Raw genomic sequence first — 56,850 nt, 5'->3', positions numbered from 1 at the left:
CCCGATCGAGCCCGCCCGGCGAGCGTCGTTGAGCGGATTGCAGGCGACGAGCGGGGAGCACTCGGTGAGGCCGTAGCCCTCGATCAGGATGCCCCCGGTGGACCGTTCCCACCGCTCCACGAGCGGGACCGGCAGGCTCATCGCCCCCGAGACGGCCACCGGGATCCCGTGCAGGTCGGCGCCCCGCTCCTGCGCGGCGTCGAGGATCTTCTCGTACACCGGCGGCACGGCGGGCAGCACCGTGGGCCGCGAGCGCTTCATCGCGCCGAGGACCAGGTCCGCGCGCACGGTCGGGAAGAGCACGAGCCTCGCCCCGAGGGACATCGCGAACGTCACCCCGAGGGTCAGGCCGAAGGCGTGGAAGAGGGGCAGCACGCCGTGCACCACCTCGTGCTCGCCGGAACCGAGCCAGTGCCGGCCCATGAGGGCGTTGGACTCGAGGTTGCGGTGCGTGAGCATCGCCCCCTTGGGCAGCCCGGTGGTGCCGGAGGTGTACTGCAGCAGCGCGAGGTCGTGGGCCGTGGGCCGCGGGTGCTCCGCGGCGATCGGGTCCGCGGCGAGCAGCTGCTGCCAGGGGATCGTGCCCGGGGCGGGGCCGGTGAGCTGGGCCCGGGCGGCCCGGGCGCCCGGCAGCGGCAGGCGCAGGGCCAGCCGCTTCGCGCGCGGCATCGCGGCGGTGACGTCCACGGACACGACCGCCTCGACCCGCAGGTCCGCGGGCAGGGAGCGCACCCGCTCGGCCGCCCGGTCCCAGACCACCGCCACGCGCGCGCCGTGGTCCTCGAACTGGTGGCGCAGCTCCGGGGCGGTGTAGAGCGGGTTGTGCTCGACGACCACGGCCCCCAGGCGCAGCACCGCGTAGAACGCCACGACGTGCTGCGGGCAGTTCGGCAGGACGAGCGCGACCCGGTCGCCGCGGCGCACGCCCAGCCGGCGCAGGCCCTCGGCCGCGCGGTCCACCTGCCGACCCAGGGCGGCGTAGGAGGTCGTGGCCCCGAAGAACTCGAGCGCGGTGCCCGCCCCGTGCCGGGCGACGGACCGCTCGAGCATGTGCACGAGGGAGGTCTCCGGCAGGTCGAGGTCCGCGGGGACGCCCGGGTCGTAGCTGGCGGTCCAGGGACGGGCGCGCAGGAACTCGCGCACGGTTTCGGCAGGCATGTCCCCGACACTACTCGGCGACACCGCCCGCGGGCCGGGACCGCCCACCGGGCCCGGCCCGGGGACCGGCCGTAGACTCCGATGCCATGACCCCCTCTTCGACACCCGGCTCGCCCTCGCCCGACGACCCGATGCCCTGGTCGGACACCGGTCCGCACGACTCCTCCGACGCCACGCGGCCGCTGCCCCCCGTCAGCCGGTTCGCCGCCACCGCCGGCGGCGCACCGGCTGACGCGGCCGGCGGGGACCGGGACCCCGGGAGCGGCGGGGACGAGGACTGGTCCTGGTACGACGAGGACGACCAGCACACCCGGCCGCTGCCGGCGGTGACCGCCCAGCGCCCGGTGCAGGAGGACCCGGGCCCGCGCACGGACCCGGCGCCCGTGCTCGGGGCCCGCGGCTCCGCACCGGGAGGCGGGCACGGCTCCGGGACGCTCGCCGGCGGAGCGCACGACCCCGGGGCCGGCGTCCCGTCCGGCGTCCCCGCCGGGGTGCCGGTCGACGCCGCGACCCGGCACGCCCGGCAGCGGGAGGAGTTCGGGGGCCTTCAGCTGGTCCCCGGCTTCTTCGGCTGGCTCAGCGCGATGGCCCTGACCTGGCTGCTGCTGGCGCTGGCGGGCCTCGCCGCCGCGGCGCTCGGGCTGCGGCTCGTGGACGGCGCCGGGGGCGTGGTGGACGACCTCGCCGCCGGCTCCGCGACGGCCTGGACGGGCGCGGCCGCCCTCGGCCTGGTCGAGTTCCTCGCCTTCCTGGGCGGCGGATACGCCGCGGGCCGGATGGCGCGCTTCTCGGGCGCCCGGCAGGGCGTGTCCGTGTGGCTGTGGTCCCTGTTCGGCCGCTCCGTGGCCACCGTCGCGGGACTGGTGTGGGCCGACACCGTCGGCCTGGCACCCGTCGGCGTCTCGGCCCAGGCGCTGATCGGCGACCTGCTGCTGCCCGGCCTGCTCGCGGTCGTGGCCGTGCTCGTCCTCGACCTGCTCGCGGCGGTGCTCGGCGGGCTGTGGGGCGTGCGCTACCACCGCCGGGTGGACCGCTGGGGAGAGGGCTGGGGGGATCCGGGCCGGTAACTTTGCGTCCCCGCACCGTGTCGAGTTCGCATCCCACCACAAGAAGGGGGACAATCGGAGCACCTCGGTGAGATCCGTCACCCCCACGCGGAAATCTGCGGACCGGCCCACCGAGCAGCACCCGGAGGAATCGCCCATGCCGTCCACCCTTGTCGCCGTCGTCGATGACCACGAGGTCGTCCGGGAGGGCGTCCGCCTCGTCTCCATGACCTCGCAGGCGGACGTGAAGCTCGTCGGATCGGCCTCCAGCGTCCCCGCCCTCCTCGACCAGCTGGGCCGGGACCCCGAGAACCCCGCGCTCACCGCCCAGGGCGCCAAGCGGATCGAGTGCGAGGTCGTGCTCCTGGACCTGTCCCTCGACGACATGTCCCGTCCCGCCACCAACGTGGAGCTGCTGCGCGCCGCCGGCATGAAGGTGCTGATCTTCAGCATCGGCGAGAACGCCGCGCTGATCCGCGAGGCCCTGCGGGCCGGGGCGCTGGGCCTGGTGCGCAAGTCGGACCCGCTCGAGCACGCCATCGAGGAGGCCCGCAACATCGCCGAGGGCAAGCCCGTGATCACCAAGGAGCTCGCCGCCGCGATCGACGGGGACGTGGAGTTCTCCCGCGCCAGCCTCTCCCCTCGGGAGCAGGAGACCCTGCGGCTCTACGCCTCGGGCTTCGCCCAGGTCCAGGTCGCGCGCCGGATGGGGATCAAGCAGAGCGCGGTCAAGACGAACATCGACCGCATCCGCGAGAAGTACGCGCGCGTCGGGCGCCCGGCGCCCACCAAGATCGACCTGCGCATCCGGGCCATCGAGGACGGGCTCGTGGAGCCCACCGCGGACATCACCACGGCGGAGAAGCATCTGTGAGCCGCCCCTCGCCGCGGTGAGGACCACCGCTCCGTGAGCCACCTCGCGTCCCGGCCCCCGCTCGCCTACCGGAAGGTCCCGGCCCGGCGGCGCCGCAGCAGCCTCCTGGTGCCGACCTCGCCGCAGGAGCTGGGGATGAACTCCTACCGCATCCACCTGCTCGCGAACATCTGCCACGGGCTGGTCGTCGTCGCGCTCTTCCTGGAGGCCCTCACCATCGTCGGGGACCAGCTGCCCGCCTTCGATCGGTGGCACCTGGTGTTCCTGGTGGCGCTCATGCTCAACGGCTGCGCGATGCTCCTCCAGGGCGCCCGGCGGCAGGTGCGGATGTGGCCGGTGCTCGCGGCGCCGGTGCTCGTGGCGCTCGCCGTCCTGACCCTCCCGCTCGCCTGGACCGGCACCGCCCCGCCGCAGGACCCATGGGTGGAGCCCTTCATCCTGCTCGCGGCCGCCGCCACCGTGGTCGCGTGGAGCATCGAGCTGGCGGTCGCCTACCTGGTGTCCGTCACGGTGTTCTACGTCCTGGTCATGGTGCGCATCACGGAGGCCGCGGACGTGATGGGCGTGCTGTTCGACGCCACGAGCCGGATCGCGTTCGGCGTGGTCCTCGTGGTGCTGATCAGCCTGGTCTACCGGGGTGGGCAGAACGCGGACCAGGTCTACGCGGCCGCGATCGCGCAGGAGCTGCAGCTGAACCGCTCGCGCTCCCAGGCCGAGGAGCAGGAGCGGCTGGACCGGCTGATCCACGACAACGTCATGGCCGCCCTGCTCGACGCCGGGCGGGCCCCGGGGCCCGTCCAGCGGCGCACCCGGGAACTGGCGCAGCGGGCCCTCGAGGTCCTCGCCATCGAGGAGCGCCGCGCCGAGGGCAAGGGCACCACCATGGTGCACACCCTGCTGGACGACCTGCTCGAGGCCCTGTCCCCGTGGCGCAGCCGGGTGCGCTTCAACAGCATCACCCCCTACATCAGGCCACCGGGCGAGCCGCGGCCCCTCATCCCCGTGGAGACGGCGCAGGCGCTCGTGCAGGCGGTCACCGAGGCGGTCTCCAACAGCGCCCGGCACGCCGGCACCGCGGTCACCTACGTGACCATGGACGGCGACGTGTGCCCGCCCACCCCCATCAATCCCGAGGGCTTCTTCCTGCGCTTCCAGGTGCTCGACCGCGGCCGCGGGTTCCAGGTCCGCAGCATCGACTCCCGCCGGCTCGGGGTACGCGTGTCCATCCTGGGCAACGTGCGCCACGTGGGCGGGGCGGTGGACGTCGACAGCGCACCGGGGCGCGGCACCCGCGTGACGATCCTCTGGCCCCGGGACGCCCAGCCGTGATCTCCCGCGCCCTCTTCCACCCCCTGAGCCTGGTGGCCGCCGCGGTGTTCTTCCTGATCCCCGTGGTGCTCGGGGTGCTGCAGACGCCCAGCATGGTGAAGCCGGACCTCATGCAGGCCGCGCTCGTGACCTACGTGGTCGCCGTGGCCCTGGTCGTGTACCCCTACGGGCAGCGCCGGCTGCCCGACCTGCCCGCGGCCCTGGGCGTGCTCCTCATGCTGGTCTCGATCCAGCGCTCCTACGACGCGCTGAACCCCCAGGCGGAGCTCTTCGGGGGCCAGTGGTTCACCCTGGGCTTCGATGGCTTCCTCGTGGCCCTGGGCATCCGGCGCCGCGCCGGGTGGGGCTGGGCCACGCTCGTCATCGCGGTGGCCGTGTCCATGACGTGGGGCGCCCGCTCCGCGCTCGGCCTCTGGGACGCCGCGCTGACGAACGCGGCGGCGGCGGCCCTGCTGCTCGCGAGCCAGCTCATCGCCCACGAGTACGACCGCGCCTCCGCGGCGTTCGCCGAGGCCCGGGACATGGTGATCTCCGCGCGCTCCCACGACGAGGCCGAGAAGGACACGGTCAACGCCTCCGTGCAGCGCGTGCACGAGGTGCGCCGCCTCGCGGGCGGGCTGCTCGAGCGGATCGCGCACGACCCCTCCCCGGTCTCCGAGTACGAGATCGAGCAGTTCCGGCTCACCGAGGCGCAGCTGCGGGACTCGATCCGGGGCCGCTCGATCGCCACCCCCTACCTGCTCGAGGTCACGCGGGCGGCGCGGGCCCGGGGCGTGCAGGTGGACATCCTGGACGAGCGCGGCAAGCCCCTGCCCACGGCGGTGCTGCGCGCGGCCACCCGTCAGGCCATGGAGGTGCTCAACGCCGCGACCTCCGGGTCGGTCACGATCCGCGCCTTCCCGGAGGGAGAGCCGGCCGCGGTGTTCATCGTCCACGACGGCAACGCCGGGGACGAGGAGCCCGTGGCCATCGAGATCGCCGACGGCACCGGCGAGGTCTCCCGGTTCTGACCGGCTCCACCGTCCGCGGTGCGGGCGCCCGCACTGCACGCGGGAGCGGAGTCCCGTCCCCGGGCGGCACCGTCCACAGGGGGCCGCGCCCGCCCCGGCCCGCCGTCCGGGCTCCCTACCGTGGCCCCATGGACACCGACTCCGCCGGGCACGGCCCGCACCCCGCCGACGACCGCACGGCTCCCCACGGCCTTCCCGGCGCTGAGGACCACCGGTCCCCGGGCCGCGCCCTCCGCGCCGACGGGACCCGCTGCCCCGACGACGCCGGCCGCACCGACGACCACCGGTCCCCTCACCGAGCCCTCCGCGCCGACGGGACCCGCTCCCCCGACGACGCCTTCCGAGCGGTGCTCTGCGGGGACGGCCTGCGCCGCTGCCCGTGGGCGCCCACCGGCCCGGCCGCCCTCGAGGAGCACGACCGGCGCTGGGGCGCACCGCCCACGGACGCCGCCGGCTGGTTCGAGGCCCTCAGCCTGGAGATCTTCCAGGCGGGGCTGGCCCGGTGGAGCATCGCCCAGCGCTGGGAGGGCCTGCGCCGGGCGCTGCGGGACTTCGACCCCGCGGAGATCGCCCGGATGACGGAGGACGACGTCGACGAGCTGCTCCTGGATCCCGGTGTCATCCGCAACCGGGTCAAGATCGAGGCCGTGGTGCACAACGCCCGCGCCTGCCGCGGGCTCGGGCCCGAGGACTGGGCGGCGCACGTCGCGGACCTGCGGCCGGCCGCCGCCGAGCCGCCCCCGACCGTGCTGGCGGAGGCCAGCCGCTCCCCCGAGGGGGACCGGCTGGCCGCCCGGCTCAAGGAGCAGGGCCTCGTGTTCGTGGGGCGCACCACCGCGCACCGGTTCCTGCTCCGCACCGGGGTGCTCCCCGGGCACCTCGAGGGGTGCTTCAGGTCCGGGACTGGAAGCGGAGGATGCGGGTGACGGCCTCCGCCACCCGGTCGGGCCCCGCGGCGAAGGACAGCCGGACCGTGCGGTGGCCGCGCGCGGCGTCGAAGTCCAGTCCCGGCACGACCGCGACCGCCTCCTCCTCGAGCAGCCGGCGGCACCACTGCAGGGAGCTCCCGTGCCGCTCGAGCTGCTCGCCGAGGTCGGCGTAGAGGTAGAACGCCCCGTCCGCCGGGGCGACCTCCCCCCACCGGAGCGCGGGCAGCGCCTCCAGGAGCAGGCTCCGGGAGCGCGCGAACTGCTCGACCGCCCGGTCCGCCTCGGCGTAGGCGTCCGGCGTGAAGGCCTCCACGGCGGCGAGCTGCGCCGCGGCGGGCGGGCAGAGGCTGAGGTTGCCGGCCAGCGCGTCGACCGCGGCCGCGAGGTCCCGGGGCAGCAGGGCCCAGCCCAGCCGCCACCCGGTCATCCCCCAGTACTTGGAGAACGAGGAGATCACCACCGCCTCGCGGTCGTGCTCCCACGCGCTGGTGCCCCGGTACGTCCCGCCGCCGCGCGGGCCGCCGCTTTCCGGGGCGGTGTGCACGATCCCGTGGTAGATCTCGTCGCTGATCAGGCGGGTCCCGTGCTCGGCGCACCACCGGGCCAGCGCCGCCAGCTCCGCGGGCTCGAGCACGGTGCCGGTCGGGTTCGCGGGGCCGGCCACCACCAGGCCCTGCAGCGGCCCGTGCGCGGCGACCGCGGCGTCGAGCATCCCGGGCGTGGGCTGGAAGCGGGTCGCCGCGCCGCAGTCGAGCTCCACCACGTCGGCGCCCAGCGCGGCCAGGGTGTTGCGGTAGGCCGGGTAGCCCGGCCGGCAGACCGCCACCCGGTCCCCCGCGTCGAAGGCCGCCAGGAAGGAGAGCACGAGCGCCCCGGAGGCCCCCGTAGTGATCGCGACCTCCTCGGGCCGGACGTCGAGCCCGTACCACCGGGCGTAGTGGCCGGCCACCGCCCGGCGCAGCGGCTCGATGCCGAGGGCGGGGGTGTAGCCCAGCCCCTCGTTGCGGGCGTGCACCCGGGCGGCCGCCCGGGCCACGGCGCCCGGGGCGCCGCCGGAGGGCTCTCCGGCGCAGAGGGAGACCACGTCCCGGCCGGCGGCCCGCAGGCGCTCGACGTCGGCGAGGATCTCCATCACCCGGAACGGCGGCACCGCCGAGCGGGCGGAGGGGCGGGGCGGCGGGTGCGGAGGCATGCGCCCAGCCTACGACCGCCGTCGCCCGCCGTCGCCCGCCGAAGCGCGGTCACGCCTCGCCGTCGTCGTCATGGGCACATCGGGGGACAGACTTTTGTCCAGGCCTCCGCAATACTGGTCCCAGTCCTGGACGTCAGGAGGTCGCGCTGAGGCGGTCCTCCGGGCGTGGGGGGACAGGTCTCCGGCAGCAGTGCCGGAGGCCGACGGGCAGGTTGCCACCGCGGCCGGCGTCGCACGAGTGATCCATCGTGAATGAGATGTGTGATTGTGTCTGGGGGGATTTCAATCACGGGTCCACCGGAGATGGGACGCCGGGCGCGGGAAGCCACCGCCCTGTTCCACGTCGGTGCGGCGCCGGGCCTCGGCCCGGCGGGGAGAGCCGCGGGACGTGGCGGCACGCGCGTCGACGACGCAGCACACGGCCCCGCACCGATCGGTGCGGGGCCGTTGCCGTGCCGCCGGGGCCCCGTTCCGCCGGGGCCGGGGCTCAGTCCAGCAGCAGCGCCGGTTCCTCGAGGATCCGGGCGACGTCCGCGGTGAAGCGGGCCGCGAGGTCCCCGTCGACCACGCGGTGGTCGAAGGACCCGCCCAGCGTGGTCACCCAGCGGGGCACCACGGCGCCGTCCACGACCCACGGCTTCTGCTTGATGCTCCCGAACGCGATGATCGCCACCTCTCCGGGATTGATGATCGGCGTGCCGGTGTCGAGGCCGAGGGCCCCGATGTTGGTCACGGTCAGGGTGCCGCCCTGCATGTCCGCCGGCTGGGTCCGTCCCGCCCGGGCGGTCCGCGAGAGCTCGTCGAGGGCCACGGCCAGCTCCCGCAGCGAGAGGTCCTGGGCGTCCTTGACGTTCGGGACCATGAGCCCGCGCGGTGTGGCCGCCGCGATGCCGAGGTTGACGAAGTGCTTGACGAGGATCTCCTCGTCCGTCCACGTCGCGTTGACCATGGGGTTGCGGGCCGCGGCCCACAGCACGGCCTTCGCGAGCACCAGCAGGGGCGTGACCTTGACGCCCTCGTAGTCCGGGGCGGCCTTGAGCCGCCGGACGAACTCCATGGTGCGCGTGGCGTCGACCTCCACGAAGACCGAGGCGTGCGGGGCGCTGAACGCGCTGCGCACCATGTTCTGCGCCGTGGCCTTCCGCACGCCCTTGACGGGGATCCGCTCGATCCGCTCCTCCGGGGCCGCGGGGCGGCGCCGGTCCCCGGCCTGGCCCAGCCGCGCCACGTGGGCCAGCAGGTCCTGCTTGGTGATCTGCCCGGCCGCGCCCGTCGCGGGGACGTCGGCGAGGTCGACGCCCAGGTCCTGCGCGGCCTTCCGGACGGGGGGCTTCGCGAGCGCCGGGCGGCGCGGGACGCCCTCCCCGGGCGCGGGCCCGTCCGCGCGGCCGGGCCGGCGCCATACGCCGCTGTCCCCGGCCAGGCGGGCGGCGCGCCCGGCGATGCCCTGGGCGGCCGTGCCGATCCCCCCGCCGAGCCCGGCCCCCAGCGGGCCCCGGGACAGCTTCTCCGACCACCCCGCGGGACGGGACGGCTCGGGCTCGGGAGCCGGCGGCTGGGCCGCCCGGCGGCGCCGGCGCACGGGATCGGCCTTGGGCCCGGAGCCGACGAGGGGGCGGTCCGCGCCGGGCTCCCCGCCCTCCCCCGGCACTCCGGGGACACCGGCGGCCGGGGCGGGGTCCGCCGCCTCACCCGGTGAGCCCACGGCGATGATGGGGCTGCCGACCTCGACGGTGCTGCCCTCGGGGACCAGCAGGTCCAGGACGGTCCCCGCGTACGGGGACGGCAGCTCGACCACCGACTTCGCGGTCTCGATCTCGACGAGGACCTGGTTGACCGTCACGGTCTCCCCCGGCGCGACCTTCCACGCGAGGATCTCCGCCTCGGTCAGGCCCTCGCCGACGTCGGGCAGGTTGAAGATCTGGGGCATGTCGGTACTTCCTCTCTCGCGCGGCACCCGGGCCGGCTGCGGTGCCGCCGGCCCGGGCTCCGGCGGGCGGGTCGGCGGGGTCAGTAGGCGAAGGACCGGTCCAGGGCCTCGAGGACGCGGTCGAGGTCCGGCACGTAGCGGTCCTCGACGGCGGCCACCGGGTACGGCAGGTGGAAGGCGCCGACCCGCAGCACCGGTGCCTCGAGGGAGTAGAACGCCCGCTCGGTGATGCGGGCGGCGATCTCCCCGCCGAGGCCGCCGAACGTCGGGGCCTCGTGCGCGACGACGAGGCGGCCGGTCCGGCGCACGGAGTCCTCGAGGGTGTCGAAGTCGATCGGCGACAGCGAGCGCAGGTCGATGACCTCGACGCTGCGCCCGTCCTCCTCCGCGGCCTGCGCCGCGGCGAGCGCGACGGGCACGAGGGGCCCCCAGGCGACCACGGTGGCGTCCTCGCCGGGCCGGACGACCTGCGCGGAGAACGGGTCGGCGGTCGGGCGCTCGGCGTCGACCGCGCCCTTGAGCCAGTACCGCCGCTTCGGCTCGAAGACGATGACGGGGTCCTCGCACGAGATGGCCTGCTGGGTCATCCAGTAGGCGTCCTGGGCGTTGGACGGCGTGAGGATGCGCAGCCCCGCGGTGTGCGCGAACAGGGCCTCCGGGGACTCGGAGTGGTGCTCCACCGAGCCGATGACCCCGCCGTACGGGATGCGGATCGTCACGGGGACGGTGACGTCCCCGTTGGTGCGGTTGCGCATCTTGGCCAGCTGCGTGGTGATCTGGTTGAAGGCCGGGAAGGAGAAGCCGTCGAACTGGATCTCGCACACGGGCCGGTAGCCGCGCAGCGCGAGGCCGATGGCGGTCCCCACGATCCCGGCCTCCCCCAGCGGGGTGTCCATCACGCGGTGCGCGCCGAAGTCCGCTTTGAGCCCCTCGGTGACGCGGTAGACGCCGCCCAGGGAGCCGATGTCCTCGCCCATGAGCAGCACCCGGGGGTTCTCCTCCATGGCCCGGCGCAGGCCCGCGTTGACCGCCTTCGCGATCGTCAGGTCGGGGGCGGTGCTCATGCGAGGTCCTCCTCGGTGCCGGCGGTCCGTGCGTCGGGCACCCCGGCCACGGGGTCGGCGGCCACGGTCAGCCCCGAGGCCTGCGTGCCCCGGTCCGGTCCGGTGCCGGCGTCGTCGTCGGTGTCGTCCGTGTCGTCGTCCGTGTCGTCGGCGAAGCCGGCCTGGTAGGCCGCGTACCAGGCGCGCTCCTCCTCCACGAGGGAGTGGCGCTCGGCGTAGGGCCGGTCGAAGAAGTCCTCGAACTCGGGCGGGTCCATGGCCAGCACGAGCGCGCGGGCCTGGTCGGCGAACACCTGGGCGTCGGCCGCGACCTCGGCGAAGAAGTCGTCGCCGGTCCCGTGCGCCTCGCGCAGGTGCGCCTCGAGCCGGAGCAGCGGATCGAGTGCGCTCCAGCGGCTCTCGTCCTCCCGCTGCCGGTACTTGGTGGGGTCGTCCGCGGTGGTGTGGGCCCCGAGCCGGTAGGTCTCGGCCTCCACGAGCACGGGGCCCTGCCCGGCGCGGGCCTTCTCGAGCGCGTACCGCGAGGCCGCCAGGACCGCGAGGACGTCGTTGCCGTCCACGCGGAGGCCCTCGAAGCCGTACCCGGCGGCGCGCTCGGCCAGGGGCACGCGGGACTGGGTGCTGAACGGCACCGAGATGGCCCACTGGTTGTTCTGCACGAAGAAGACCACCGGGGCGTCGTAGGACGCGGCGAAGACCATGCCCTCGTGGACCTCGCCCTGGGTGGAGGTGCCGTCCCCGAAGTAGACGACCGCGGCGGCCGGCTCGGCCTCCCGGCCCTCCGCCTCGGCGGCCCGCCGGTCCAGGTCGATGCCCATGGCGTAGCCCACGGCGTGCGGGACCTGGCAGCCGAGCACGATGGAGTAGACGTTCATGTGGTGCTCGCTCGGCTTCCAGCCCCCGGCGCTGTGCCCGCGGAACACGGTGAGCAGCTCGGCGGGCTCGACGCCCCGCTCGATGGCCACGGCGTGCTCGCGGTACGTCGGGAAGACGTGGTCGGCCGGGCGCAGCGCGCGGGCGGAGCCCACCTGGGCGGCCTCCTGCCCGCGCATCGGCGCCCAGAGCACCAGCTGACCCTGCCGCTGGAGGTTGGTCGCCTCCTCGTCGAAGCGGCGGGCCAGCGCCATCGAGCGGTACAGCTCGCGCAGCTGGTCGGCGCCGACGTCCTGCACGTACGGGGACAGGACCGGGTCCTCGCTCCGGCGGCCGTCCCGGTCGAGGAGCCGGACCAGGCGCGTGCGCACCTCCGGGGTCGGCACGGTGCGGCCCGGCGCCTGGGCGGCCGGGGACGATGGAGCGGCATCCATGGGCGGGACGTCCTTTCGGGTTGCTCGGGAGGGAGCCGGGCCGGCGGGGCCGCGGCTCAGAGCACGGGCGGGTGGGGGAACTGCGCGCACAGCTCCAGGAACCGGGTGTTGGCCTCCGGCTCCCCGATCGTCACGCGCACGCCCTCGGCGCCGAAGCGGCGCACGGACAGCGCGTGGGCGTCGCACAGCTCGGCGAAGCCGCCGCTGTGCTCCCCCAGGTTCAGCCACACGAAGTTGGCCTGCGTCTCGGGGTACGGCCAGCCGAGCTCGTCGAGCCCGGCGAGGACCCGCTCCCGCTCGTCGACGACCCGCTGGACGCGCTCGGCCACCTGGTCGTAGTGGCGCACGGAGGCGATCGCCGCGCGCTGGGCGAGGTCGGTCACGGAGAACGCGGGGGACGCCTGGCGCAGGTACTGGGTGATGCCCTGGCCCGCCACGGAGTAGCCGATCCGGAGGCCGGCGAGACCGTGGGCCTTGGAGAACGTCCGCAGCACGACGACGTTGGGGTGCTGCCGGTAGAGGTCGATGCCGTTCACCAGGTCGTCGCGGCGCTGGAACTCCTGGTACGCCTCGTCGATCACCACCACCACGTCGCGCGGCACGGCGGCGAGGAACTCCTCGACCTGCGCGGTGGTGAGGCTGGGACCCGTCGGGTTGTTCGGCGTGCACAGCAGCACGACCTTCGTCCGCTCGGTGACCGCGGCGGCCATGGCCTCGAGGTCGTGGGAGCCGTCCCGGCGGTTCGGGACCGGCACGCCCAGCCCCCCGGAGAGCCCGATGCTGATGGGGTAGGCCTCGAAGGAGCGCCACGCGTGCACCACCTCGTCCGGGGTGCCGTCCTCGCCGGTGCCCACGAAGGCGCCCAGCAGCTGGTTGAGCGCGCCGAGGCTCCCGGCGCCGGTGACGATGTCCTCGGCGGGCACGCCCAGGAACTCGCCGAGGACCTCCCGCAGCTCCGCGGAGGTCGTCTCGGGATAGCGGTGCACCGCGTCCCAGTCGGCCAGGACCTCCTTGACGGCGGGCACGGGCCCGAACGGGTTCTCGTTGGAGGACAGCTTGTAGGAGACGAGTCCGTCCACCACGACCGGGGGCTTGCCGGCGGCGTAGCGGGGAAGCCGGGACAGAGCGGGGCGCGGCCGGACCGCCGAGGTGGTGGCGGTGGTCGGGCCCGAGGCCGGGGCGGAGCCGGCCAGGGTGCGGGTAGCGTCGCTGGTACTCATGGAGGTCATGCTATCCCCCGCTCCCCGGGGGTCCCGGACGGATGACGCCCCTCCGGACGACCCGGTGGTTTTCGGCGCGAAAGCTACAACCGGGTCCCGGGAAAGTTGGCGGCGGACGACAAATCGTCCGCCGGGGCGGGGCCGCGGGCCGTGGGAGAATGTGCCCATGCCCAACACCGATCGCATCCTGTCCTCAGGGCGCGCGGCGCTCGCCGCCGCCGTCCCGCCCGTCGCGCTGGGACCGCTCGACGGCCGCTACCAGCCGGTGGCCGCCCCGCTGGTCGACCACCTCTCCGAGGCCGCCCTCAACCGCAACCGCGTGCACGTGGAGGTGGAGTGGTTCGTCCACCTCGCCGAGCGTTCAGTACTGCCGGGCCTGGCGCCCCTGACCGCGGAGCAGACCGCCGGGCTGCGCCGGATCGTCACGGACTTCGACACCGCCTCGATCGCGGAGCTCGCGGAGATCGAGGCCGTGACGGTCCACGACGTCAAGGCCGTGGAGTACTACATCGGCCGCCGGCTGCCCGCCCTGGGGCTGGAGCACCTCGTCCCCCTCGTGCACTTCGGCTGCACCTCCGAGGACATCAACAACCTGGCCTGGGCCCTCGGGATCAAGGACGCCACGACCGACGTGTGGCTGCCCGCCGCCCGGGCGCTCGTGGCCGACGTCGCGGCGCTGGCCGAGTCCGCGGCGGAGACGCCCATGCTCTCCCGGACCCACGGCCAGCCCGCCACGCCCACCACCCTGGGCAAGGAGATGGCGGTGGTCGCCCACCGCCTGGGCCGCCAGCTGACCCGGATCGAGCGCACGGAGTACCTGGGGAAGATCAACGGCGCCACGGGCACCTACGCCGCCCACTACGCGTCCGTCCCGGACGCGGACTGGACGGAGGTCTCGCGCAGCTTCGTGGAGGGCCTGGGACTGTCCTGGAACCCGCTGACCACCCAGATCGAGTCCCACGACTGGCAGGCCGAGCTCTACGCCGACCTCGCCCGGTTCAACCGGATCCTGCACAACTTCTGCACCGACGTGTGGTCCTACATCTCGATCGGCTACTTCCAGCAGATCCCGGTGGAGGGCGCCACGGGCTCCTCCACCATGCCCCACAAGGTCAACCCCATCCGCTTCGAGAACGCCGAGGCGAACCTCGAGCTCTCCAACGCCCTGCTGGACGTCCTCGGCGCCACGCTGGTGACGTCCCGGTGGCAGCGCGACCTCACGGACTCCTCGTCCCAGCGCAACATCGGGGTGGCCTTCGGGCACTCCCTGCTCGCGGTCTCCAACGTGAGCAAGGGACTGGCCCGCCTGGACGTGGCGGAGGAGGCCCTGGCCGCCGATCTCGACGCGAACTGGGAGGTCCTCGCGGAGGCGGTCCAGATGGTCATGCGCGCCGAGGCCATCGCCGGCGTCGAGGGCATGGACAACCCCTACGAGCGGCTCAAGGACCTGACCCGTGGCCGGCGCGTGGACGCCGAGCGGCTCCAGGAGTTCGTGGCGGGCCTGGGCCTGTCCCCGGCCGCGGAGCGGCGGCTGTCCGGGCTGACCCCGGCCACCTACACGGGCGTCGCGGCGGAGCTCGTCCGCTTCCTGTGAGCCGGCGCCGCTCGGGGGCGCCGGGGCGGGCGCGCGCCCCGCGCCCCCGGGGGACGGGCCGTGCGGTCCGTGCCGCACGGCCCAGGCCCTGCCGCGGTTCAGACGGACGGGAGGTCGTGCAGGTTGTTGCAGACGGTGTCCTCCGGGGCGGCCCACAGCCGCTTCTCGCACCCGGCGGAGACCACGCGGACCCGCAGCTGTCCCGAGGACCCCGGGACGTAGTAGAGGTGGACCCCGCTCTCGATGTCCCGGATGATCCGGGTGGTCGACCGCGGGGACCACACCTCGGCGGGATTGCACAGGGCGACGATGTTCCCGAGGGGGTCCGTGCGGACGCCCGTGACGGGTCGCTGGTCGGTCATCGGAAGAACTCCTGAGCTCGTGCCCCCGCCCGGCGCCACCGGCGGCGGGGAACTGCCTTATACCACTGTCCGGGCCTGCGCGCCACCCTCGACGGGGGTCGCGCGGCGGCCGTCGCGAATTCTGTTTGCTTTTGACGCCCTTCCGGCGTTCGCTTTTGACTCACAGCCCGTCGCCCGGGATCATCGGTGCCTGAACCCTCTCTCGCGGCGGACCTGGATCCGGGTCCGCGGGACCGGAGAGGGCGGTGCTCGGACCACGGCCTTCGGGGGAAGGCCGGCCCGGGCGCACCGGGGAACTGTGATCATGACATCGGGGGATCATGACAATGGATGGGGAACACTCGATCAGGCTGCGGCTGCTCGGCAACGTCGAGGTGGAGCTCGACGGGACCGTGCTGGCCCTGGGCCACCGGCAGCAGCGCCTGCTGGCCGCGCTCGCCGTCCTCGGCCCCAAGCCCCGCCGCTTCCTCGGCGAGCTGCTGTGGCCCGACCGGACCGCTGAGCGCGCCATGGGGAGCCTGCGCACCACCGTCTTCAACCTCGCGCGCCAGGTCCCCGGGGCCGTCGGGACCCGCGGCAACAACATCGCGCTCGCGGAGCCGGTCACCGTGGACCTGCACGAGCTGCGCGAGTCCCTGCACCGGGCGGCCTCCGCCACGGCGCCCGTGGCGGAGGACCCCTGGTTCCTGTCCCCCGACGGCGCCCAGCTGCTGCCCGGCTGGTACGACGCCTGGGTGATGGCCGAGCAGGACCGCCTGCGGACGCTGTACGTCAACGCCGTGGAGCATCTCGCCCGGCTCTCCCTGGAGCACGGCGACTTCTACCGGGCCCACGTGCTCGCCGACAACGTCCGGGCCATGGACCCCCTCCGCGAGAGCGCGGTCCGCGTGTCGATCGAGGCGGACCTGGGCCTGGGCAACAACGCCCCCGCCCTGCAGACCTTCCGCAGCTTCTGCAGCACGATGGCCGACGAGCTCGGAGCGCCGCCCTCCCCCCAGATCACCCAGCTGATGGGCCACATCCGCAGCGCCTGAGGACCCGGCACCCGGAGCGCTCCCGCCCGGAGCGACAGCCGCGCCCGGAGCAGCACCCTCCCGAGCAGCCCCGCCCGGAACCGTCCCGCGCGGAACCGTCCCGCGCGGAGCGGTCCCGCCCGGAGCGCTCCCGACGGCGGAGTTCCGGCCGGCGGAGGGACGGTGTCCCCGCGGCCCGCTGGCGGGACGCGGGGACACCTCCTGGCTGTTCATGACCGGGTCATCGTCCCGAGGTCACCGCGGGCGCCGCCGAGCGCACCGGGATGCCGCGCCAGGTGGTGTGGGGCAGCAGCTGCTCGCCCTTCATCACGAGCGACAGCGCGTCCACCGAGGCGCCTGCGCCCACGGTCGTGTCGTACAGCACGATCGAGCGCGCGCCGACACTGGCCCCGGGCAGGATCTCCACGTGGGACATCTTCATCACGCGGTCCTCGAAGAGGTGCGTCTGCAGCGACACGTCCGTCGAGACGGCGGCGTCGTCGCCGATGTGGACGAGGTCGAACTCGGTCAGGTACGTGGTGCCGATGTAGGTCCGCTTCCCGATCTGCGCGCCGAACAGGCGCAGGACCGGCCCGATGAGGGGCGTGCCCACGAGGCCGCCGATGAGGGCGGGGACCGCCGCGGACTCGTACACGCCGGTGACGAACTCGCTGCGCCGGACGAAGTTGTCCCACAGCGGCTCGACGCGCTGGCGGTACCGGCCCACGATCGCCCACTTCAGGACGACGACGGCGAGGACCACGGTCAGGCCGGTGGCCAGCGCGATGAGCGGCAGCACGGCGACGAAGCCGAGCAGCGTCAGCTCGGGCACCAGGGCCACGGACGCGAGCAGGCCCAGGTAGCCGATCAGGCCGATCAGCGCCGGCGGGACGGTGATGCGCAGCGCCTCGATGACGAGGCGGGCCGCCACCTTGCTGCGCGAGGGCCGGAAGGTGAGGCTCTCGTCGTAGTTGCCGCTGTCCTGCCGCCGCGGCAGGAACATGGCGGGCGAGCCCAGCCAGGACGTGCCGTCCGGCACGTCGGCCGGCGGCACGGAGGCGACGCCCACCAGGGAGCCCTCGCCCATCCGCGTGCCCGAGGGCACGAACGCCGCGTTGCCCACGAACGAGCGGTCGCCCACCACGGTGCGCTCCATGTAGAGGTGGCCGTGGTGGTAGACGGCGCTGCCGACGCTGGCCATGTCCGCGACGAAGCTGCCCTCGCCGAGGGTGAGGAGGTCCGGGTCGATGTGCCCGACCGTGGAGACCTCGGAGCGCGGGCCGACCTTGGCGCCCAGGGCGCGCAGCCAGGGCACGGTGTACATCGTGGCGTACAGGGCGTTCGTGCTCTCCAGGCTGGTGGAGAGCAGCTGGTCGGCCATCCACTTGCGCACGCCCAGCCCGCTGCGCACGGCGTGGATGCCGGTGGGCGTCCGGCGCAGGACGAGCTTGCGGCCGATCGCGACCACGGCGCAGACCGTGAGCACGTAGACGATGCCGACCGCCGGGGTGAGGGCGAGCCCCACCGGCAGACCGAACTCGAGGGCCGCGACCCAGATCATGAGGAAGGACGGGAGCACCAGGACGAAGGGCATGACCTCGAGGACCATCCAGCCCAGGAGCAGCCCCGCCGCGAGCGGGGCGGGCCAGCGGCCGCTGGGCAGCGGGCGCCGCTCCATCCGCTCGAGCAGCTCGTCGTCGCCGTCACCGGGCCGGGCCGGGGAGCCCAGCCAGTGCTCGCCGGCGGGGATCGACTGGTTGCGGGAGGCCAGGGACTGCTCGCCCAGGCGGGCGCCGTCCTCGATCCGGGCGCCCGGCTGCAGCAGGGCGTTGGCCCCCACGAAGGCGTCCTCGCCGATGTGCACCGGCGCGATGGTCACCCACCCCTCCTCGACCTGGGCGGTCTGCACGGAGGAGTTGTAGCCGATGCTGGCCCGGGAGCCGATGGTGACGAGCGAGGGCAGCCCGATGGCGGCGGTGCCCACGTGGGCGTCCGGGCCGATCTTCGCGCCCAGCAGGCGCAGGTACACGGCGGCCAGCGGGGTGCCGGTCAGGAGGCTGAGCGGCGAGAGCCGGGTGAGGCCGTCGATGCACCACAGCAGGAAGTACTGCCGGCCCCAGAGGGCGTGGTGGCCGGGTCTGACGAGGCGGCCCAGCACCCGGGAGCCGAGGAACGGCAGGAAGAAGCGGGCGAGCACCGAGACCAGGACGCCCACCAGGAGCATGTCCCACATCAGGGCGTAGCTGAACTGCCCGCCGTAGGAGTACAGCACCGCGGCGAGCGGGGAGCCGACGAGCATGGCCGCCAGGACCAGCGTGGTCACCTGCGCGATGCCGCACAGCGCCACCCGGCCGCTGGTGTGGTGCAACGGCGCGGGCCGGTCGTCCGGGGCGGCCACGGCCGGCACGGCCGCCGGGGCGGCGTCCAGGTGCCGCGCCAGGTCCCGGACGGTGGGGTAGGTGTAGATGTCCGCGATGGAGATGTCCTGGTCCGGGTGCGCCCGGCGCAGCTCGGACGTGGCGGTCGCGGCGAGCAGGGAGTGCCCGCCGAGCTCCATGAAGAAGTCGGCCTCCACGGAGAGCTGGTCCTCGGGGATCCGGAAGACCTTCGACCACACCTCCGTGATCCCCCACTCGGTCTGCGTCTCCGGCGGGACCAGGCCCATCGTCGTCACGAAGCGGGGCGTGCTGGGGTCCGGCAGGTTCTTCCGGTCCACCTTGCCGCTGACCATCATCGGCATCGCGGGCAGGATCTCGTAGAAGGACGGCACCATGTACGGCGGCAGCGCCGCGACCACGGAGTCGTGCAGCAGCTCGAAGAGGGCGCGCTCGTCGCGCACCGGGGCGCGCAGGGTGAGGAACGCCGCGACGTCGTCGCCGCCGGAGACGAGCTTCACGGCGGCGTCGGCCACCGCGTCCTCCCGGCGCAGCACGTTCTCGATCTCCTGCAGGTCCGCGCGGTGACCGCGGATCTTCACCTCGCTGTCGGCGCGGCCGAGGTACTCGATCTCGCCGTCGGGCATGAACCGGCCCAGGTCGCCGGTGCGGTAGATCCGCCCGGCCCGGGGCCCGTCCGGGTGCGGCCGGAACCGCTCCTCGGTGACGTGCGGCAGGTTCACGTAGCCGCGGGCCACGCCCGGGCCGGCGATGCAGATCTCGCCCGGCTCGCCGTCGGGGACCTCGTTCATCTCCTCGTCGAGGATCCGCACCTCGTAGGTGGGCAGGGGCTTGCCGATGGTCACGGGCCGGCCGGGGGCCAGCTCGCCCCACGTGGCCGTCACGGTGCCCTCGGTCGGGCCGTAGGTGTTGAGCATCCGCCGCTCGGGCGTGGACCACCGCTCCACGAGATCGGCGGGGCAGGCCTCACCGCCGACCAGGATGCTGCGGATGCGGGGCAGGTCGTGCTCCAGGGTGGCCAGCACGGTCGGCACGCAGTAGAGCACGGAGATCTCCATGCGCTGCAGGAACTCGGCGAGCCCCTGTCCCAGGCGGGAGTCGTCGGTGGGGCCGGCCACCAGGGAGGCGCCCACGGCCCAGGTTGGCCAGATCTCCTCGATGGAGAAGTCGAACGCGATGGTCATCCCCTGGTAGACGCGGTCCTCGGACCGGACGTCGTAGACCTCGGGGACGATCTCGATGAAGTTGCAGATGCTCGAGTGCGCGATCTCGACACCCTTGGGGCGGCCGGTCGAGCCCGAGGTGTAGATGATGTAGCACGTGGGGTCGCCCTCGTGGCGGACCGCCGGGCGGTGCGCGGGCGCCTCCTCGAGCCGCTCGCCGATCCGGCCGACGTCGACGACGTCGGCGGGTGCGTCCTCGACCACGGCCACGAACTCGGCGGAGGTCAGCATGAGGGACAGGTCCGAGTCCTCGGCGATGAACTGCACGCGGTCCGCGGGCAGGTTCGGGTCGATCGGGACGAAGGTGGCGCCCGTCTTGAGGATCGCCAGGAGGGACGCGTAGAGCATCGTGGAGCGCTGCAGCAGGATCCCGACGCGGTCCCCCGCGCTCAGGCCGTAGCCGGCGATCAGGTGGGCCAGCCGGTTGGCGAGCTCGTCGAGCTCCGCGTAGGTGTAGGCCCGGCCGTCGGCGTGCAGCGCCTGCGCATCGGGAGTGAGATCGCAGCTGCGCTCGAAGAAGTGGTGCAGCCGGGTGGGCTTCGTCTCCGCGCTCCGGGCGCCTCGGCGGGAGGGCTCGGTCCAGGGGAGCGCGGCGGCGGGACCTCCTGTCGCAGCGGCCTCGTCCCACAGCACTCGCTCTGCCGCCGCGGCCTTGTCGCGGCGGGAAGAGCGATGTGGCACTGAGGTCATGTCCAACTCCTTTCGATGCACGGACACCGGTGTCACCGGCACGTCCGTTCTACGGAAGGGGGTGTTATGACCTCCTCACGGATCCGTCACGCTGCCGTTATTCCGCCGTTATCGATGCGTTTGCCGCCCGAGCCGCCAGGGGCGATGCCGACCACCCGGTCGGTTTCCGGTGGTGAAGGTCACAGGGCCTCGTCTCGCTCAACGAGACGTTTTCGACTGCAATCGCGGGGTTCCTGGATCGGGGCCGGCGGTTGGGCCGGCGGCGGAGCGCCGGAGCCCCCGGCCCGGCCACGGTTCGGGGGACGGAGGAATTCCCCGTGTTACTTTTCGTGAACGCCCGCCGGACGGCCCCCGCACGCACGAGGCCCCCGGGCGGGAGCAGGAACCGTCCGGTCCTGTCCCCGCCGGGGGCCTCGTGCGTCCGGCGCGCGGCGCGGCGCCGCTCAGCCGGCCGGGGAGCCCCGGTCCTCGTCGTCGCCGGACGGGGTCGTCGCGGCACGGTCCGGCCGGGACGCCCAGGTGAGGTAGCCGCCGTCGAGGTTCACGACGTCTCGGCCGTGCTGGGCCAGGACGCGGGCGGCGAGGTAGCCGCGCAGGCCGGCCTGGCAGTGCACCACGATCTCGCCCTCCGGCAGCTCGTCGAGGCGGTCCCGGAGCCGGTCCAGCTCGATGTTGATCCCGCCGGGGATCGGCATCGACGCGTGCTCGCCCGGGGTGCGGACGTCCAGCAGGGTCGCACCGGCGGCGAGGCGGTCGTCCAGCTCGTGCCACTGGACGGTCTCGACGAGCCCGTCCCGGTGGTTGCGGTCGATGTAGCCGAGCATGTTCACGGGGTCCTTCGCGGAGCCGTAGAGCGGGGAGTAGGCGAGCTCGAGCTCGGCGAGTCCGGCCGCCGGGATCCCGCCGGTGATGGCCGTGGCGATGACGTCGATGCGCTTGTCCACACCCGCCCCGCCCACCCCCTGGGCGCCGAGGATCGCGTCGTCCTCCGGGTCCACGAGCAGCTTCAGGGCCATCCCCTCCGCCCCGGGGTAGTAGCCGGCGTGGTTCGCCGGGTGCGTGTGGACGGTCCGGTAGGGTCGGCCCGCGGCGCGCAGCCGCTTCTCGTTCCAGCCCGTGGCCGCGACCGTGAGGCCGAAGACCCCGACCACGGACGTGCCCAGCACCGGCCGGTCGGACACGTCCATGCCGGCGATGACGTCGGCGACGAGCCGGCCCTGGAGGTTGGCCGTGTTGGCCAGGGCGACGAGCGTGGCGGAGCCGTCGAGGGCGTCGCGCTTCTCCACCGCGTCCCCCACGGCGTAGACGTCCGGGTCGGAGGTGCGCATGTGCTCGTCGACGACGATGCCGCCGCGCTCCCCGATCTCCAGGCCCGCCGCCCTGGCGAGCGTGCTGTCCGGGCGGACGCCGACCGCGGCGAGGACCACGTCGGCCGGCAGCTCCGTGCCGTCGTCGAGCGTCAGGGTGCGCTCCCCCACCTCGGTGACCGTGGTCCCCAGCCGCAGGTCCAGCCCGCGCTCGCGCATCAGGGTGTGCACGGGCTCGACCATCTCGGGGTCGAGCGGGGCCATGACCTGCGGCGCGGCCTCGACGAGGGAGACCTGCAGGCCGCGGTGGACGAGGTTCTCCGCGACTTCGAGGCCGACGTAGCCGCCGCCGACGACCACGGCGGAGCGGGCGCCCCCGGCCGCCGCCACGACCGCGTCGGTGTCCTCGATGTCGCGCAGCACGAGGGCGCGCTCCATGCCGGGCACGGGCGGGCGGACGGGGACGGCTCCCGGGGAGAGGACGAGGGCGTCGTAGCCCCGCTCCTCCTCCCGGCCCGAGGCGAGGTCCCGGACCCGCAGCACGTGCCGCTCCCGGTCGACGTCGACGACCTCGTGCCCCACGCGCACGTCGAGGCCGAAGCGGGCGCCGAGGGACTCCGGGGTCTGCAGGAGCAGCGCGGAACGCTCCTCGATCACGCCGCCCACGTGGTAGGGCAGTCCGCAGTTGGCGAAGGACACGTGGCCGCTGCGCTCGTACACCGTGATCTCGGCGTCCTCCAGCAGTCGGCGCAGACGGGTGGCCGCGGACATTCCTCCGGCGACGCCGCCCACGATGACGATTCTCATGGGCTCATGCTACCGGCGCCGCTCAGGCGGCCGCGCGGCCCCGCCCCGGCCAGCCCGGCGTCCTGAGCCGGCGCCGGAGGGTGCTGCCGGGCCGGGTCCCGGTGAACTCGCCGTCGGCGCCGCACGCCGCGACCCAGCCTGGGGCGTCCCGGCCGAGCACGTGCGCGGCGCGGGCGTAGGCCTGGGCCTCCACGGCGCTCGGCGCGGCGACGACGACCCGGTCCCACGGACTCTCCGCGGCGGCTCCGCTCACCGGGTCGACCAGGACGCCCACGGAGCGCTCGACCACGGCGAGGCCCCGCCGGCCGCTCCGGACGAGGGCCGCCCGCACCCCGGGCTCCACCCCGGCGCCGGGACCCGCGGGCCGCGCCGTGCGGGCCGTCGGCGCCGCCGCGACCAGGGCGGCGGCCTCCTCGAGCGGTCCGCCCACGGCGCACGCTCCGCCGGCCTCGGCGACCAGCGCGTGACCAGGGTGCTCTTGCGCGAAGGCCTGGACCGTGCGGTCCGCCGTCCACGCGGCGGCGACCGCCGCGAGGTCCAGGACGGTGCCGCGGCCCATGCGCAGCCGCCGCGTGGGCACGTCCAGCTCGAGGCGCCCGATCCCGGGCGCCGGGCGCGGGGCGAGCCCGTCCAGGGCCCGCCAGGCCGCCGCCCCGGTGGTGGGGTCGACGAGCCCGCTCGTGAGGCGGGCGGTCAGCAGGGCGGCGGCGACGAGCTCGGCCAGGACGGGCCCGACGACCACGTCGACGTCCCCGTGCTCGGCGAACCGGTTGAGCAGGGACAGCTCCGAGTCGATGCGCTCAGGGTCCACGGCCCGGGCGACCTCGCGGCGCACGCGCTCGGCCAGCCGGAGGGCCTCGGCCTGGAGGTCAGGGGCGGGGGCGCGCACGGCCCCGGCACCCGGGGCGCGGGGCGGGATCGGGGTGGGCATGACCGTCTCCTGGCGGTGGGGGGGGAGGGAGAGACGCGCGGTGGTGGGAGGAGCAGCGGGCAGGTGCTGACGAGCATACGCGCGCGGGGTGCCGGCGGGCGGGAACGTGACCGGCCGTGACCCGGCTGTCATCCCGCCGTCATCCGGTCGTCATCCGGCCGTCGCGGCTGCGGACCGCGACCGGCCCGCGGCGGCGACGGGAACGGGCGCACCGGTCTCCGCACCGGTTCCCGCGCCGGTCCTCCCACCGGTCGGGAGGCCGGGCGGGAGGCCGATCGGGAGGACCGGCGGGAGGACCGGCGGTAGGCCGGTCGGGAGGACCGGCGGGATCCCGGCCGGGACCGCGCGGGCAACCCCGGCCGGCGCTGCGGCCCAGCGCAGCACGTCGGCCGGCCGGTTCGTGGTGAGCTGCTGGACGCCGAGCGCGCGGCACAGGTCCACGTCCCGCTCGGTGTCGACCGTCCAGACGCGCAGCACGCGGTCCTCGGCCCGCCACTGCCGCACCAGCTCGGGGCGGTCCCGGACGAGGTCCAGGCCCGGGCCCACCAGGTCCACGAGGCCCGCCGAGATCACGGGCAGCGCCGGCGGCACCACGAGACGCAGGCCGGCGTGCAGGACCGCCGCGGCCGCGCGGGCCACGCGCAGGCTCTCCCGGACCGTGCCGCGGGTGGTCGTCCCCACCAGCTGGCACACGTGCCGGGCGGGCACCGTCTCCAGGAAGTGCCGGACGGCGTCGGGGTGGAAGCTCATGAGCGAGACCGTGACGTTCTCCAGCCGCCCGGTCTCGGGGTCCCAGCCCTCCCGCATCAGCAGGCCCAGGACCTCCTCCTCGAGCCGGTGCCCGTACGGGCTGGGGTGCTTCGTCTCCACCGCCAGGCCCACGGGCCGGCCCGCGCCCCGCAGCAGGTCTAGGAGCTCCGGCAGGGTCAGCAGCTGGCGGTCCGGCGCGCCGTGGCCGGGCGGGATGCGCGTGCCCTTCCACGAGGTCCAGTCGAGCCGCCGCAGCTCGGCCAGCGTGCGGGCGGACACCGGGCCCCGGCCGTCGCTGGTGCGGCCCAGCTGGGCGTCGTGGTGCAGGACGAGATGGCCGTCGCGGCTGAGGTGGACGTCGCACTCCACGCCGTCGGCGCCGTCCAGCAGCGCCTGCACGTAGGCGGCCCGCGTGTGCTCCGGGAAGGCCGCGCTGGCTCCCCGGTGGGCGTAGACGATCGGCCGCACGGCGCTCCCTCGACTGTCGGTCGGGGCGCGGTGGGCCCCGCTTCACGCACCAGGCTAGGGAGACGCGGTGAACGCCGGACCACGCCCCGGCGGAGCTGTCGTGAACGACGACGACGCCCCGCACGGGGCGGGGCGTCGTGGTGCGGCGGGCAGGCGCGGCGCGGGACCTACTGCTCGCCGGTGATCTCGCCGTGGGCCGCGGCCACCGTGTCCGGCTTCCGGTCCCGCTTGCTCCGGCGGCCCTTCCGGTCGTCGAACCGGGGGGCCCGCTCCTCGAGGCCGAGCTCGGCGGGGAACGTCGTGGGCAGCGGCCCGAACGCCTCGTGGGTCGCGGCGATGACCTGCTTGGACATCGCCAGGTTCGCTCCCCCGCCGACGACCGCGCCCACGCCGAACGGCAGGGCACGGCCGAACACGGCCCCCGTCTGCTTGAGCAGGAAGCGCTTGACGAACATGTTGCGGATGATCCGGCTGACGTCGAAGGTCTTGGCGTCGTCCTTGCCCATCATGATGCCCCAGGAGGACATCATGCCCTTGCCCTTGGTGCCGCTGGCCAGGATCTGGTTCATCACCTGGCGCCCGTCCTCGCCGAGCATGAGGGCCATGACCATGGTGCGGGTCTTCTCCGGGTCCTCGGTGTGCACCCCGTGCAGCTCGGCGATCGCCTGGGCGTACAGGGCGGTGGCCTCGAGGTAGCCGACCACCGCGAAGGAGGACAGCCCCAGGGAGGCGACGGTGCCGATGCCGGGGACCACCGCGGTGGCGCCGACGGCCCCGCCGCCCAGCGTCACGGAGCGGACGTAGAACTTCTCGAGCCGCTTGGCGATCTGCTCGGGCGTCTCGTCCGGGTGCTCGGCGCGCTCCTTCTGGACGAAGCTCAGGACCACGGGCCGCTGCACGCGCAGCACGGTGTCGAGGAGCTTGTTCATGGCGGGCTTGGGCTTGCCCTCGTCGTCGAACGCGTTGTTCAGGGGGTTCAGGTCCATGGCGTGCTCTCCTTGTGGGGTGCCGGGACGGCGGGTCTGGAGCCACTATATGCACAGCAGGCTGATGGGGTCCCGGGATTCGCCGACGGCGGAGGGCGGGGCCCGGTCAGCTCCCGGGCAGCCGGGAGACGGAGGGGTCGACCTTCTGGAACGAGTCCGGGAACTCGGCGCGCAGCCGCACCAGCTCGCGGGCGAACGCGTCCAGGTCCCGGTCCTCCTGGCTGACCGGCTCCCACTGCCGGGCCGGCAGGGCGTGCCCCTGCTCGTCGAGGGCGACCATGACCATGAGGCAGTTGGTCGTCAGCACGAGCTCGCCGGTGGCGGGGTCCCCGGACCAGCAGTTGACGGAGATGTGCAGACCGCGGGCCGCGGTGTGGATGAGCCGGGCCCGGACCTCCACGAGGTGGCCGATGTGCATGGGCCGGTAGAACCGGACGCCCCCGGCGTAGACGGCGATGACCGGGCGGCCCGCCCACCGGGCTCCGCACACGTACGCGGCCTCGTCGATCCAGCGCATGGCCGTGCCGCCGTGCACCTTCCCGCCCCAGTTGATGTCCGTGGGCGCGGCGAGGAAGCGCAGCACCGTCTCCTCGGCCGTGCCCTCGTCCGTGTAGCGCTGCTCGGCCATGAGCGCCTCGATGCTGTTGCGCAGCTCGACCCGCCGCTGCGTGATCGCCGACTGCTGCCGTTCGTACTCGGTCTCGGGGGCCCACTGCGGGACGGGGGTGGGCCGGCCGTCCCCGTCCACCGCGACCATGATGATCAAGCACGTGTCCTTGAGCGTCACCCCGTGCTCGCGGGGGTCCGCCGAGGCCACCTCCACCCGGATGTGCATCGAGGACCGGCCGGTGTGCACGATCTTGGCGGAGACCTCCACCATGTCCCCCACGCACACCGGGCGGTCGAAGTGGATGTTGCCCACGTACGCCGTGACGCAGTAGGCCCGGGACCAGCCCACGGCGCACGCGTACGCGGCCTTGTCGATCCACTCGAGGACGCGCCCGCCGTCCACGGTGCCGGTGCGCCCGGCGTCGGTCGGGGCGGCGAGGAAGCGGAGAACAGCGGTGTCGCGTGCGGCCATGCCCCCAGTGTGGCACGGCTCACGGCGGCGCTCACTCCACGAGCGGCGCCCACGCGTTGAGCCGGCGGAGCATGTCCGACTTCTTGCGGGTGTGCCCCTCCATCCGCACCAGGATGTCGTCGAGGGCCTCGATGGCGTCCACCACGAACGGGCCCTTGTTGAGCATGACGCACTCCGCGCGCTGGCCCATCGCCGCGTCCGTGACCTCGGCCCGGGAGGGCAGGCCCTTCTTGGCGAGGGACTCGAGGACCTGGGTGGCCCAGACGACCGGCACGTGCCCCGCCTCGCACAGCCACAGGATCTCCTCCTGCACCTCGGCCATCCGCTCGAACCCGGTCTCGACCGCGAGGTCCCCGCGGGCGATCATGACGCCCACGTCCTGCCACCGCATGGCCTCGAGGAGCATGGGGGGCAGGGACTCGAAGCCGCCCACGGTCTCGATCTTCAGGGTCACGTCCAGAGCGGTGTTGCCGATCCGCTCGAGCTCCCGCAGCAGGTCCGCCACGTCCTCCCGCGAGCGCACGAAGGACATGTTGACGATGTCGGCGTGCTCGGCCACGAACGGCAGGTGGGACCGGTCCTCGTCGGTGAGCGCGGAGACGCGCAGGTCCGTCTCGGGCAGGTTGATGCCCTTCCCCGCCTTGAGCTTGGTGCCGTCGGGGCCGGCCTGCAGCACCTCCAGCGTGATCTCGTCGGGCCCCACCGCGGTGATCCGGCAGCGGATCTTCCCGTCGTCGATCCAGGCGGGCTGGCCCTCCCGGGCGTCCGTGAACACCTCGGGCAGGGAGCAGCCGATCCGGTAGGGGCCCTCGGCCCGGACCGGGGCGGGCGTGAGGTCGCGGGTCAGCACCACGGTGTCCCCCGCGCGCACGCGCAGGGACTGCTCGACGGCGGGGAGCTCGCCGAGCACGCCCTCCGTGCCGTCCTCGGCGCCGACGGCCAGTCCCGTGGCGAAGTACACGGTCTTGGAGCACTCGACCAGCACGCCGGGCCCCGTGGCCTCGAGCACCCGCAGGGTCCGCCCGGAGCCGCGCGCGTCCTTGAGCCGCAGCCGCTCTCCCGGGGTGCGGGCCGCGGTCCAGGCGGCGTCGGCCACGGGCACGGCCGGGGCGTCGTCGTCGATCCCGGGGTCCGCCTCGCCCAGCCACAGCCGGGCCGGGGTGGTCACCCGGCCGCTGCTGTCCCGGACGGGCTTGATCTTCTCGACCTGCGGGCCGGGCTCGATCGGCCCGGTGCGCAGCTTCGGTCCCGCGAGGTCCATGGCCACGCGGACCTCCCGGCCCAGGGCCTGCTCGGCCGCGCGGACGTGCTCCAGCATGGCCGCCCACTGCTCGGGGCCGTCGTGCGCGCAGTTGATCCGGGCGACGTCCATCCCGGCGCGGACCATGTCCTCGACGAGCCGGGGGTCCCCGGCGGCCTCCGACGGGAAGGTGACCATGATCCGGGTGCTGCGCCCGTCCCGGCCGGGACCGAGCAGCGCGGCGGTGTTGCGGCGCAGGATCTCCGCACCGGGCAGGCCGGGCCCGTCGGGCTCCGGGCCGGCCCCGGGCACCTCGACGTCCTCCGCCGCCCGGCCGGCGAGCACCCGCAGGGTCTCCAGCACGGCGTCCAGGTGGCTCATGACGCCCGCCTCCATCCGGCCCAGGGAGGACACGCCCAGGCCGCTCAGGTCCCGCTGCAGGTCCCGCACGTCCTGGCTGCGCACGGCCACGTAGTCCACGAGGTTCAGCGCGGAGCGGCGGTGCCGGGGGTTCACGCGCTCGAGCTGCGGCACGGCCGCGCGGCGGGCCCGGACCACCACGTCGGCCAGGGCGAGGACGCGGTCGAGCAGCTCCGCGGCGCGCTCCTGGCGGGTGCTCGTGCTGACCATGCCGTGCTCCTCCCCGTGGCCGCGGGCGGGGTCCGCCCGGTCGCGGCCGCCGTCGGTCCGCTGACTCCCCATGATCCTCCTCGTCCGCTGCCCTGTCAGCGCCGACCGTAGTCGGCCCGGGCGAACAGCGGCTGAACGCGAGGAGTCCGGGACGGTGACGCCCCGCGGGCGCCGCCGGGCGGCTAGGCTCGTGCGGACGTCACCGCCTCCGCCCGCCCCTCGGCGGGCGCCGGGTCCCACCACCGGAAGGACACACCGTGATCAGCTCGGAGAACGTCAGGGCCTACGTGGAGCGCATGGCCTCCGGCGAGCCCGCCCCCGGCGGCGGCGCCGCGGGAGCCCTGCAGGCGGCGCTGGGCGCGGCGCTGCTCGCCATGTCCGCCCGCTACTCCACGGGCTCCGAGCACGCGGCGCAGGCCGAGCGCGCGGCGGCCCGCGCCGAGGAGCTGATCCCGCGCGCCCTGGGCCTCGCGGACGACGACGCCGAGGCCTTCGGCGCGCTCTCCGGCGCCTACGGCCTGCCGAAGGACACCGACGAGGAGCGGGCCGAGCGCTCGCGGGCGGTCCAGGAGGCCACGGCGGGCGCCGCGCAGCCCCCGCGGGCGCTCATCGGGGTGGGCGCCGAGGTCGTGGGGCTCGCGCGCGAGCTGACCGGCTGGTGCAACCCCAACGTCCTCAGCGACGTGGCGGCGGCCGCCGAGGCGGCCCGGGCCGCCGTGGCCACGGCCATGGTCACGCTCGAGATCAACGTCCGCTCCCTCAAGGACGCCGCGGTCCGGGAGGAGCTGCGCGCGGGGCTGACCCAGGGCGAGCAGGCCGTCGAGGACGCCGCGGAGCTCACCCGGCGGATCCGCGAGCGCGTCCGGGGCTGAGAGCGGGGTCCTCAGCCGCCCGCGGCCGGCTCCGGGGCGGCGGGGCGGCGCACCCAGAAGGAGCCGACGACGGCCAGCAGCGAGATCACCGCGCCGCAGAGGAAGGCCGCCCGGACCCCGGCGGCGGCGGCCTCGACCCCGGGCGCGCCGGAGGCGGCCGTGCCGAGGGTCATGACGGTGATGAACAGCGCGGCGCCGGCGGCGCCGGCGACCTGCTGCACCGTGCCGACCACGGCGGAGCCGTGGGCGTGCAGCTCGTGCGGCAGCGCGCCGAGGCCGGCCGTGAACAGGGGCGTGAAGATGAGGGCGAGGCCCGTGCTCAGCACCACGTGGGCGAGCAGGACCGCGGGGACCGGGGTCTCCTCCGAGGTGAGGGTGAAGCTCCACAGCGCGCCGCTCACCACGAGCGTGCCGGGCACGAGCAGCACGGCCGGCCCGGAGCGGTCGTACACCCGCCCCACCGCCGGTGCGAGCAGGCCCATGACCAGCCCGCCCGGCAGCAGCAGCAGCCCGGTGGCCAGCGGGTCGAGGCCCTGCACGTGCTGGAGGTACAGGGGCAGCACCAGGAGCGTGCCGAACAGCGCGGTCACGCTGAGCCCCAGCACCACGGTCGCCGCGGTGAAGGTCCGCGACGTGAAGGTGCGCAGGTCCAGCAGGGCCCGGTCCGCGCGCTGGAGCCGGAGCTGGCGGCGCACGAACACGGCGAGCCCGGCGGCGCCCACGCCCAGCGGCGCCCACGCCGGGACGGCGGCCGCGGCGCCCTCCCCGATGGTGCTCAGGCCGTAGACCAGCCCGCCGAAGCCCAGGGCGGAGAGCACGACCGACGGGACGTCGAGGGACGCCGCCCGGGGCTCGGTCACGTTCGGCATCCGCAGCGCCCCGAGCACCAGGGCGGCGAGGGCGATCGGCAGCACGGCCAGGAACATCCAGCGCCAGTCGAGCACGCTGAGGATGATCCCGGAGATCGACGGGCCCACGGCGGGGGCCACCGAGATGACGATCGAGATGTTGCCCATCACGCGGCCCTGCCGGGTGGGCGCCACGAGCGTCAGGACGGTGGTCATCAGCAGCGGCAGCATGATCGCCGTGCCGCCCGCCTGGACCACCCGCCCGGCGAGCAGGACGCCGAAGCCCGGCGCCGCGGCGCAGATCAGCGTGCCGGCGCTGAACAGGCCCATCGCGGCGAGGAACACGGGCCGGGTGTGCAGCCGCTGGAGCAGGAACCCGGTGACCGGGATGACCACGGCCATCGTCAGCATGAAGGCCGTGGTCAGCCACTGGCCGGCGACCGCCGTGATCGACAGGCTCGCCATCAGGCTCGGCAGCGCCACGCCCATGATCGTCTCGTTGAGGATCACCACGAAGGTGGACGCGAGCAGCAGCCCGATGACCAGGCGGTCGCGGGCCGCGAGATCCGCCGCCGGCGGCTGCCGCGGGACGGGCGCGGCCGGCGGGGCGGGAACGGCCGGCGGGGCGGGAACGGGGGCCGGTGCGCCCGGGGGCGCGGGCGCACCCGTCGGGGCGGGCAGGGGGACGTCGTGGGACATGGGCGGGTTCCTTCGGGCGAGAGGGGGAGAGCGACGTCCGCACCGTGGGCGGGACGTCACCCCCAGATCCTAGGCCCGGGGAGAATGGTCGGCATGCGCAGATACCTCAAGGACGCCGGCGTGCACGCCGAGATCGTTCCCGACGGCTTCACCGAGGGCGGGTTCGTGCTGTCCATCGGCGGCGCCGAGCAGTCCCACGTGAACCTCGCCCACCCCGGAGAGATCTTCTACGAGTACCTGCGGCGGATCGGCAACGTCGTCGACGTCGTCGCCGAGCCCGGCGCGCCGGTCACCGCGGTCCACCTGGGCGCCGGGGCCCTGACGCTCGCCCGCTACGTGGCCGCGACCCGGCCCGGGTCCGCCCAGGTGGCCGTGGAGCTCGAGCGCGAGCTGCCCGCCTTCGTCCTCGAGGCGCTGCCCCTGCCCGCGGGGGCGGACGTCCGGATCGTCGTCGACGACGCCCGGGCGTCGCTGCCGGACGTCGTCGCCCCCGGCACCGCGGACCTCGTGGTCCTCGACGTCTTCTCGGGCCGGGACGCCCCCGACCACCTCACGGAGGCCTCCTTCTACGCCGAGGCCGCCCTCCTGCTGGCGCCCGGCGGGGTGCTGGTCGTCAACGTGGGCGACGACCCCGGCCTGGCGTTCTTCGCCGGCCAGGCGCGGGCGGCGCGGGAGGCGCTCGCCGACGTGTGGTGCCTGGCCGAGGAGCGGCTGCTCACGGGCCGCTATCCGGGAAACCTCGTCCTCGTGGGCGGTCGCCGGGCCCTGCCCCGGCCGTGGGCGGACGCCCTCGCCGCGGCCGGGCCGCACCCGGCGGGCGTGCTGGACGGCCTCGGCCTGGAGGAACTGCTCGGGCGGCTGTAGCGTGGGTCACACCGCCGAGCCGAGGAGCGCCGTGAGCACCCCCGAGAACACCGTCGAGCACGCCGCCGAGAGCACCGCCGTCCTGGAGTCCGCCCCCGCCGTCGAGGGCGAGACGTTCTCCCGCGTGGCCCTGACGCCCGCGGCCGTGGAGCTGCTCGGCACGCTGCGGGACGTGCACGGACGGCTGATGTTCCACCAGTCCGGCGGGTGCTGCGACGGCTCCGCGCCCATGTGCTATCCGGCCGGGGACTTCCTCACCGGCCCGGCGGACGTGCTGCTGGGCGTGTTCACGCTGCCCGGGGACCCGACCACGGCCGAGCTCGAGTTCTGGATCTCGCGCGAGCAGTTCGAGTACTGGAAGCACACCCTGCTCACGGTGGACGTGGTGGAGGGGCGCGGGTCCGGCTTCTCGGTGGAGGCCCCGGAGGGCAAGCGGTTCCTGATCCGCTCCGCGCTCAGGCAGGATCCGGACGGCTCCTGAGCCGGCCCTGCTCGTCGAAGGACGGGCCCCGGTCGTGGACCGGGAACGTGCTGAAGGCCGGAACCTCGTAGGGGTGGGCCCCGGCCATCGCCCGCAGCACGCGCTCGCGGTCCGCCGCCGGGTACAGCGTCTCGATGCGGACCTCGTCGACCTCCTGCGGCGTCCCGACCTCCCCGATCGTGGGGCGGGCCCCGGGCAGCGGCGTGAACCGTCCGGTGCCGCGGCTCACGAACGCGGTGTGGGAGTAGTGGCCGGCGCGCCCGGCCCCGGCGTCGCCGAGGGCCCGGAGGACCTGCTCGGCGTGGGTCACGGGGACGTAGACGACCAGGCAGTGGGTCCCGGTGCCGGGGGGCTCAGGAGTCATGGGGCGCACACACCTCCGGCTCGTCGTGGTCGGCGGGCTCCAGCTGGATCGTGGAGTGCTGGACGGACACCGGGAAGTGCTCGGCCACGCAGCGCTGGATCCGGCCCAGCGCCTCGGCCGAGCCGCCGGAGTAGAAGTACTCCTCCTCGAGCACCACGTGCGCGGTGAGCACGGGCAGGTCGGAGGAGATCCGGGTCGCGTGCAGGTCGTGGACCTCGACCACGTGCGGCAGCTCGAGGATGTGCCCGCGGACCTCGTCGACGTCGAGCCCGGGGGGCACGCTCTCCATGAGCACGGACAGGGACTCCACCAGCAGCCGGATGGTGCGGGGCACGATGAGCGCCCCGATGAGCAGCGCGACGACGGCGTCGGCCTGCATCCAGCCGGTGAGGGTGATGACCACGGCCGCGATGATCACCGCGACCGAGCCGAGCGCGTCGTTGAGCACCTCGAGCGTCGCCGCGCGCAGGTTCAGATTGGAGCGCCGGCCCCCGAGGAGCACCGCCATCGCCACCAGGTTGCCGGCCAGTCCCAGGACGCCGAAGACCAGCATCTCGGCCGAGGCCACCGGGTGCGGCTCGAGGAACCGGCGCACGCCCTCCACGAGCACGAACAGCCCCACCGCCAGCAGCACGCCGGCCTGCAGGGCCGCGGCCACGATCTCCGCGCGCCGCCAGCCCCAGGTGCGCCGGGCGCTCGGCGGGCGCAGGGTCAGCTGCGCGGCGATCAGCGCGAGCAGCAGCCCGCCCGCGTCGGTGAGCACGTGGGCGGTGTCCAGGAGCAGCGCCAGGGACCCCGTCCACAGGGCGCCCACCAGCTGGACGACGAACAGCGCCGCGGTGATGCCGAAGGCGGTGGCGATCCGCCACCGGTCGGTCCCGGGACCGGCGTGCGAGTGCCCGGGCCCGTGGTCGTGCCCGTCCTCCGCGCGCCCGCGGTCCCCGGCGTGGTTCTGAGCCATGCCTTCATCGTAGAACGCCCGGCGCGGCCCGGCGGCCGGAGCGGGTCAGGCGGTGACGAACCCGCTGAACTCCCCGGTGGCGGGCCCGTAGTGGGAGTCCACCTTCATGACGGCGCCGGGCGTGCCGCCGCCGTTGAGTGCCTTGAGCAGGTCCCGCACCGCGCGCCGGGGCCCCTCGGCGATCACCCCCACGGTGCCGTCCGCGTTGTTGACCGCCGAGCCGCGCAGGCCCAGCCGCTCGGCGTGGCGGGCGGTCCAGAAGCGGAAGCCGACGCCCTGCACGGAGCCGTGCACCACGGCGGTGAGGCGCAGGTCCTCCTCGAGGTCCAGCTGTTCGGGGTCCCGGCCGGCGGAGGCGCCGGAGTGGATCGGTGGCAGGCTCACAGGTCCACCACCGTGGACTCGCCGGGATCGATCTGCTCACCGCTGGTCCGGGCCTTCGCCCAGCGCAGCGCGGTGGCCACCGTCCCGGGGCTGCGCCAGTGCTCGGCGGTCTCCGTGCGGACCCGCAGCACCACGAGGCCGGGGGTGCCGGGCCCGTCCGGGTAGTACGCCTTCAGCGCGTCGGACCAGAGCCCCTCGAGCACCTGCGGGTCCTCGACCACCTCGGCCGCGCCGGAGATCGAGACCCACTCGTGGTCCCCCACGAACGCGACGTTGACGGCGTCGTTGGCCGCCACGTCCCGGACCGAGGAGGTGTCCCGGCTGGTGAAGAAGTTGAGGTCCTCCCCCGGGGCGACGTCGACCACGGTCATCGGGCGGCTGACGAGCTTGCCGGTGGGCTCCCGGGTGCTGAGCATGCCGACCCGGGTGCGGTTCACGAACTCGACGATGTGCTGGATGTCATCCTGGTGCGTGTTCATGTGGTCAGATTAGGGAACGACCGCGCCCCGTGGCACGGCCGGGCCGAGAAATTCATCATGGGCGGAACCACGTGTCATCCGCCGGCGGGCCGGACCGGTCCGCGCTGCCCACGAGAGGACCAGAGCAGGCCGATGGACGACGCACGGGTCCCGGACCGGACCGCCGAGGAGAACACCGAGACGATCACCGAGAAGAGCACGGAGAAGATCACGGAGAAGACCGCAGGGACGACGGCGGAGAAGACCGCTGGGGAGTCCGCGGGCCAGGCCGGCGGGTCCGTCCCCGGGCCGCTCAGCGCCCAGGACCGGATCGAGATCAACGAGATCCTGAGCTTCTCCTCGCACCTGCTGGACAACCGCCGGTGGGACATGTTCGGGGAGGTCTTCGTGCCGGAGGTCCGCCTCTGCGCGCCGCAGGGCGAGTTCACCGGCCCGGCGGGCGTACGGCGCTTCGCCGAGACCGTCGATCTCTCCCGCTTCCCCGCCACGCACACGCTGAACTCGATCGTGGAGGCCGTGGACGCGGACACCGCCGTGGCCTGGTCCAGGATGCTGCTGCTGACCTGGGACCGGCGAGTGGCCTGCGGCGACTACATCGACACGTTCCGCCGCACCGAGCACGGGTGGCGGATCGAGCGGCGCACCGTGGCGCCCCGCAACGACTCCGCCTCCGTGGCGCTCGCCGAGGGCGGATACGCGCCCGACCCGTACGCCTACGCGATGTTCGACGGCGCCGTGCTCGCGGCCGCAGGGCGGGCCGGCCGATGAGCTCCGCGCCGGGGACCGGGTGGGACCGGGTGCCCGCCGCCGACGCCCTCGAGATCGGCACCGTGCTCAGCCGGTGCGCCCGGGTCGTGGACGCCCGGGCCTGGCACGACCTCGACCGGGTGTTCACCGGGGACGCGGTCGTCGTGTCCTCGGGCGGGACGGCGCGCGGGCACGCCGAGATCGCCGAGCGGGCCCCGGACGGGACCCGGGATCCGCACCTGATCACCGACACCGTGCTGCGCCGGCTCGCCCCGGAGCGCGTGCGGGCCTGGAGCAAGTGGCTCGTGGTGCGCGCGGACGGCTCCGCGCTGGGCGGGGACCAGTTGGACCTGCTCGTGCGCACCCCGCGCGGCTGGCGGATCGCCGAGCGCCGGATCGCCGCCCTGGACGTGACCGGGGAGGCCGCGCCCGCGCGCACCCTCGGCGCGGCCGACTTCCTGGCCTGAGCCCGGCAAGGAGGAGGGGCGGCCGCCGCGCCCGGGATCCGGGTCCGCGGCGGCCGCCCCTCCGGCGGGTCCGTGCTCAGACGGTCACGGCTGCACCTCGAGCGCCTCGGAGATGAGCGTGCCGCCGTCGGAGAACTCGATGGTCTTGCCGATGGTCGAGGGGTCGTCCAGCACGGCCGAGACCACGAGTGCCACGTTGGCCCGGGAGGTCTCGTGCTCGCCCTCCCGCTCTCCCCCGGACGCGTCGATCTTGCCGCTCGCCTCGTCGTCGGTGAGGGCGCCGGGACCCACGATGGTCCAGTCCAGCGAGGATGCGCGCAGGTGGTCGTCGGCGTCGGCCTTGGCCTGGGCGTAGGCGTGGAAGGGGTTGTCCTCGGGGACGCCGTGGTCCTGGCCGGCCCCGAAGTAGGAGACCATGACGAAGCGCTTGGCCCCGGCCATCACGGCGGCGTCCATGGCGCGGATCGCGGCGTCCCGGTCCACGGCGTAGGTGCGCTCGGGGCTGCCGCCGCCGGCGCCGGCGCTCCACACCACGGCGTCCTGGCCCTCGAGCAGGTCGGCGAGCTGTGCGACGGACAGCTGCTCCACGTCGGCGACCACGGGGGTCGCGCCGGTGTTCTCGACGTCGTCGGTGTGGTCGGGGTTGCGGAAGATGCTCGTGACGTCGTTGCCGCCGGTCTTGAGCAGCTGGGCGAGGATGAGGGCGACCTTGCCGTGGCCGCCGATGATGGCTGTGCGGGACATGGATGTGCTCCTTGGGGTGCGGATCGGGTGCTGAGGGGACGTGGTGCTCGTCCCCGACGCTATCCCCCCACCGGTCGCAGGGACACGGCTCACGCGGAGGGCGAAACCGGGAATGCGCCCGGCCCCGGGCGACCGCCCGGGGCCGGGCGGGGCTCGGGTAGCCTCGAGGAGGCCCCTGTTCCCGACCGAAGGCTGCCCCCGTGCTGATCTTCCAGCTCCTGCTGTCCGCGATCGCCCTCGTCCTGCTGGTCGCCGCGCTGCTCGACGGCGCGTGGACGCTCGCCCTCATCGCCGCGATGATGCTGCTGGTCGCGCTGTCCGGCGTGTTCATCGCCCACCGCCGGGAGAAGCACCTGGGTCTCCGCTGAGCCCTGCCGCTCCGCGGCGGGACCGCACCCCCTGCCGCACCCTCGCCGCGCGTCTACTCCGCGGCGTCCTGGATGCCGGTCACCGCGGTGAGGATGAACACCGCGTCCTCCAGGGCCTCCACGGAGTGCCGCTCCACGGGGATCACGTGCAGGTGCCCGGCCTCGAGCACCAGGTCCTCGCTCGAGCTGACCCGGATCCGCCCGTGCAGCACCTGCAGGCTCCCGGCGTACGGGGCGCCGTGCTCGGCGAGCACCGCACCCTCCTTGAGGGCCAGCAGGGTCTGGCGCAGCACCTTCTGGTGCAGGAGCTGCTCGGCGCTGCGCCCGTGGGGGGCGTGGCGGGCCTCGTTGAGGTGCTGCAGGGCGATCTCGTTCAGGTGCTGCATGGTTCTCCTCCTGGGTAGGTGATCCGGTCTCCGTCGACCACGGCGAAGTCCCGCAGCGTCGCGGGGGTCCGTTTGCCGGGGCCCATGATGTGCTGCACGTCGTGCCCGCGCACCAGGAGGGCCTCGGCCACGAGCGAGCGGTGGCAGCGCCACCAGACGGCCTCCGCGCACATGATCGCGACGACGCGGTCCTCGGCGAGCTGCTCCAGCTCGGCCAGCGCGGCCCGGAACTCGTCGGTCTGCATGTGGTCGGCGTAGCCGCGGAAGGACTCGTTGCGCCACGCGGTGTTGACCGAGTCCTTCGAGGTGGGACGCAGCCCGCCCAGGCCCTTGCAGTAGCTGTGCGCGATGCCGGCCTCCGCGAGCGTGCCCGGCAGCGCGTCGAGGTTGAACTGCGGGTTCGTCCGGGAGCGCGGCACCGTGCGGATGTCGACGAGCTGCTGCACCTCGGACTCCCGCAGCAGCTCCACGAACTCCTCGGCGGAGCGCGTGGAGTGGCCCACGGTGTAGACGGTGTGCGCTGTCATGTCCCCCACCCTACTGATCCTGCTGACGCGCACCGGCGACGGCGGCGTCCCCGGGCGACGTCGGCGGGTTCCCGATCCCGGGCGTCCGGGGCACCATGGGAGCATGACGGAGCACATGCCGAGCGACGAGATCAGCCTCGACTCCGACGCGGACCCCGGTCCGGCCGCGGCACCGGGCCCCCTCCCGTCCGACTGGAACCCGCGCGGCCCGCGGGCCCGTCGCGACGCCTTGGCCGTGTACGACTCGATGCGTGCGCGCTGTCCCGTGGCACGCGGTCCGAGCGGGGCCTGGACGCTGTTCGCCCACGCCGACGTCGTCGCGGCCGCGCTCGACCACGAGACCTTCTCCAACGGGGTCTCCCGCCATCTCCAGGTGCCGAACGGCCTCGACGGCCCCGTCCACACGGCCTTCCGTGCCCTCGTGGAGCGGTACTTCACGAGGGCACGGATGACCGCCCTCGAGCCCGTGGTGCAGCGCGTCGCGGCGGATCTGGTGGCGCAGCTCCGGGTTCCGGGGCCGGTCGACGCCGTCGAGCTCGGTGCCCGCTACGCCGTGCGGGCGCAGACCGCCTGGCTGGGGTGGCCGGCCGGGCTGGAGGACGAGCTGCTGCAGTGGATGCAGGACAACCGTGCCGCCACGCGCTCCCGGGACCGCGCGCGCACCGCCGAGGTGGCGCGGCGCTTCGACGCGATCATCCGGTCCCTGACCCGTGCCCGGCGGGAGACCGGTGACGACGCGCCCGAGGACGTCACCACCGAGCTCGTGCGCGAACGCGTCGACGGCAGGGAGCTGACCGACGACGAGATCGTCTCGGTCCTGCGCAACTGGACGGGTGGTGACCTGGGGTCGATGGCGCTGTGCACGGGTGTGGTGCTCGCCCGGCTCGCCGACCACCCCGGGCTGCAGGAGCGGCTGCGCGCAGGCGTGCCGGACCGGGAGTTCGACCAGGTCCTCGACGAGATCCTGCGGATCGACGACCCGTTCGTGGTGAACCGCCGCGTCACGACCGAACCCGTCACGGTCGGCGGACGCCGGTTCGTCGCCGGCGACCGGGTCTTCCTGAACTGGGCCTCCGCCAACCGTGACCCGCGGGTGTTCGGTGATCCCGACGCCTTCGACCCGGCCGGGAACGCGCCGTACAACCTGGTGTACGGGATCGGGAAGCACGTGTGCCCCGGCAGGCCGCTGGCGACCCTCGAGCTGCGGGCGCTGACCCGCGCCGTCCTGGCCGGGACGGCCGGGATCGAGCCCGACCGGGACCGGGCGCGAACGCGCGAGCTGCCGCCGGTGGGCGGGTTCGCCGCCGTCCCGCTGCGCCTGCGCTGACCTCCGGGCACCGGGGGCGCCGCGCCGACGTGCTGCGGGGCAGTGCGGCGGACCCCGTGCTCCCCTGGATGCCCGGGATCACCGTGCCGGTGCAGGGCGCGGGGAGACGGGGCCGCGGTCCTGGCGGCGGGATCTCAGCCGCCGTCGGTGTCCTGCGGCACCCAGCGGGCCGACCCGGTGGGCGTCCTCCGGTCGCCGCCCAGCGGGGAGTTCCACGCCTCGTGGTCGGCCATGGTGAAGCGGCGGCCCGTCACCGTCGTCGGGAGGATGCGGACGAACCGGTCCTTCATCCCCTCCTGCCACGGGAACAGCGGCAGCTGCAGGGCCTCCATCAGGGCGTGGCCGGGCCGGACGCTCTCGGCCTCGCCCTTGACGACCACGCTCCACGCCGTGCTGGTCGCGGGGTCGTGCCCGTCGATCTCGAGGGCCACGGCACGGCCCTCGAGCGCACCGCTCACCTTCGTGCCCAGCCCCGAGCGGAAGACCACGGTCCCATGGTCGACCACGTAGTTGATCGGGAAGATCTCCGGCGCCCCGTCCACCACGACGGCCAGCCGGGCGACGCCGTCCGCCCGCAGCCGGTCCCAGCAGTCCTCGGGCCCGAGCTCCTCCACGTCCTTGCGGTACCAGTCCACCGTCGTCCCCTTCCCGTGCGCCTCGGCCGCCCGGACGTGCCCGGCCGCCACCTCCAACCTACGGGGCCGCCGCCGCCGGGGGAACCGGAGCGGGACGTGGAAGAATCGGGGGCATGAGCGTGGTGATCGCGGGATGCGGAGACCTGGGCACGGAGATCGGGCTGCGGCTGGCCGAGCAGGGCCACGAGGTGCTGGGGCTGCGCCGCCGCGCGGAGCTGGTGCCGCCGCCCCTGACCGGGCTGGCGGTGGACCTGAGCACGGAGGTCCCCGAGCTGCCGGGCGACGTCGAGCTCCTGGTCGTCGCCACGGCCGCGGACGGACGGACGCCCGAGGCCTACCGCGCGGCCTATCTCGACGGGCTGCGGCACGTGGCCGACGGGCTGCGCGCCGCCGGGGCCCTCCCCCGGCGCGCCCTCCTGATCTCCTCGACCGCCGTCTGCGGGGACGCCGGCGGTGGGGAGGTCACCGAGGACACCCCGCCGGACCCCTCGACCCCCACCGCGCAGATCCTGCTGGAGGCCGAGGAGCTGTTCCACGAGCAGTTCCCCCACGGCACGGTCCTGCGGCTGTCCGGGATCTACGGGCCGGGCCGGACGCGGCTGATCGACAAGGTGCGCTCCGGGGACGTCGCGGCCGGGGCCGCGTGGACCAACCGCATCCACCGGGACGACGCCGCGGCCGCCGCCGTGCACCTGCTCACCATGGACGCCCAGCCGCTCACCCTGTACCTCGGCACGGACGACGAGCCCGTGCCGGAGCTGGAGGTCCTCGAGTTCCTGGCGCAGGAGCTCGGCGTCCCCCGGCCCGAGGACGTCCCGGAGGCGGACGCGCCGCCCCGGGGCTCGAAGCGGCTGTCCAACCGGCGGCTGCGGGAGTCCGGTCTCGAGCTCCGCCACCCCACCTACCGGGAGGGCTACCGGGCGGTGCTCGCCGGGGAGGGTGTGCGCCACCCCTGATCGGCCCGCACCCGCAGCACCACGTCGCGCACCTCGTAGGCGGCGATCAGCTCGACCCACGAGACCCGCGGCGGGTGGGCGAACTGCAGCGGCAGCCGCAGCAGGCGCTGCAGGAAGACGTCGGTCTCCTGGATCGCGAGGAACCCGCCCGGGCAGCGGTGGGCGCCGTCCCCGAAGGACATGACCTCGGGCCGGATCCTCCGCGGCCGGGACCGTTCCGGGCACAGCTGCCGGGCGTCCTCCCCGAGCGCCCGCTCGTCGGCGTTCGCCTGACGGACGTAGAGGTCGAGCAGGGCCCCGGCGGGCACCTCGTGGCGCTCGTCCCCGTCCTCCAGGACCAGGTCCCGGGTGGTCCGGCGGTAGAGGTGGCCCACCACCGGCTCCAGGCGCAGGATCTCGTGCAGGATCCCGTGCCGGGCCGGTTCGTCGGCCGCGAGGTACTCCTGCCGCAGCCGGTCGTCCTCCAGCAGGTGCCAGGCGGCCACCGCGATGAACTCGCGGGTGGTCGCCATGCCGGCGGCGGCGTAGGTGACGCACTCGACCAGGATCTCCCGGTCGGTGTAGCCCTCCGCGAGCAGGTGCGAGACCACGTCCTCCTCGGGCTGTTCGCGTCGTGCCCTGATGGCCGGGCGCACGTCCTTGAGCCGGAACGCGTTCATCGCCCACATCGGCCGCAGGGATCCGAGGACGGCGCCCACCCGGCCGGCGAGCCGCCGCGGCGCACCGCCGGGACCGGCGGCTCCGGTGACGGGGCCGCTGAAGAAGCGCTCGAGGCGCCGGGACATGCCGTCGACGTCCGAGTTCGTCAGCCCCACCACCTGGGCGGCGACCTCCACGGAGTAGCGCAGGGTGATCGCGGACAGCTCGGCCCCGCCGTCCTGCCGGATCCGCTCGACCAGCTCGTCGGCGCGCTCCTCCATCAGGTCCCGGTAGCGGCGGCTCACCGCGGCCGGGGTGAAGAACCGCGCGGTGGCTGTGCGCTGGCGCCGGTGCTCGGGACCGTCCGCGTAGAGCACGGGCGGGTGGTCACCGGTGAGGCCCTGCCGGGCGGTCTCCGCGCTGAAACCGGCCTGGACCGTGGCGTCGGCCTCCCGCAGCACCTGGCGGACCAGGGGCAGGGACCGCACGTGCCACACCCCGTCGAGCACCTCCACCCGCGGCCCGCCGCGCTCATCGGGCGGGACGGTCCTGCGCCGGTCGCCGTGCGGGACGGGGCAGCGGGTCTCGGGACGGGGGTCGTCGCTCATGGGGTCATGGTAGCCGCGGGATCGCACCGGCGCGGCGGACGAGGGCAGGGGCCTGGAGCACGTCAGCGCCCCGGTTCCGCGACGAGAACCGCGACGTCGAGCGGGTCACCGCTGATGCCGTGCTGCTGCATCACGTCCGGGGTCCGGTGCAGCTTCTCAAGGTCCAGCTCGCCCGGGAATACCGGCAGCTCGACCTTCTCGGTGGGCTTGGCGGGGCACCCGAGTGCACCTTCGGTTGTGGGCCGACTCGCCCACAGGCCGGACGCTCCGGACCGCGAATGCGACCAGGGCCACTCCTACACTTTCAACTATCTGCTTTTGCACACATCTCGAGGAGCCGGACCGTGCCCGAAACCCTTCCGTCCGAAGCGATCCAGCGCGCCGCTCTGGCCATGGCCCGCACCCTCGGCCCCTGGGTCGCGGACCACGCCCCCGAACCGGGCGATCCGCAGTCGTGGGTGGCTCAGGCGCAGCGGGAGGACAAGCTCAACGGCCGCCCAGTCCGGAGGTACAGCCTCGGTGATCCCCGCTTCCTGCTGCGCCTTTTGATCCAGGAGTGGAAGCAGTTCGATCACCGGATCACTCCCCTGCACAGCAGCTACGCGCGCGAGCTGACGCATTCCCTCAACGTCTGCGCTCACGAGCCGCTGACGATCACGGCTGCGGACGCCGAGCGCGCCGTCGACACCATGCGCCTGCTGCTGGAGAGCCTCGGCCTGGCGGCGCCCGCCGCCGAGGAGACCGGTGCTTCCGCGGTGGAGAAGACGCTCGCGGACGCCGGGGCGCACGAGCCCGCCGCAGACGTTCCGGATCAGATCAGCGGCCGGGCGATCGAGGCGGAGTCGCCGCAGGACGCGCTCGAGGGTGTCCCCGCCGACCGGGACGACCTGCCGCCCGGCACCCGCGCGACGACCGTCACGTCCGGGCCCCTGGCCGTCACCGTCCTGTTCCGCGAGGCCGTCAACTACGCCCTGGTCAACAACGGGGTCAGCCCGCTGCTCGAGGTGCGGGTCCGCAACACCGACCGGGCGGCGCCTCACGCGCTCGAGCAGCTGGTCCTCGTCCTCGACGACTCCTCCGAGGAGCTGGCGACCCCGCGCCGCTTCGACCCCCTGACGGTCGGTCCGGGAGGCGAGGTCCTGCTCGACGGCACGGACGTCGCCTGGCCGCTGGACCACACCGCCTTCGCGGCCCTCGACGAGGCGCGGACCGTGTCGCTGCGGATCAACGCCACCGTCGACGGCGCGGTGGCCACCGGGACCACGAGCGTGCGGCTGCTGGCCCGGGACGAGTGGTACGCCCGCTCGATCCCCGAACTGCTGGCGGCCTTCATCACGCCCAATGCCCCGGCTGTCCGGCAGATCCTCGACCGCGCCGCCGACCTGCTGAAGGAGCGCACCGGCGATTCCTCGCTGGACGGCTACCAGAGCGGATCCGAACGAGCCGTGGAGATCGGCCGGGCGGTCTACGACGCCCTCGCCTCCTTCGGCATCCGCTACACCGAGCCCCCGGCGTCCTTCGAGTCCACGGGGCAGAAGATCCGCCCCGTGGACCGGATGCTCTCCGAGCGATGGGGTACGTGTCTCGACCTGACGGTCGCCTACGCCGCGGCGCTCGAGCAGGCCGGCCTGAACCCCGTCGTCGTCCGAGTCCCGGGCCACGCCTTCGCCGGGTTCCTCACCGCCGAGGCGCAGCTTCCGGAGCTGGCGCTCGGCGACCGCGGTCTCCTCCAGAACTTCGTCCGCGGCGGCCTCCTGCTGCCCGTCGAGACCACGGCTCTGGTCGAGGGCAAGGACGTCGGCTTCGACGACGCCCGGCAGGCCACTGCCCGGCACTGGGGTTCCGACGGCGAAGTGCTGCACGTGCTCGACGTCGCCGCCGCGCACCGCCGCATCCGTCCGCTGCCCCGTGTGCTGGTGGAGGGTGACACCGTCGTCATCGAGGTCGAGAAGGCTCCCGAGGCTCTCCTCCCCGGGACCGGTTCCGGACGCCGCTCGGCCAGTGGGAGCGGCGCCGCCGTCGACCGCACCGTGTACCCGGCCCGGGTGGCGCGGTGGCGCTCCGCGCTGCTGGACCTGACCATGCGCAACCCGCTGCTGAAGCTGAAGAGGACCGGCTCGGTGTCCTTCGTCGTGCCCGAGCGGGCCCTGCCCGACCTCGAGGACATCCTCGCCAGCGGGCAACGGCTGCGGTTGCGTCCCGCCGACGACCTGTCCGAGATCGACAACGCCCAGGGCCGGCACTCCGCCGCACAGCTTCCGGAAGAGGTGCTCGAAGCGGTGCTGCGCAACGAGCTGGTCGTGCACACCGACCACACCGCGGCACGGCACGAGGGGACGCTGGACGGACTGCGCCGCAAGGCCAAGGTCGTCCTGGAGGAGACCGGCGCCAACAACCTGTTCGTGACCATCGGGGCCCTGTCCTGGAAGGACCGGGCGGGCAAGGAAGGCCTCGCCCCGCTCTTCCTCCTTCCCGTCACCCTCACCGGCCGGAAGAACCAGCCGTTCCACGTCCAGGTCGAGGACGGCGCGGAGGCCCGGCCCAACTACTGCCTCATCGAGAAACTCCAACAGGACTACGGCCTCGAGATCCCCGTGCTCGCCGAGCCCCCGGCCGACGACAGCGGCATGGACGTCGCCCACGTCTTCGAGGAGCTCCGGCGGACCCTGGCTTTGCACGGCCTGCCGTTCACCGTGGAGCCGGTCGTCCGGCTGGCCATGCTGCAGTTCTCGACGCTCGAGATGTGGCGGGACCTCTCGGAGAACTGGGAGTCCTTCCTGGACAACCCCCTGGTCGGGCACCTCGTGAACACCCCCACGGAACCCTTCGACGACCCGGTCGAGGCTCCGGAGACCGATGAGCACGACGAAGCACGCCGCCACCTGCCCGTCCCCACCGACGGCTCGCAGCTGAAGGCTGTCGCCTGGGCCACGGCCGGGCGCACCTTCGTGCTCGAGGGCCCTCCGGGCACCGGCAAGTCGCAGACGATCACCAACATGATCGCGGACAGCCTCGCCGCAGGACGCAAGGTGCTGTTCGTCGCGGAGAAGCAGGCCGCGCTGCAGGTCGTACGGGGGCGGCTCGAGAAGGTCGGTCTCGGACCTCTGACCCTCGAGCTGCACGGGAGACAGCAGAGCATCAAGAGCGTGCGGAGCCAGCTCGTGGACTCGTGGGACGCCCGGGTCCGCACACCGTCGTCGGCGTTCGGCGTCCTCCGGGACCAGCACGCCGCCGCCGTCGCGGACCTCGCCCGCTATCCGCACGCCCTGCACCGGCCCACCCGGGGCCGCAGCGTCTGGGAGGCCCACCAGAACGTCCTCGCACTCACCGGTTCCGCAACGGGCACGGAGTTGCGGGAGGACATCGTCGTCCCCGGCACGCTGGTGGCCGATCCCGAGCGCGCGGAGACGGTGTTCCGCACCGCGAGCGCCCTCGAGCAGCTGCTCCCCGACCTCGGGCACGCCCCGGACCAGGACGAGTGGTCGCTGGCCGGTCCGGAGCAGACGTCGGACGACGAGCACGGCGGCCCGGTGCTCCAGCCGGTCCAGCAGCTCCTTGCCGCGCTGCACGGCCTCGACGAACGCGTCGCCGCGCTGCTGCGCACGACCGATGAGGTCGAGCACTGGCGGACCCTCGCCGCCTGGCTCCGGGACGTCGACGCGAACCGCGCGATGCCCCCGGCCCACTACCGCGAGGTGTTCACCGTGACGTGGCACCAGGAGCTGCGCCGGGCCCTCGACGACATCCGGCAGGTGCTCGCCCGGCACGAGACGCTCCTGCGGTCGCTGCACCCGGCCGCCTTCACCGCCGACCTCGACGCCCACCGGCAGGCCCTGGCCGAAGCCCAGGGCAAGCTCTTCGGAAAGCGGAAGGCCGTGCAAGCGGTCATCGACGGTCTGCGCCCCCTCGTCGTCTCGGCCGACACGAGTTGCTTGGAAGACCCTTCGACCTTTCTGGACGCCCTCCACGCCGTACAGCATGACGAACAGGGCCTCCGGTACCGCACCGGAACCCTGTTGCCCGCCGGCCTCCAGTGGTCGCTGACCGCGCCCGACCCGCTCTCGGTACCGGCCTCCGTCCTGGCTTTCGCCGAAGCACTGGAGCCCGTCCTGGACGCGTTCCCGGACCAGGACGATGCCCTCAGCGCACTGTTCACCACAACGAGTGGTTCCACCACCGGCCGTGCCACCACCCGGATCGGGCTCGGCCCGACGACAGCCGCCTTCGTGGAGGCGTGGTCGTCGACCGTGGAGTTCCTGGGCGCCACGGAGGCCTCCGTCGCCCGGTGGCGCAAAGACTCCTCCGTCCTCGACCGACTCGCGGCGACGGCATCCGTGTGGCAGGACCAGGTCGACCGGCAGCGCGACCGGCGGCTGCGGAGCTACCGCGCCGTGGAATCACTGCTCCAGGAGCTGGAGCACGCCGGCTTCGGCAGCCTGGCTCGCGACCTGCGGGCGGGCACGATGCCGGTCACCGGCCTCACCGAGCGGCTCCAGCGTGCCGTGGCGCACGAGGTGCGGTCGGACACGCTCGAGGAGGCGAACCTGACCTCCTTCGACGCCGCCGCACGCGACCGCCAGGTGGCGAGCTACCTCGACCTCTCCGGACAGGTGCGCCGCCGCCTGCGCTCGGACCTGCCGGCGCAGGTCCTCGCCGCCACCGGCATCAACCGTGAGAAGCTGACGAAGCAGCAGGCGGAGTTCAACCGCCTCATCCACCAGAAGCGCGGCGGGTCCATCCGGGAGATCATGGAGAAGACCGGGCCCGTCCTGCTGGACCTCACCCCGTGCCTGCTCATGAGTCCGCACTCGGTGTCGAAGTACCTGCCGGTCGGGGCCGTGGACTTCGACGTCGTGGTCTTCGACGAGGCCTCCCAGATCCGGGTGGCCGACGCCATCGGGGCCATGGGCCGGTCGAAGGCCGTCGTCGTGGTGGGCGACTCCCAGCAGATGCCGCCCAGCTCGATGTTCGCGGCCACCGCCGGCGACGACGACCTCGACAGCCCCGGGGAGGACGGGCTGACCGTCGCCGATCAGGACTCCATCCTCACCGAGGCCGTCGACTCCAACGTGCAGAGCCTCGGCCTGACGTGGCACTACCGCAGCCAGGACGAGTCCCTCATTGCCTTCTCCAACCGACGCTACTACCGCGGGGAGCTCTCCAGCTTCCCCGCCCCGCCCGAGCCCCGGCCCGGCCTCGGCGTCAGCTGGGAGCGCGTGGACGGCGAGTTCGACGGCGGAGCCGGCGGCACCCGCACCAACGAGGTCGAGGCGCAGCGGATCGTCGAGGAGACCGTGGAACTGCTGCGCGAGGACCCCGATGCCTCGATCGGCGTGGTCACGTTCAACACCCAGCAGCGGGACCTGGTCCTCGACAAGCTCGAGCAGTCCACCGTGCGCGTCGTCCAGAACGCGCTGGTGCGCGCCGAGGACCCGTTGTTCGTGAAGAACCTCGAGAACGTGCAGGGTGACGAGCGCGACGTCGTCTTGTTCTCCCTCGCCTTCTCACGGAACAAGGACACCGGCACGCTCCGGCTCAACTTCGGTCCGCTCACCGCCGCCGGCGGACAGCGGCGGCTCAACGTGGCGATCACCCGTGCCCGCCGCGCCATCCGGATTTTCAGCTCCTTCGGCCCGGAGGACATCGATCTGGCGCGCACCTCCTCAGAGGGTCTGCGCCACCTGCGGGAGTACCTCGTCTTCGCGCGCGAGCACGGGCACGACGACGTCCACCGCCCGACCGGTGAGTCCTGGGACCTGCACCGGCAGGACGTCGCGGCGGCGCTGCGTGCGGCCGGCCTGGAGGTCGCCGAGGACATCGGCATGTCGAACTTCCGGGTGGACCTCGCCGCACGCACATCCCCCGAGCACGAGTGGGTCGGTCTCCTCCTCGACGGCCCGGCCTGGGCCCGGCGCACCATCGTCTCCGACCGGGATGCGCTCCCGACCCAGGTGCTGACCGGCGCCATGGGCTGGCGGCACCTCGAAAGGGTCTGGCTGCCCGCGTGGATCCGTTCCCGCAGCGCTGTGGTCCAGGAGATCGCGGACACCGCGCAGCGAGCCGTCAGGCAGCCCGACGAGCCGCCCGCACAGGACGCCGTCGACGACGGGCAGGAGACCGGGGCCACGCAGGCTCCTTCGGAGTCCGCTGCCGAGCGTGGCGGCGGGCCCGACCGCGAGCCTGTCCTGATCGGTGCTCCGCCCACGGCGCCGGGACCGGACGAGGACCACGTTCTCGTGGCCGGCAACGTGGGAACGGCCTCACGGCAGTCGCAGGCACCCGAGGATCCGGCCGAGATCGAGCCCCTCGGTTCCGTCCGGCCGAGTTCCCCGGCGGAGCAGGATGCGACGGCGGGCTCCTACCAGCCCGCTCCTCACCGGGTCGCAGGGGACCGGGCCGTGCTCGATACCATCACAGCACCGACGAACAAGCAGCTGGTGCGGGAGCACCTCGAGGAGATCGTCGCCGCGGAGGGACCGATCGAGGCGCAGCGACTGGCACGTCTGCTCGCCAACCGCTTCGGACTGCAGCGGGTACAGGCTCAGCGGCAGGAGACCATCCTGGGTTGCCTGCCGAAGAATCGGCGCAGCAGGACGGTGCTCGGCACCTTCTACTGGCCGGAGGGCATGACGCCGGACAACTACACCGGCTACCGCAGGACCCCGGCCGACGGGGAGAAGCGGCGTGTCACCGAGATCGCTCCGCAGGAGATCGGCAACGCGGTGCTCGACGTGCTTCGCTCCGACGGCCCGTCCCCCGTCGTCGACGTGATGCAGGCGCTCAACGACGTCTTCGGGTTCAACCGGACCGGCCGGGAGATCCGGGAGCGTTATCAGCAGGTGCTCGACCTGATGGAGCGTGACGGCCGGCTCGTGCGTCAGGACGAGGTTCTGGTGCTCCCGGGATCGTAGACGGCCGGCGGGCAGCACCTCAGATCCGGTCCGCCTTGTCGTTCTCGATCTGCGCCGTGGCAGGCAGGACCAGGGACGAGGAGGGGCCGTCCAGCACGACCAGCAGCACGCGCAGGTCCGCCCCGGAGAGGTAGGCGCCCACGAGGCGGTGGTTGGAGTCAAGGACCACGAGCGAGCCCTCGGTCCGGTACGCCGGGACGGTCAGCTGGACGGGCCCCGACTCCTCCGCGAGCTCCTGCCGGATGTGCTCGATCTTGGCCTGCCGGTCCTCGGGCCACTGCTTCTCCGCCGCCTGGGCCAGGGTCTGCGGCCGGTGCTGCGGATGGGACCACTCCCCGGGGTTGCCCTCGGGGTCCACGTGCCAGACCGTGTAGAGGTCGCCGAGCTCCTGCCGGGAGGAGATCACCAGGTCCTCGACCCGGGTGTTCCCGTCGTCCAGCGCGCCCCAGTCGAGCCAGGCCCGGATGTCGTCGCCGAACAGGGTCTTGAAATCCGAAACGTCCATGCTGACATCTCAGCAGACTTATGGTCCCACCGCCACAGGCCGCGGCGCACCACCGGGGCACCGGCGACGAGCCGGCCCGGGCGTCAGGCGCTCCCGGCGTTGCCTCCGGCCGTGCGCCGCGCCGCGCCGGGCCGGACGTTGAAGGCCGAGGCCGAGCGGTCGGCGGACTCGGTCGGGAAGACCGTGCGCCCCTCGGCCCACTTGTGCCGGGCGTAGGCGTGCAGCCGGCCGGCGAAGGGCCCGTCCCGCCACTCGAGGTAGGGCATGTCCTGGCTCGCGTCGAGCAGGAAGTAGCTGCTGAAGGCTCGGAGCACCTGCAGTTCGCGCGGCTCCGCCGCGGGCTGCCCGGTCGAGGGCTGGTCGGTCACGGGCTCCTCGGTCGCGGCGGGACCCCCGAGCACCAGGTAGATCGGGGCACCGGGCGGACCGTCGTGGACCCGCACCTCCAGCCGCTCGGCGACCACGGGGTCCAGCTCCCCCAGCGCCCGGAGCTGGTGGACCAGCGTGTCGAAGCTGCGCCGCAGGTCCATGGGCGAGAGCCCGTAGTGGTGGCGGATCTCCCGGAGCCGGGACGCGAGCGCCGGCGACCTCGGGTCGAGGACCAGCAGCCGGACGCGGACCCCGGCGCCGAGCGCCTTGTGGATGGCATCGAGGTCGCCGGCCAGCGTCAGCGGGAAGGTGTCCAGCCACCACAGCTCCTGCCCGGGGCCCACGCCCCGGAGCACGTCGACCACGTCCAGCTCCTCGCGCACCCCCACGAGGCCCAGCCGGTCCTCCCGGGGCGCCGCCGGGGCGGGGGCCGGGGGACGTGGCGGTTCGACGGGCCACGCGCCGCGCCAGCGCGCCAGCGCGGCGTCGAGGAGCAGCCCCACCCCGCCCACGGTGAGCAGGACGGCCCCGGCGTCGAGGAGCGGCCCCGACCACGCCCGTCCGGCGGCCAGCGCGACGACGACGAGCACCGCGCCCAGGCCCAGCAGCACGACCGGTGCCGTGCGGGGACGCCGGCCGGGAGCGGTCGGCGCGGAGGCGCGCCGACCGGGGCCCGTGACCCGGTCCTGGGCGTCGCTGCGGATCTCCAGCACGGGAGCCCCTTTCCTCGAGCGGATCTGCGTCCAGCCTGGCACGGCCCCTTACCAGGGCGTTAGCGCCGCCGGCCACCGGGCATTTTGTGACAGCCGGTGCGCCGCACGGGCCCGGACGCCCGTCCCCACTTGTGCACCACCGCCGCCAGATCATGCGTTTGCATTACTAAACTGGTGCTCGGGGCGCCGGCCGGAGTCCGGTCCGGCCCCCGGGGGATCGATCCCCGTCCTGCAGCAGACCGCTCCGGCCCCGCTGCCCGTCCCGTCCGGAAGGCACCTGCCGTGGCCACGACTCTCCAAGAACGACTGGGCGACCGCCACAACCGCCTCAACGCCCTGCGCCTGGCCCTGGCGTCCCTGGTGGTCCTCGGCCACGCCTGGCCGCTGACCGGTGCGGACGGCCCGAGCCTCGAGGTCCTGTCCGACGTGGCCGTCAACGGATTCTTCATCCTCAGCGGCTACCTCATCGCCGAGAGCAGGGTGCGGACCGGACTGGTGCCGTACCTCTGGCGGCGCCTCCTGCGCATCTACCCGGCCTTCCTGGTGAGCCTGCTCGTGGTGGCCGTGGTCCTCGCGCCGATCGCGGCCGCGGTCGAGGGCACGCGCTTCGACCTCGCCTCCGCCGCCGGCTTCGTGCTGCACAACGCCGATCTGAGGATCTCGCAGTGGGGCATCGACGGGACCCTGACCCGGGTCCCGTCGCCGGACTCCTGGAACGGCTCCCTGTGGACCCTGTTCTACGAGGCGCTGGCCTACGTGCTGATCGGCCTCGTCCTGAGCCTCGCGGTCGCGGCACGGCACGCCCGGTGGGTGCTCCCGGCGCTGTTCCTCCTCGTGCTCGTCCTCCGCCCCCTGGCCGAGGGCCCGCTCGAGGTCACGAGCCACCTCGCTCTGCACGGCGCCCGGCTGGTCGGCTACTTCCTGGCGGGCGCGGCGGTCTGGGCCTGGGCGGGGAGGTGGCGCCCCACCTGGGTGCACGTGGCGGGCGCCGGCGTCGTCTACGGCGTCCTGACGGACCTGGGCTGGGCGGACCTGTACGGGCAGCTGCCGCTCGCCGTGCTGCTCCTCGGCCTCGGCGCGGCCCGGTCCGAGAACTGGGCCACGCGCACGGATCTCTCCTACGGCGTCTACATCTACGCGTACCCGGTGCAGCAGCTCCTCGTGCTGCTCGGCACGGCGTCGTGGGGCGTCGCCGTCAACTCCCTGCTGGTCCTCCTGCTGACGGCGCCCCTGGCGCTGCTGTCGTGGACCCTCGTCGAGAAGCCCGCCCTGCGGGCCAAGGCGTGGATGGATCCCCGCGACCGGCCCGACCGCCGGGTCCCCTCCTCCGGCGCGGAGGACCCGTCCCCCCGGGCCGTGCCGGCGCACCGCCCGGACTGAGCCGGCCGGGCCGACGGCTCCTCGCGCCGTCACCGCCCCGGGGCCCGGACGGCCCGCACCCCGGGGCGAGCCGCCTTGTCCGGCACCCGGACGGTGCCTAGCGTGAGGGGCAAGCACCCGTGACGCCGCCGCCCCGACCCGTCAGGAGCACCCATGGACACCCCGGTGATCGAGGCCCGCGGGCTCGTCAAGACCTTCGGCCCCACCGCGGCCCTGGACGGCTTCGACCTCACCGTGGCCCCGGGGCAGGTCGCGGGCTTCCTGGGCCCCAACGGCTCGGGGAAGTCCACGGCGATCCGGGTGCTCCTGGGTCTGCTCCGGGCGGACGCGGGGACGGCCACGGTCCTGGGCCTCGACGCCTGGCGGGACGCCGTGGAGATCCACCGCCGCACCGCCTACGTCCCCGGGGACACGAGCCTGTGGCCGAACCTGACCGGGGGCGAGATCGTGGACCTGCTCACCGGCATCCGCGGCGGACGACGACGGCGCCGCCGCCGCGACGAGCTCGTCGAGCGCTTCGAGCTCGACCCCACGAAGAAGGCGCGCAGCTACTCCAAGGGCAACCGGCAGAAGGTGGCGCTGGTGGCCGCCCTGAGCGCCGAGGCCGAGCTGTACGTCCTGGACGAACCGACCTCCGGGCTGGACCCGCTGATGGAGGCCGTGTTCACCGACGAGGTGCGCCGGCTGAGCGGGCAGGGCAGCACGGTCCTGCTCTCGAGCCACATCCTGGCGGAGGTCGAGAAGCTGTGCGACACCGTCACCATCATCCGCGCCGGCCGGGACGTGGAGAGCGGCACCCTCGCCCAGCTGCGCCACCTCACCCGCTCCGCCGTCACGGCCACGACGTCCGCCGACCCCGGCGCGCTGGCCGGGCTGCCCGGCGTGCACCACCTCGTGCACGACAGCGGGCGGCTGGGCTTCGACGTCGACGACGCCCGGGTCCCCGAGGTCCTCCGGGCGCTCGCCGACCTGGGCGTGCAGAACCTGACCGTCACTCCCCCCTCGCTCGAGGAGCTCTTCCTGCGCCACTACGGCGACCGCCCGGCCGGGCCCGCCGACCGGGAGGGGACCCCGCACGGCGCCGGCCGGGACGCGGGGGCGCCCCGATGAGGACCGCCGAGCCGTGGGCCGCGACCGGCCGCCTCTTCCGGCTCAACCTGCGCCTGGACCGGGTGCGGATCCTCGTGTGGGTGCTCGCGCTCACCGGGACCGTGTACGCCACGGTGCTCGCCCTCGAGGAGACGTTCCCGGACGGCGAGGCCCGCCAGGCCCGGGCGGCCCTGCTGGACAACCCCTCCGCCGTGATGATGACCGGCCCGGCCTTCGGCGCGGACGACTACACGCTGGGCGCCATGACGGTCAACGAGCTGAGCCTGTCGGTGCTCGTGGCCACCGCCATCATGAGCATCCTGCTCGCGAGCCGGCACGTGCGGGCCGAGGAGGAGTCCGGGCGGCTCGAGGTCGTCCGCGCGCTGCCGGTGGGCCGCTTCGCCCCGGCCGCGGCCGCCCTCGGGGCGGTCGCCGTGGCGGACGCGGCCGTCGGCGCCGGGATCACGGCGGGTCTCTTCGCGGCGGGGCTGGGCGGCGCGGACGCGGTGGCCTGGGGACTGGCCACCGCGCTCACGGGCCTGGTCTTCGGGTCCGTGGCCGCCGTGACCGCCCAGCTCACCGAGCACGCGCGGGCCGCCTCCGGCGCGGCGATGGCCGTGCTGGGCGCGGCCTTCCTGGTGCGCGGGATCGGGGACGTCATCGAGCCCACCGGCTCGTGGCTGTCCTGGTTCTCGCCCGTCGCGTGGGCCCAGCAGACCCGGCTCTACGTGGACCTGCGGTGGTGGCCGCTGGCGCTGTCGGCGGCGCTGACGGGCGTGCTGCTGGGCGCGGCCGTGCTCCTGGCCCAGCGGCGTGACCTGGGCGCCGGGCTGCGGCGGGGACGCCCCGGCCCGGCGACGGCCGCGGCGTCCCTGCTCTCCGCGACCGGGCTGGCGCGCCGCCTGCTGCGCGGCACGTTCCTCGGGTGGACCGCGGGTCTCGTCCTCTTCGGGCTGGCCTTCGGCTCCCTGGCCGACTCCCTGGAGGACAGCATCGCGGACATCCCGTCGATCACCGAGTGGCTCGTGGTGGACCTCGACGCCCTCACCGAGTCCTTCGCCGCCGCGATGCTGTCCTACCTCGCGCTCGGGGTGGTCGCGTTCGCCGTCTCGGCCGTGCTGCGGCTGCGTGCGGAGGAGGAGTCCGGCCGCACGGCGCTCACCCTGACGACGGGCCTTCCCCGGACGCGCTGGGCCCTCGGCTGGCTCGCCGTCGTCGTCGTGCAGTCCCTCCTGGCCCTGCTGCTGGCCGGGGCGGCGCTGGGGGCGGGGGTCACCGCGACCACCGGCGACCTGCGCTGGACCGGTGAGCTCGCCCTGGCGGCCCTGGCGTACTTCCCGGCCGTGCTCGTGACCGCCGGGCTCACGGCCGCCCTGGTGGGTCTCGCCCCGCGGGCCGCCGCCCTGAGCTGGGCCGTGGTCGCGCACATCGTGTTCGTCGCGTGGTTCGGCCTGCTCCTGGACCTGCCCGGATGGGCGATGGACCTCTCCCCCGTCCAGCTGACACCGCTCGTGCCGTCCGAGGACTGGGCGGCCGCGCCCCTGCTCGGCCTGGCCGCGCTCGGGGTCGCGCTGCTGGCCGCGGCCGCCGCCGGCTTCCGCCGCCGGGACCTGCTCGCCTGAGGGCCCCGCAGGTGGCGCACACCACGATTGTCCGTAGACTGGCACACCAGGTGAGCCGGGAAGTCTGGTCGGCACGAGAGATCCGCTGCCCGAAAACGGAGGAACCACGTGTCCAGCCATGACCCCACGGTCCGCCCCGAGGACCAGCCCGAGAACCGCCCCCCGGAGGACCACAGCCACGACACGCTGCGCCGCGGCAGCTACCGCGAGGTGCTGCGCGTCGGCGAGATCCTCCGGAAGGAGACCATCGGCGGCCTGCTGCTCGTGGTGGCCGCCGCCATTGCGATCGTCTGGGCCAACTCGCCCTTCGCCGACAGCTACTTCGCCCTGCGCGACCTCGAGGTCGGCTACGAGCCCTGGCACCTGAGGCTCAGCCTCGGCAAGTGGGCCGCCGACGGCCTGCTCGCGATCTTCTTCTTCCTGGTGGGCCTCGAGCTCAAGCGCGAGTTCGTGGCCGGCGACCTGCGGGAGTTCCGCAAGTCCGTGGTGCCGATCACCGCGGCGATCGGCGGCGTCGTGGTGCCGGCCGCGATCTACGCCGCGATCAACTTCTCGGACCCCGAGACCTCCGGCGGCTGGGCCATCCCCACCGCCACCGACATCGCCTTCGCCGTGGCGGTGCTCGCCATCATCGGCTCGCACCTGCCCGCCGCGCTGCGGCTGTTCCTGCTGACCCTCGCCGTGGTCGACGACCTGCTGGCGATCACGATCATCGCCGTCTTCTACTCGGAGGACGTCTCGTTCCAGCCGCTGCTGCTGGCCCTGATCCCCTTCGCCCTCTACCTCTTCCTCGCCCAGAAGTACCGCCGGTTCTTCGGCCTCAAGGCCCCGGCCGCCTGGCTGATCCTGCTGCCGCTCGGCATCGTGGTCTGGGCCCTGGTGCACGAGGCCGGCATCCACGCGACCGTGGCCGGCGTGCTGCTGGGCTTCGCCGTGCCCGTGATCCGCAGCCAGGCCAGCGGCGGGCCGGAGGCAGGGCCCGGTCTCGCCGAGATCTTCGAGCACCGCTTCCGCCCGCTCTCCGCCGGCTTCGCGGTGCCGGTCTTCGCGTTCTTCTCCGCCGGGGTGGCCGTGGGCGGCTGGGAAGGCCTGACCTCCGCGCTCACCGCCCCGGTGACGCTGGGCATCGTCCTCGGCCTGGTGCTGGGCAAGCCGATCGGCATCGTCGGCGCCACGTGGCTGATCACCAAGGTCACGCACGCCCGGCTGGACCCGACCTTCCAGTGGATCGACCTCGTGGGCGTCGCCCTCCTGGCCGGCATCGGCTTCACCGTCTCACTGCTCATCGCGGAGCTCAGCTTCACCCCGGGCAGCCTGCCGGGCGACCAGGCCAAGGTGGCCATCCTCACCGCGTCCGTGCTGGCGGCGGCGGTGGCCTCGGTGCTGCTGCGGGCCCGCAACAAGCGCTACCGGATGATCGAGAAGCTCGAGTCCGTGGACGCCGACCACGACGGCATCCCGGACGTCTACGAGGAGGACGAGGAGGTCCGGGGAGAAGGCCGCCGCTGACCGGCCCCGCGCCCACGGACCGGAGGACCCCCGTCCGGAGCACCGGACGGGGGTCCTCTCGCGCGCCGGGGCGCCGTCAGCCGGCGAACAGCTTCAGGGCCTCCCGGTTGAACGCTTCGAGGTCACCGGGGTTGCGGGAGGTGACGAGCCGGCCGTCGACCACGACCTCCTCGTCCACCCAGTCCGCCCCGGCGTTCTTCAGGTCGGTGGCCAGCGAGTTGTAGGACGTGAGCCGCTTGCCCTGCGCGAGCCCGGCCTCGATGAGGATCCAGGGGGCGTGGCAGATGGCGGCGATCGGCTTGCCCGCGGCGTCGAACTCCCGGACCAGGCGCAGGGCGTCCTGGTCCACGCGCACGTTGTCCGCGTTGAGGGTGCCCCCGGGCAGGACCAGCGCGTCGAAGTCCTCGGCCTTCGCCGCGGCGAGGGTGCCGTCCACGTCGTAGCTGCCGGCACGGTCCCAGTCCCCCTGCATCGCGGTGATGCTGCCCTGCTCCGCGGACAGCAGCACGGGCGTGCCGCCGGCCTCCTGGACGGCCTTCCAGGGCTCGGTGAGCTCGGGCTCCTCGACGCCGTTCGTGGCGATGAACGCGATCTTCTTGCCGGTGATGTCGGTGGTCATGGACTGCCTCCTGGATCGGTGGATCGGTGCTGGGATGTCTGCTGATACGGCTGAGTGCGGGGCTCCGCGCCGCGGCGGCTACTGCGCCCCGATGTCGCCGAGGACGTCGAGCGCGGCACGGAGCCGGACGCCGGCGTCGTCGGCGACCTCCTGCACGGCGGGGGTGCCGCTGAGCTGGGGCTCGGCGGCGAGGGCCTTGCTGGCCAGCCCGGGGTTGCAGGCGCCCAGGATCACGTAGTC

Annotated in this window: 48 protein-coding genes (2 of these 48 only partly in view); 20 read left to right on the top strand and 28 right to left on the bottom strand. The window is 74.1% G+C overall.

From position 1 onward, the window contains the following. Positions 1–1,158: the 5' portion of a long-chain-fatty-acid--CoA ligase gene (locus AVL61_RS08805; RefSeq protein ID WP_058873972.1), read on the bottom strand. It extends 549 nt beyond the left edge of the window; 1,158 of the gene's 1,707 nt are visible here — the first part of the coding sequence; its start codon is at positions 1,156–1,158; its stop codon lies beyond the left edge, outside the window. A gap of 86 nt (positions 1,159–1,244) precedes the next feature. On the opposite strand from AVL61_RS08805, the gene AVL61_RS08800 reads away from it, so the two are divergent. The 5 genes from AVL61_RS08800 to AVL61_RS08780 all read left to right on the top strand — a co-directional run bounded on the left by AVL61_RS08800 (position 1,245) and on the right by AVL61_RS08780 (position 6,343). Continuing rightward, positions 1,245–2,225, top strand: a complete 981-nt coding sequence (locus AVL61_RS08800) for a hypothetical protein (RefSeq protein ID WP_157571351.1) — start codon at positions 1,245–1,247, stop codon at positions 2,223–2,225. Positions 2,226–2,361: 136 nt separating this feature from the next. Further along, positions 2,362–3,078 (top strand): LuxR C-terminal-related transcriptional regulator, encoded by a 717-nt coding sequence (locus AVL61_RS08795; RefSeq protein ID WP_058873970.1) that lies wholly within the window; start codon positions 2,362–2,364, stop codon positions 3,076–3,078. 33 nt (positions 3,079–3,111) lie between these two features. Continuing rightward, positions 3,112–4,407 (top strand): sensor histidine kinase, encoded by a 1,296-nt coding sequence (locus AVL61_RS08790; RefSeq protein WP_058873969.1) that lies wholly within the window; start codon positions 3,112–3,114, stop codon positions 4,405–4,407. Continuing rightward, positions 4,404–5,417 (top strand): hypothetical protein, encoded by a 1,014-nt coding sequence (locus tag AVL61_RS08785; protein WP_058873968.1) that lies wholly within the window; start codon positions 4,404–4,406, stop codon positions 5,415–5,417. The genes AVL61_RS08790 and AVL61_RS08785 overlap by 4 nt, the downstream gene beginning before the upstream one ends. A gap of 128 nt (positions 5,418–5,545) precedes the next feature. Next, positions 5,546–6,343: a DNA-3-methyladenine glycosylase I gene (locus tag AVL61_RS08780; RefSeq protein ID WP_058873967.1), complete on the top strand. Its 798-nt coding sequence runs from the start codon at positions 5,546–5,548 to the stop codon at positions 6,341–6,343. Here the strand turns inward: AVL61_RS08780 and AVL61_RS08775 are convergent. From AVL61_RS08775 to AVL61_RS08755, 5 genes are all read right to left on the bottom strand, one after another. Further along, entirely contained in the window at positions 6,309–7,538 is a 1,230-nt protein-coding gene (locus AVL61_RS08775) for an aminotransferase class I/II-fold pyridoxal phosphate-dependent enzyme (protein WP_058873966.1), read from the bottom strand. The genes AVL61_RS08780 and AVL61_RS08775 overlap by 35 nt on opposite strands. Before the next feature lie 487 nt (positions 7,539–8,025). Further along, on the bottom strand, positions 8,026–9,468 hold the full coding sequence (locus AVL61_RS08770) for a dihydrolipoamide acetyltransferase family protein (RefSeq protein ID WP_058873965.1): 1,443 nt from the start codon (positions 9,466–9,468) through the stop codon (positions 8,026–8,028). Between the two features lie 80 nt (positions 9,469–9,548). Next, positions 9,549–10,532: an alpha-ketoacid dehydrogenase subunit beta gene (locus tag AVL61_RS08765; protein WP_058873964.1), complete on the bottom strand. Its 984-nt coding sequence runs from the start codon at positions 10,530–10,532 to the stop codon at positions 9,549–9,551. Further along, complete coding sequence (locus tag AVL61_RS08760; RefSeq protein WP_082697045.1) at positions 10,529–11,839, bottom strand: thiamine pyrophosphate-dependent enzyme; 1,311 nt, start codon at positions 11,837–11,839, stop codon at positions 10,529–10,531. The genes AVL61_RS08765 and AVL61_RS08760 overlap by 4 nt, the downstream gene beginning before the upstream one ends. A gap of 56 nt (positions 11,840–11,895) precedes the next feature. Beyond that, on the bottom strand, positions 11,896–13,059 hold the full coding sequence (locus AVL61_RS08755) for a histidinol-phosphate transaminase (RefSeq protein ID WP_058873996.1): 1,164 nt from the start codon (positions 13,057–13,059) through the stop codon (positions 11,896–11,898). A 166-nt stretch (positions 13,060–13,225) separates the two neighbouring features. Between AVL61_RS08755 and purB the strand changes: the two genes are divergently transcribed. Next, a complete protein-coding gene (purB, locus tag AVL61_RS08750) occupies positions 13,226–14,653 on the top strand; it encodes an adenylosuccinate lyase (protein WP_058873963.1) in 1,428 nt (475 codons plus the stop codon). Positions 14,654–14,751: 98 nt separating this feature from the next. Here the strand turns inward: purB and AVL61_RS08745 are convergent, their stop codons facing one another. Then, complete coding sequence (locus AVL61_RS08745) at positions 14,752–15,015, bottom strand: hypothetical protein (RefSeq protein WP_058873962.1); 264 nt, start codon at positions 15,013–15,015, stop codon at positions 14,752–14,754. A gap of 326 nt (positions 15,016–15,341) precedes the next feature. Between AVL61_RS08745 and AVL61_RS08740 the strand changes: the two genes are divergently transcribed. Continuing rightward, positions 15,342–16,049, top strand: coding sequence for an AfsR/SARP family transcriptional regulator (locus AVL61_RS08740; RefSeq protein WP_058873961.1), 708 nt, complete (start codon positions 15,342–15,344; stop codon positions 16,047–16,049). Between the two features lie 220 nt (positions 16,050–16,269). Here the strand turns inward: AVL61_RS08740 and AVL61_RS08735 are convergent, their stop codons facing one another. The 7 genes from AVL61_RS08735 to AVL61_RS08705 form a co-directional block, all read right to left on the bottom strand. Beyond that, positions 16,270–20,337: a Pls/PosA family non-ribosomal peptide synthetase gene (locus AVL61_RS08735; protein WP_231738337.1), complete on the bottom strand. Its 4,068-nt coding sequence runs from the start codon at positions 20,335–20,337 to the stop codon at positions 16,270–16,272. 443 nt (positions 20,338–20,780) lie between these two features. Beyond that, positions 20,781–22,451: an FAD-dependent oxidoreductase gene (locus AVL61_RS08730; protein ID WP_058873960.1), complete on the bottom strand. Its 1,671-nt coding sequence runs from the start codon at positions 22,449–22,451 to the stop codon at positions 20,781–20,783. A 22-nt stretch (positions 22,452–22,473) separates the two neighbouring features. Beyond that, positions 22,474–23,382, bottom strand: coding sequence for an FAD:protein FMN transferase (locus AVL61_RS08725; protein WP_058873959.1), 909 nt, complete (start codon positions 23,380–23,382; stop codon positions 22,474–22,476). Positions 23,383–23,532: 150 nt separating this feature from the next. Then, complete coding sequence (locus AVL61_RS08720; RefSeq protein ID WP_082697041.1) at positions 23,533–24,600, bottom strand: glycerophosphodiester phosphodiesterase; 1,068 nt, start codon at positions 24,598–24,600, stop codon at positions 23,533–23,535. Positions 24,601–24,767: 167 nt separating this feature from the next. Then, positions 24,768–25,586 (bottom strand): hypothetical protein, encoded by an 819-nt coding sequence (locus AVL61_RS08715; RefSeq protein WP_058873958.1) that lies wholly within the window; start codon positions 25,584–25,586, stop codon positions 24,768–24,770. Positions 25,587–25,692: 106 nt separating this feature from the next. Beyond that, positions 25,693–26,667, bottom strand: coding sequence for an acyl-CoA thioesterase (locus AVL61_RS08710; RefSeq protein WP_058873957.1), 975 nt, complete (start codon positions 26,665–26,667; stop codon positions 25,693–25,695). Between the two features lie 31 nt (positions 26,668–26,698). Next, positions 26,699–28,609, bottom strand: a complete 1,911-nt coding sequence (locus AVL61_RS08705) for a pyruvate kinase (RefSeq protein ID WP_231738335.1) — start codon at positions 28,607–28,609, stop codon at positions 26,699–26,701. Between the two features lie 185 nt (positions 28,610–28,794). On the opposite strand from AVL61_RS08705, the gene AVL61_RS08700 reads away from it, so the two are divergent. Then, complete coding sequence (locus tag AVL61_RS08700; RefSeq protein ID WP_058873956.1) at positions 28,795–29,409, top strand: cyclodeaminase/cyclohydrolase family protein; 615 nt, start codon at positions 28,795–28,797, stop codon at positions 29,407–29,409. 11 nt (positions 29,410–29,420) lie between these two features. Here the strand turns inward: AVL61_RS08700 and AVL61_RS08695 are convergent, their stop codons facing one another. Then, the gene (locus AVL61_RS08695) at positions 29,421–30,956 is read right to left on the bottom strand and encodes a DHA2 family efflux MFS transporter permease subunit (protein ID WP_082697040.1); all 1,536 of its coding nucleotides are present in this window, start codon (positions 30,954–30,956) and stop codon (positions 29,421–29,423) included. 93 nt (positions 30,957–31,049) lie between these two features. On the opposite strand from AVL61_RS08695, the gene AVL61_RS08690 reads away from it, so the two are divergent. Then, entirely contained in the window at positions 31,050–31,820 is a 771-nt protein-coding gene (locus AVL61_RS08690; RefSeq protein WP_231738334.1) for a spermidine synthase, read from the top strand. 31 nt (positions 31,821–31,851) lie between these two features. Next, on the top strand, positions 31,852–32,301 hold the full coding sequence (locus AVL61_RS08685) for a DUF779 domain-containing protein (RefSeq protein ID WP_058873993.1): 450 nt from the start codon (positions 31,852–31,854) through the stop codon (positions 32,299–32,301). On the opposite strand, the gene AVL61_RS08680 is transcribed toward AVL61_RS08685, so the two are convergent. The 4 genes from AVL61_RS08680 to AVL61_RS08665 are packed head-to-tail and all read right to left on the bottom strand — an operon-like array spanning position 32,276 to position 34,489. Continuing rightward, positions 32,276–32,665: a YqfO family protein gene (locus AVL61_RS08680; protein ID WP_058873954.1), complete on the bottom strand. Its 390-nt coding sequence runs from the start codon at positions 32,663–32,665 to the stop codon at positions 32,276–32,278. The two genes, AVL61_RS08685 and AVL61_RS08680, sit on opposite strands and share 26 nt — an antisense overlap. Continuing rightward, positions 32,655–33,626: a cation diffusion facilitator family transporter gene (locus tag AVL61_RS08675; protein ID WP_058873953.1), complete on the bottom strand. Its 972-nt coding sequence runs from the start codon at positions 33,624–33,626 to the stop codon at positions 32,655–32,657. The genes AVL61_RS08680 and AVL61_RS08675 overlap by 11 nt, the downstream gene beginning before the upstream one ends. Positions 33,627–33,671: 45 nt before the next feature. Beyond that, complete coding sequence (locus tag AVL61_RS08670; RefSeq protein WP_197412671.1) at positions 33,672–34,010, bottom strand: acylphosphatase; 339 nt, start codon at positions 34,008–34,010, stop codon at positions 33,672–33,674. Beyond that, positions 34,007–34,489 carry a pyridoxamine 5'-phosphate oxidase family protein gene (locus tag AVL61_RS08665; protein ID WP_058873952.1) on the bottom strand — a complete coding sequence of 161 codons (483 nt, stop codon included), beginning with the start codon at positions 34,487–34,489 and terminating at the stop codon, positions 34,007–34,009. Before AVL61_RS08665 ends, AVL61_RS08670 begins: the two co-directional genes overlap by 4 nt. Before the next feature lie 132 nt (positions 34,490–34,621). Between AVL61_RS08665 and AVL61_RS08660 the strand changes: the two genes are divergently transcribed. After that, positions 34,622–35,257, top strand: coding sequence for a nuclear transport factor 2 family protein (locus tag AVL61_RS08660; RefSeq protein ID WP_058873951.1), 636 nt, complete (start codon positions 34,622–34,624; stop codon positions 35,255–35,257). Beyond that, positions 35,254–35,703, top strand: coding sequence for a nuclear transport factor 2 family protein (locus AVL61_RS08655; protein WP_082697039.1), 450 nt, complete (start codon positions 35,254–35,256; stop codon positions 35,701–35,703). Before AVL61_RS08660 ends, AVL61_RS08655 begins: the two co-directional genes overlap by 4 nt. Before the next feature lie 84 nt (positions 35,704–35,787). Here AVL61_RS08655 and AVL61_RS08650 read toward each other — a convergent pair whose 3' ends face one another. After that, positions 35,788–36,447 carry an SDR family oxidoreductase gene (locus AVL61_RS08650; protein ID WP_058873949.1) on the bottom strand — a complete coding sequence of 220 codons (660 nt, stop codon included), beginning with the start codon at positions 36,445–36,447 and terminating at the stop codon, positions 35,788–35,790. 200 nt (positions 36,448–36,647) lie between these two features. Here AVL61_RS08650 and AVL61_RS17840 point away from each other — a divergent pair, with 200 nt between their 5' ends. After that, a complete protein-coding gene (locus tag AVL61_RS17840; RefSeq protein WP_157571350.1) occupies positions 36,648–36,815 on the top strand; it encodes a hypothetical protein in 168 nt (55 codons plus the stop codon). 53 nt (positions 36,816–36,868) lie between these two features. Here the strand turns inward: AVL61_RS17840 and AVL61_RS08645 are convergent, their stop codons facing one another. Together AVL61_RS08645 and AVL61_RS08640 are read right to left on the bottom strand one after the other, a co-directional pair. After that, entirely contained in the window at positions 36,869–37,201 is a 333-nt protein-coding gene (locus AVL61_RS08645) for a cupin domain-containing protein (protein ID WP_058873948.1), read from the bottom strand. Next, positions 37,189–37,728, bottom strand: coding sequence for a DUF488 domain-containing protein (locus AVL61_RS08640; protein ID WP_058873991.1), 540 nt, complete (start codon positions 37,726–37,728; stop codon positions 37,189–37,191). Before AVL61_RS08640 ends, AVL61_RS08645 begins: the two co-directional genes overlap by 13 nt. Before the next feature lie 103 nt (positions 37,729–37,831). Here AVL61_RS08640 and AVL61_RS08635 point away from each other — a divergent pair, with 103 nt between their 5' ends. Next, on the top strand, positions 37,832–39,055 hold the full coding sequence (locus AVL61_RS08635; RefSeq protein ID WP_058873947.1) for a cytochrome P450: 1,224 nt from the start codon (positions 37,832–37,834) through the stop codon (positions 39,053–39,055). A gap of 134 nt (positions 39,056–39,189) precedes the next feature. On the opposite strand, the gene AVL61_RS08630 is transcribed toward AVL61_RS08635, so the two are convergent. Continuing rightward, positions 39,190–39,690: a pyridoxamine 5'-phosphate oxidase family protein gene (locus tag AVL61_RS08630; protein WP_058873990.1), complete on the bottom strand. Its 501-nt coding sequence runs from the start codon at positions 39,688–39,690 to the stop codon at positions 39,190–39,192. 113 nt (positions 39,691–39,803) lie between these two features. Here AVL61_RS08630 and AVL61_RS08625 point away from each other — a divergent pair, with 113 nt between their 5' ends. Further along, positions 39,804–40,646, top strand: coding sequence for an SDR family oxidoreductase (locus AVL61_RS08625; protein ID WP_058873946.1), 843 nt, complete (start codon positions 39,804–39,806; stop codon positions 40,644–40,646). Here the strand turns inward: AVL61_RS08625 and AVL61_RS08620 are convergent. Next, positions 40,604–41,893, bottom strand: a complete 1,290-nt coding sequence (locus AVL61_RS08620) for a cytochrome P450 (protein ID WP_058873945.1) — start codon at positions 41,891–41,893, stop codon at positions 40,604–40,606. The genes AVL61_RS08625 and AVL61_RS08620 overlap by 43 nt on opposite strands. A 344-nt stretch (positions 41,894–42,237) precedes the next feature. On the opposite strand from AVL61_RS08620, the gene AVL61_RS08615 reads away from it, so the two are divergent. Continuing rightward, the gene (locus AVL61_RS08615; RefSeq protein WP_058873944.1) at positions 42,238–48,804 is read left to right on the top strand and encodes a DUF3320 domain-containing protein; all 6,567 of its coding nucleotides are present in this window, start codon (positions 42,238–42,240) and stop codon (positions 48,802–48,804) included. 19 nt (positions 48,805–48,823) lie between these two features. On the opposite strand, the gene AVL61_RS08610 is transcribed toward AVL61_RS08615, so the two are convergent. Continuing rightward, a complete protein-coding gene (locus AVL61_RS08610) occupies positions 48,824–49,309 on the bottom strand; it encodes a hypothetical protein (RefSeq protein ID WP_058873943.1) in 486 nt (161 codons plus the stop codon). Positions 49,310–49,392: 83 nt separating this feature from the next. Then, a complete protein-coding gene (locus AVL61_RS08605) occupies positions 49,393–50,391 on the bottom strand; it encodes a hypothetical protein (RefSeq protein WP_058873942.1) in 999 nt (332 codons plus the stop codon). Between the two features lie 282 nt (positions 50,392–50,673). Between AVL61_RS08605 and AVL61_RS08600 the strand changes: the two genes are divergently transcribed. The 4 genes from AVL61_RS08600 to nhaA all read left to right on the top strand — a co-directional run bounded on the left by AVL61_RS08600 (position 50,674) and on the right by nhaA (position 55,991). Continuing rightward, positions 50,674–51,771 (top strand): acyltransferase family protein, encoded by a 1,098-nt coding sequence (locus AVL61_RS08600; protein WP_058873941.1) that lies wholly within the window; start codon positions 50,674–50,676, stop codon positions 51,769–51,771. 153 nt (positions 51,772–51,924) lie between these two features. After that, entirely contained in the window at positions 51,925–52,881 is a 957-nt protein-coding gene (locus AVL61_RS08595) for an ABC transporter ATP-binding protein (RefSeq protein ID WP_058873940.1), read from the top strand. Then, positions 52,878–54,482 (top strand): ABC transporter permease, encoded by a 1,605-nt coding sequence (locus AVL61_RS08590; protein ID WP_058873939.1) that lies wholly within the window; start codon positions 52,878–52,880, stop codon positions 54,480–54,482. Before AVL61_RS08595 ends, AVL61_RS08590 begins: the two co-directional genes overlap by 4 nt. 186 nt (positions 54,483–54,668) lie before the next feature. Further along, on the top strand, positions 54,669–55,991 hold the full coding sequence (gene nhaA, locus AVL61_RS08585) for a Na+/H+ antiporter NhaA (RefSeq protein ID WP_058873989.1): 1,323 nt from the start codon (positions 54,669–54,671) through the stop codon (positions 55,989–55,991). Positions 55,992–56,067: 76 nt separating this feature from the next. Here the strand turns inward: nhaA and AVL61_RS08580 are convergent, their stop codons facing one another. Together AVL61_RS08580 and AVL61_RS08575 are read right to left on the bottom strand one after the other, a co-directional pair. Then, a complete protein-coding gene (locus AVL61_RS08580) occupies positions 56,068–56,610 on the bottom strand; it encodes a type 1 glutamine amidotransferase domain-containing protein (RefSeq protein WP_058873938.1) in 543 nt (180 codons plus the stop codon). A 78-nt stretch (positions 56,611–56,688) separates the two neighbouring features. Further along, positions 56,689–56,850: the 3' portion of a DUF302 domain-containing protein gene (locus tag AVL61_RS08575; RefSeq protein WP_058873937.1), read on the bottom strand. Its footprint extends 162 nt past the window's final position; the window shows 162 of its 324 coding nt (coding positions 163–324); its start codon lies off the right edge, out of view; the stop codon is at positions 56,689–56,691.

Origin of the sequence: Kocuria rosea subsp. polaris (assembly GCF_001483755.1) — a bacterium.
Taxonomy (GTDB): Bacteria; Actinomycetota; Actinomycetes; order Actinomycetales; family Micrococcaceae; genus Kocuria; species Kocuria cellulosilytica.
Note: the sequence above shows the minus strand (reverse complement) of the source record. Positions and strands in the feature narration are given on the sequence as shown.

What these genes read in the sequence shown, in the direction of transcription:
- AVL61_RS08800 (WP_157571351.1), top strand. Translation starts at nt 1,245, where the DNA reads ATGACCCCCTCTTCGACACCCGGCTCGCCCTCGCCCGACGACCCGATG.
- AVL61_RS08795 (WP_058873970.1), top strand. Translation starts at nt 2,362, where the DNA reads ATGCCGTCCACCCTTGTCGCCGTCGTCGATGACCACGAGGTCGTCCGG.
- AVL61_RS08780 (WP_058873967.1), top strand. Translation starts at nt 5,546, where the DNA reads ATGGACACCGACTCCGCCGGGCACGGCCCGCACCCCGCCGACGACCGC.
- AVL61_RS08775 (WP_058873966.1), bottom strand. Translation starts at nt 7,538, where the DNA reads ATGCCTCCGCACCCGCCGCCCCGCCCCTCCGCCCGCTCGGCGGTGCCG.
- AVL61_RS08770 (WP_058873965.1), bottom strand. Translation starts at nt 9,468, where the DNA reads ATGCCCCAGATCTTCAACCTGCCCGACGTCGGCGAGGGCCTGACCGAG.
- AVL61_RS08765 (WP_058873964.1), bottom strand. Translation starts at nt 10,532, where the DNA reads ATGAGCACCGCCCCCGACCTGACGATCGCGAAGGCGGTCAACGCGGGC.
- AVL61_RS08760 (WP_082697045.1), bottom strand. Translation starts at nt 11,839, where the DNA reads ATGGATGCCGCTCCATCGTCCCCGGCCGCCCAGGCGCCGGGCCGCACC.
- AVL61_RS08755 (WP_058873996.1), bottom strand. Translation starts at nt 13,059, where the DNA reads ATGAGTACCAGCGACGCTACCCGCACCCTGGCCGGCTCCGCCCCGGCC.
- purB (WP_058873963.1), top strand. Translation starts at nt 13,226, where the DNA reads ATGCCCAACACCGATCGCATCCTGTCCTCAGGGCGCGCGGCGCTCGCC.
- AVL61_RS08745 (WP_058873962.1), bottom strand. Translation starts at nt 15,015, where the DNA reads ATGACCGACCAGCGACCCGTCACGGGCGTCCGCACGGACCCCCTCGGG.
- AVL61_RS08740 (WP_058873961.1), top strand. Translation starts at nt 15,342, where the DNA reads ATGGATGGGGAACACTCGATCAGGCTGCGGCTGCTCGGCAACGTCGAG.
- AVL61_RS08735 (WP_231738337.1), bottom strand. Translation starts at nt 20,337, where the DNA reads ATGACCTCAGTGCCACATCGCTCTTCCCGCCGCGACAAGGCCGCGGCG.
- AVL61_RS08730 (WP_058873960.1), bottom strand. Translation starts at nt 22,451, where the DNA reads ATGAGAATCGTCATCGTGGGCGGCGTCGCCGGAGGAATGTCCGCGGCC.
- AVL61_RS08725 (WP_058873959.1), bottom strand. Translation starts at nt 23,382, where the DNA reads ATGCCCACCCCGATCCCGCCCCGCGCCCCGGGTGCCGGGGCCGTGCGC.
- AVL61_RS08715 (WP_058873958.1), bottom strand. Translation starts at nt 25,586, where the DNA reads ATGGACCTGAACCCCCTGAACAACGCGTTCGACGACGAGGGCAAGCCC.
- AVL61_RS08710 (WP_058873957.1), bottom strand. Translation starts at nt 26,667, where the DNA reads ATGGCCGCACGCGACACCGCTGTTCTCCGCTTCCTCGCCGCCCCGACC.
- AVL61_RS08705 (WP_231738335.1), bottom strand. Translation starts at nt 28,609, where the DNA reads ATGGGGAGTCAGCGGACCGACGGCGGCCGCGACCGGGCGGACCCCGCC.
- AVL61_RS08695 (WP_082697040.1), bottom strand. Translation starts at nt 30,956, where the DNA reads ATGTCCCACGACGTCCCCCTGCCCGCCCCGACGGGTGCGCCCGCGCCC.
- AVL61_RS08690 (WP_231738334.1), top strand. Translation starts at nt 31,050, where the DNA reads ATGCGCAGATACCTCAAGGACGCCGGCGTGCACGCCGAGATCGTTCCC.
- AVL61_RS08680 (WP_058873954.1), bottom strand. Translation starts at nt 32,665, where the DNA reads ATGACTCCTGAGCCCCCCGGCACCGGGACCCACTGCCTGGTCGTCTAC.
- AVL61_RS08675 (WP_058873953.1), bottom strand. Translation starts at nt 33,626, where the DNA reads ATGGCTCAGAACCACGCCGGGGACCGCGGGCGCGCGGAGGACGGGCAC.
- AVL61_RS08665 (WP_058873952.1), bottom strand. Translation starts at nt 34,489, where the DNA reads ATGAACACGCACCAGGATGACATCCAGCACATCGTCGAGTTCGTGAAC.
- AVL61_RS08660 (WP_058873951.1), top strand. Translation starts at nt 34,622, where the DNA reads ATGGACGACGCACGGGTCCCGGACCGGACCGCCGAGGAGAACACCGAG.
- AVL61_RS08655 (WP_082697039.1), top strand. Translation starts at nt 35,254, where the DNA reads ATGAGCTCCGCGCCGGGGACCGGGTGGGACCGGGTGCCCGCCGCCGAC.
- AVL61_RS08650 (WP_058873949.1), bottom strand. Translation starts at nt 36,447, where the DNA reads ATGTCCCGCACAGCCATCATCGGCGGCCACGGCAAGGTCGCCCTCATC.
- AVL61_RS08645 (WP_058873948.1), bottom strand. Translation starts at nt 37,201, where the DNA reads ATGCAGCACCTGAACGAGATCGCCCTGCAGCACCTCAACGAGGCCCGC.
- AVL61_RS08640 (WP_058873991.1), bottom strand. Translation starts at nt 37,728, where the DNA reads ATGACAGCGCACACCGTCTACACCGTGGGCCACTCCACGCGCTCCGCC.
- AVL61_RS08635 (WP_058873947.1), top strand. Translation starts at nt 37,832, where the DNA reads ATGACGGAGCACATGCCGAGCGACGAGATCAGCCTCGACTCCGACGCG.
- AVL61_RS08625 (WP_058873946.1), top strand. Translation starts at nt 39,804, where the DNA reads ATGAGCGTGGTGATCGCGGGATGCGGAGACCTGGGCACGGAGATCGGG.
- AVL61_RS08620 (WP_058873945.1), bottom strand. Translation starts at nt 41,893, where the DNA reads ATGAGCGACGACCCCCGTCCCGAGACCCGCTGCCCCGTCCCGCACGGC.
- AVL61_RS08610 (WP_058873943.1), bottom strand. Translation starts at nt 49,309, where the DNA reads ATGGACGTTTCGGATTTCAAGACCCTGTTCGGCGACGACATCCGGGCC.
- AVL61_RS08595 (WP_058873940.1), top strand. Translation starts at nt 51,925, where the DNA reads ATGGACACCCCGGTGATCGAGGCCCGCGGGCTCGTCAAGACCTTCGGC.
- AVL61_RS08590 (WP_058873939.1), top strand. Translation starts at nt 52,878, where the DNA reads ATGAGGACCGCCGAGCCGTGGGCCGCGACCGGCCGCCTCTTCCGGCTC.
- AVL61_RS08580 (WP_058873938.1), bottom strand. Translation starts at nt 56,610, where the DNA reads ATGACCACCGACATCACCGGCAAGAAGATCGCGTTCATCGCCACGAAC.